Origin of the sequence: Moraxella boevrei DSM 14165 (assembly GCF_000379845.1) — a bacterium.
GTDB classification, from domain to species: Bacteria; Pseudomonadota; Gammaproteobacteria; order Pseudomonadales; family Moraxellaceae; genus Faucicola; species Faucicola boevrei.
The window spans coordinates 114,146-171,816 of record NZ_KB903771.1 but is presented as its reverse complement, the minus strand read 5'-3'; the positions used below and the strand labels follow the sequence as shown (position 1 = coordinate 171,816).

At 41.0% G+C, this 57,671-nt stretch carries 53 protein-coding genes and 2 pseudogenes (2 of these 55 running past the window's edge); 33 read left to right on the top strand and 22 right to left on the bottom strand.

Annotated features, from left to right (window positions below):
* The 5 genes from A3G3_RS0102045 to ccmI all read left to right on the top strand — a co-directional run.
* Positions 1 to 130 carry the 3' portion of a membrane protein gene (locus tag A3G3_RS0102045; RefSeq protein WP_019518884.1) on the top strand. 1,178 nt of this gene lie to the left of the window's left edge, so only the last 130 of its 1,308 coding nucleotides appear in the window; the start codon falls outside the window, past its left edge; its stop codon occupies positions 128 to 130.
* An 81-nt stretch (positions 131 to 211) separates the two neighbouring features.
* Complete coding sequence (locus tag A3G3_RS0102040) at positions 212 to 2,212, top strand: heme lyase CcmF/NrfE family subunit (RefSeq protein WP_019518883.1); 2,001 nt, start codon at positions 212 to 214, stop codon at positions 2,210 to 2,212.
* 8 nt (positions 2,213 to 2,220) lie between these two features.
* A complete protein-coding gene (locus A3G3_RS12980; RefSeq protein ID WP_019518882.1) occupies positions 2,221 to 2,793 on the top strand; it encodes a DsbE family thiol:disulfide interchange protein in 573 nt (190 codons plus the stop codon).
* A complete protein-coding gene (locus A3G3_RS0102030) occupies positions 2,790 to 3,341 on the top strand; it encodes a cytochrome c-type biogenesis protein (RefSeq protein ID WP_019518881.1) in 552 nt (183 codons plus the stop codon). The genes A3G3_RS12980 and A3G3_RS0102030 overlap by 4 nt, the downstream gene beginning before the upstream one ends.
* A 1-nt stretch (position 3,342) precedes the next feature.
* The gene (gene ccmI / locus A3G3_RS0102025; protein ID WP_019518880.1) at positions 3,343 to 4,614 is read left to right on the top strand and encodes a c-type cytochrome biogenesis protein CcmI; all 1,272 of its coding nucleotides are present in this window, start codon (positions 3,343 to 3,345) and stop codon (positions 4,612 to 4,614) included.
* Positions 4,615 to 4,623: 9 nt separating this feature from the next.
* Here ccmI and A3G3_RS12975 read toward each other — a convergent pair whose 3' ends face one another.
* Both A3G3_RS12975 and A3G3_RS0102015 read right to left on the bottom strand, forming a co-directional pair.
* Entirely contained in the window at positions 4,624 to 4,818 is a 195-nt protein-coding gene (locus A3G3_RS12975; RefSeq protein ID WP_051076907.1) for a HigA family addiction module antitoxin, read from the bottom strand.
* Between the two features lie 69 nt (positions 4,819 to 4,887).
* Positions 4,888 to 5,601, bottom strand: coding sequence for a ParA family protein (locus A3G3_RS0102015; RefSeq protein ID WP_019518878.1), 714 nt, complete (start codon positions 5,599 to 5,601; stop codon positions 4,888 to 4,890).
* A gap of 138 nt (positions 5,602 to 5,739) precedes the next feature.
* Between A3G3_RS0102015 and A3G3_RS12970 the strand changes: the two genes are divergently transcribed.
* On the top strand, positions 5,740 to 6,438 hold the full coding sequence (locus A3G3_RS12970) for a DUF2799 domain-containing protein (RefSeq protein ID WP_019518877.1): 699 nt from the start codon (positions 5,740 to 5,742) through the stop codon (positions 6,436 to 6,438).
* Positions 6,419 to 7,429: a hypothetical protein gene (locus A3G3_RS0102005; RefSeq protein ID WP_156802067.1), complete on the top strand. Its 1,011-nt coding sequence runs from the start codon at positions 6,419 to 6,421 to the stop codon at positions 7,427 to 7,429. The genes A3G3_RS12970 and A3G3_RS0102005 overlap by 20 nt, the downstream gene beginning before the upstream one ends.
* A gap of 31 nt (positions 7,430 to 7,460) precedes the next feature.
* Here A3G3_RS0102005 and A3G3_RS0102000 read toward each other — a convergent pair whose 3' ends face one another.
* The gene (locus A3G3_RS0102000) at positions 7,461 to 8,378 is read right to left on the bottom strand and encodes a hypothetical protein (RefSeq protein ID WP_019518875.1); all 918 of its coding nucleotides are present in this window, start codon (positions 8,376 to 8,378) and stop codon (positions 7,461 to 7,463) included.
* A gap of 144 nt (positions 8,379 to 8,522) precedes the next feature.
* Here A3G3_RS0102000 and A3G3_RS0101995 point away from each other — a divergent pair, with 144 nt between their 5' ends.
* Complete coding sequence (locus A3G3_RS0101995) at positions 8,523 to 8,873, top strand: type II toxin-antitoxin system RelE/ParE family toxin (protein ID WP_019518874.1); 351 nt, start codon at positions 8,523 to 8,525, stop codon at positions 8,871 to 8,873.
* Positions 8,854 to 9,135 (top strand): NadS family protein, encoded by a 282-nt coding sequence (gene nadS, locus A3G3_RS0101990; RefSeq protein WP_026212789.1) that lies wholly within the window; start codon positions 8,854 to 8,856, stop codon positions 9,133 to 9,135. The genes A3G3_RS0101995 and nadS overlap by 20 nt, the downstream gene beginning before the upstream one ends.
* Here nadS and A3G3_RS0101985 read toward each other — a convergent pair.
* Both A3G3_RS0101985 and ttcA read right to left on the bottom strand, forming a co-directional pair.
* Positions 9,129 to 9,506, bottom strand: a complete 378-nt coding sequence (locus A3G3_RS0101985; protein WP_019518873.1) for a hypothetical protein — start codon at positions 9,504 to 9,506, stop codon at positions 9,129 to 9,131. The two genes, nadS and A3G3_RS0101985, sit on opposite strands and share 7 nt — an antisense overlap.
* A gap of 150 nt (positions 9,507 to 9,656) precedes the next feature.
* Positions 9,657 to 10,688, bottom strand: a complete 1,032-nt coding sequence (ttcA, locus tag A3G3_RS0101980) for a tRNA 2-thiocytidine(32) synthetase TtcA (protein ID WP_228702697.1) — start codon at positions 10,686 to 10,688, stop codon at positions 9,657 to 9,659.
* Positions 10,689 to 11,023: 335 nt separating this feature from the next.
* On the opposite strand from ttcA, the gene A3G3_RS0101970 reads away from it, so the two are divergent.
* The 5 genes from A3G3_RS0101970 (at position 11,024) to rseP (ending at position 17,460) form a co-directional block, all read left to right on the top strand.
* Positions 11,024 to 11,884, top strand: a complete 861-nt coding sequence (locus tag A3G3_RS0101970; RefSeq protein WP_019518870.1) for a hypothetical protein — start codon at positions 11,024 to 11,026, stop codon at positions 11,882 to 11,884.
* Positions 11,885 to 11,922: 38 nt separating this feature from the next.
* Entirely contained in the window at positions 11,923 to 12,363 is a 441-nt protein-coding gene (gene clpS / locus A3G3_RS0101965; RefSeq protein ID WP_019518869.1) for an ATP-dependent Clp protease adapter ClpS, read from the top strand.
* Positions 12,364 to 12,536: 173 nt separating this feature from the next.
* Positions 12,537 to 14,873, top strand: a complete 2,337-nt coding sequence (gene clpA / locus A3G3_RS0101955) for an ATP-dependent Clp protease ATP-binding subunit ClpA (protein WP_019518867.1) — start codon at positions 12,537 to 12,539, stop codon at positions 14,871 to 14,873.
* Between the two features lie 32 nt (positions 14,874 to 14,905).
* Entirely contained in the window at positions 14,906 to 16,099 is a 1,194-nt protein-coding gene (gene ispC / locus A3G3_RS0101950; protein ID WP_019518866.1) for a 1-deoxy-D-xylulose-5-phosphate reductoisomerase, read from the top strand.
* Positions 16,096 to 17,460 carry an RIP metalloprotease RseP gene (gene rseP, locus A3G3_RS0101945; protein ID WP_019518865.1) on the top strand — a complete coding sequence of 455 codons (1,365 nt, stop codon included), beginning with the start codon at positions 16,096 to 16,098 and terminating at the stop codon, positions 17,458 to 17,460. Before ispC ends, rseP begins: the two co-directional genes overlap by 4 nt.
* A 64-nt stretch (positions 17,461 to 17,524) precedes the next feature.
* Here the strand turns inward: rseP and A3G3_RS13905 are convergent, their stop codons facing one another.
* The 5 genes from A3G3_RS13905 to A3G3_RS13900 all read right to left on the bottom strand — a co-directional run bounded on the left by A3G3_RS13905 (position 17,525) and on the right by A3G3_RS13900 (position 26,338).
* A complete protein-coding gene (locus tag A3G3_RS13905; RefSeq protein ID WP_019518864.1) occupies positions 17,525 to 18,013 on the bottom strand; it encodes a hemerythrin domain-containing protein in 489 nt (162 codons plus the stop codon).
* Between the two features lie 33 nt (positions 18,014 to 18,046).
* Positions 18,047 to 20,311 carry a bifunctional 23S rRNA (guanine(2069)-N(7))-methyltransferase RlmK/23S rRNA (guanine(2445)-N(2))-methyltransferase RlmL gene (gene rlmKL, locus A3G3_RS0101935; protein ID WP_019518863.1) on the bottom strand — a complete coding sequence of 755 codons (2,265 nt, stop codon included), beginning with the start codon at positions 20,309 to 20,311 and terminating at the stop codon, positions 18,047 to 18,049.
* Positions 20,312 to 20,484: 173 nt separating this feature from the next.
* Positions 20,485 to 23,103: a hypothetical protein gene (locus tag A3G3_RS0101930; RefSeq protein ID WP_019518862.1), complete on the bottom strand. Its 2,619-nt coding sequence runs from the start codon at positions 23,101 to 23,103 to the stop codon at positions 20,485 to 20,487.
* A 37-nt stretch (positions 23,104 to 23,140) separates the two neighbouring features.
* Positions 23,141 to 25,477, bottom strand: coding sequence for an FtsW/RodA/SpoVE family cell cycle protein (locus A3G3_RS0101925; RefSeq protein WP_019518861.1), 2,337 nt, complete (start codon positions 25,475 to 25,477; stop codon positions 23,141 to 23,143).
* A gap of 33 nt (positions 25,478 to 25,510) precedes the next feature.
* A complete protein-coding gene (locus tag A3G3_RS13900; protein ID WP_019518860.1) occupies positions 25,511 to 26,338 on the bottom strand; it encodes an RDD family protein in 828 nt (275 codons plus the stop codon).
* 129 nt (positions 26,339 to 26,467) lie between these two features.
* Between A3G3_RS13900 and A3G3_RS0101915 the strand changes: the two genes are divergently transcribed.
* The 4 genes from A3G3_RS0101915 to A3G3_RS12950 all read left to right on the top strand — a co-directional run bounded on the left by A3G3_RS0101915 (position 26,468) and on the right by A3G3_RS12950 (position 30,255).
* Positions 26,468 to 26,947, top strand: coding sequence for a peroxiredoxin (locus A3G3_RS0101915; RefSeq protein WP_019518859.1), 480 nt, complete (start codon positions 26,468 to 26,470; stop codon positions 26,945 to 26,947).
* Positions 26,948 to 26,953: 6 nt separating this feature from the next.
* Positions 26,954 to 28,054 (top strand): mechanosensitive ion channel family protein, encoded by a 1,101-nt coding sequence (locus A3G3_RS12955; RefSeq protein WP_019518858.1) that lies wholly within the window; start codon positions 26,954 to 26,956, stop codon positions 28,052 to 28,054.
* A 233-nt stretch (positions 28,055 to 28,287) separates the two neighbouring features.
* Positions 28,288 to 29,676 carry an adenylosuccinate lyase gene (gene purB / locus A3G3_RS0101905; protein ID WP_019518857.1) on the top strand — a complete coding sequence of 463 codons (1,389 nt, stop codon included), beginning with the start codon at positions 28,288 to 28,290 and terminating at the stop codon, positions 29,674 to 29,676.
* Between the two features lie 111 nt (positions 29,677 to 29,787).
* Positions 29,788 to 30,255: a DUF6636 domain-containing protein gene (locus A3G3_RS12950; protein ID WP_019518856.1), complete on the top strand. Its 468-nt coding sequence runs from the start codon at positions 29,788 to 29,790 to the stop codon at positions 30,253 to 30,255.
* A gap of 26 nt (positions 30,256 to 30,281) precedes the next feature.
* Here A3G3_RS12950 and xseB read toward each other — a convergent pair whose 3' ends face one another.
* The 6 genes from xseB to A3G3_RS0101870 form a co-directional block, all read right to left on the bottom strand.
* A complete protein-coding gene (gene xseB, locus A3G3_RS0101895; protein ID WP_019518855.1) occupies positions 30,282 to 30,482 on the bottom strand; it encodes an exodeoxyribonuclease VII small subunit in 201 nt (66 codons plus the stop codon).
* 33 nt (positions 30,483 to 30,515) lie between these two features.
* Complete coding sequence (gene xseA, locus A3G3_RS0101890) at positions 30,516 to 31,973, bottom strand: exodeoxyribonuclease VII large subunit (RefSeq protein ID WP_019518854.1); 1,458 nt, start codon at positions 31,971 to 31,973, stop codon at positions 30,516 to 30,518.
* A gap of 127 nt (positions 31,974 to 32,100) precedes the next feature.
* Positions 32,101 to 33,030, bottom strand: coding sequence for an electron transfer flavoprotein subunit alpha/FixB family protein (locus tag A3G3_RS0101885; protein WP_019518853.1), 930 nt, complete (start codon positions 33,028 to 33,030; stop codon positions 32,101 to 32,103).
* 71 nt (positions 33,031 to 33,101) lie between these two features.
* Positions 33,102 to 33,851, bottom strand: a complete 750-nt coding sequence (locus A3G3_RS0101880) for an electron transfer flavoprotein subunit beta/FixA family protein (RefSeq protein ID WP_019518852.1) — start codon at positions 33,849 to 33,851, stop codon at positions 33,102 to 33,104.
* Positions 33,852 to 34,010: 159 nt separating this feature from the next.
* Positions 34,011 to 34,157: a hypothetical protein gene (locus A3G3_RS14435; RefSeq protein ID WP_019518851.1), complete on the bottom strand. Its 147-nt coding sequence runs from the start codon at positions 34,155 to 34,157 to the stop codon at positions 34,011 to 34,013.
* A gap of 99 nt (positions 34,158 to 34,256) precedes the next feature.
* A complete protein-coding gene (locus A3G3_RS0101870) occupies positions 34,257 to 36,032 on the bottom strand; it encodes an acyl-CoA dehydrogenase family protein (protein WP_019518850.1) in 1,776 nt (591 codons plus the stop codon).
* Positions 36,033 to 36,332: 300 nt separating this feature from the next.
* Between A3G3_RS0101870 and A3G3_RS12945 the strand changes: the two are divergent.
* From A3G3_RS12945 to fdx, 8 genes and pseudogenes are all read left to right on the top strand, one after another.
* Positions 36,333 to 36,764: pseudogene (locus A3G3_RS12945) on the top strand (Rrf2 family transcriptional regulator); the annotation flags it as partial.
* A gap of 185 nt (positions 36,765 to 36,949) precedes the next feature.
* Complete coding sequence (locus tag A3G3_RS0101860) at positions 36,950 to 38,167, top strand: IscS subfamily cysteine desulfurase (protein ID WP_019518848.1); 1,218 nt, start codon at positions 36,950 to 36,952, stop codon at positions 38,165 to 38,167.
* 90 nt (positions 38,168 to 38,257) lie between these two features.
* Positions 38,258 to 38,641 carry a Fe-S cluster assembly scaffold IscU gene (iscU, locus tag A3G3_RS0101855; RefSeq protein WP_019518847.1) on the top strand — a complete coding sequence of 128 codons (384 nt, stop codon included), beginning with the start codon at positions 38,258 to 38,260 and terminating at the stop codon, positions 38,639 to 38,641.
* Positions 38,642 to 38,671: 30 nt separating this feature from the next.
* The gene (locus A3G3_RS14185; RefSeq protein WP_019518846.1) at positions 38,672 to 39,058 is read left to right on the top strand and encodes a RidA family protein; all 387 of its coding nucleotides are present in this window, start codon (positions 38,672 to 38,674) and stop codon (positions 39,056 to 39,058) included.
* Positions 39,059 to 39,088: 30 nt separating this feature from the next.
* Entirely contained in the window at positions 39,089 to 39,409 is a 321-nt protein-coding gene (iscA, locus tag A3G3_RS0101845; RefSeq protein ID WP_019518845.1) for an iron-sulfur cluster assembly protein IscA, read from the top strand.
* A gap of 6 nt (positions 39,410 to 39,415) precedes the next feature.
* Positions 39,416 to 39,925 (top strand): Fe-S protein assembly co-chaperone HscB, encoded by a 510-nt coding sequence (gene hscB / locus A3G3_RS0101840; RefSeq protein WP_323806852.1) that lies wholly within the window; start codon positions 39,416 to 39,418, stop codon positions 39,923 to 39,925.
* A gap of 121 nt (positions 39,926 to 40,046) precedes the next feature.
* Entirely contained in the window at positions 40,047 to 41,969 is a 1,923-nt protein-coding gene (gene hscA / locus A3G3_RS0101835) for a Fe-S protein assembly chaperone HscA (RefSeq protein WP_019518843.1), read from the top strand.
* 27 nt (positions 41,970 to 41,996) lie between these two features.
* Positions 41,997 to 42,335: an ISC system 2Fe-2S type ferredoxin gene (gene fdx / locus A3G3_RS0101830; RefSeq protein ID WP_019518842.1), complete on the top strand. Its 339-nt coding sequence runs from the start codon at positions 41,997 to 41,999 to the stop codon at positions 42,333 to 42,335.
* Positions 42,336 to 42,441: 106 nt separating this feature from the next.
* On the opposite strand, the gene A3G3_RS0101825 is transcribed toward fdx, so the two are convergent.
* Positions 42,442 to 43,797 carry an adenylate/guanylate cyclase domain-containing protein gene (locus tag A3G3_RS0101825; RefSeq protein WP_019518841.1) on the bottom strand — a complete coding sequence of 452 codons (1,356 nt, stop codon included), beginning with the start codon at positions 43,795 to 43,797 and terminating at the stop codon, positions 42,442 to 42,444.
* Between the two features lie 13 nt (positions 43,798 to 43,810).
* Positions 43,811 to 44,248, bottom strand: coding sequence for an HIT domain-containing protein (locus tag A3G3_RS0101820; protein ID WP_019518840.1), 438 nt, complete (start codon positions 44,246 to 44,248; stop codon positions 43,811 to 43,813).
* A gap of 270 nt (positions 44,249 to 44,518) precedes the next feature.
* On the opposite strand from A3G3_RS0101820, the gene A3G3_RS0101815 reads away from it, so the two are divergent.
* The 7 genes from A3G3_RS0101815 (at position 44,519) to A3G3_RS0101785 (ending at position 53,508) form a co-directional block, all read left to right on the top strand.
* Entirely contained in the window at positions 44,519 to 46,222 is a 1,704-nt protein-coding gene (locus A3G3_RS0101815) for a mechanosensitive ion channel family protein (RefSeq protein WP_228702696.1), read from the top strand.
* A 100-nt stretch (positions 46,223 to 46,322) separates the two neighbouring features.
* The gene (locus tag A3G3_RS0101810; protein WP_019518838.1) at positions 46,323 to 48,917 is read left to right on the top strand and encodes a heavy metal translocating P-type ATPase; all 2,595 of its coding nucleotides are present in this window, start codon (positions 46,323 to 46,325) and stop codon (positions 48,915 to 48,917) included.
* A 170-nt stretch (positions 48,918 to 49,087) separates the two neighbouring features.
* Positions 49,088 to 49,417: an ArsR/SmtB family transcription factor gene (locus tag A3G3_RS0101805; RefSeq protein WP_019518837.1), complete on the top strand. Its 330-nt coding sequence runs from the start codon at positions 49,088 to 49,090 to the stop codon at positions 49,415 to 49,417.
* A 78-nt stretch (positions 49,418 to 49,495) separates the two neighbouring features.
* Positions 49,496 to 50,554, top strand: coding sequence for an NADH:flavin oxidoreductase/NADH oxidase (locus tag A3G3_RS0101800; RefSeq protein WP_019518836.1), 1,059 nt, complete (start codon positions 49,496 to 49,498; stop codon positions 50,552 to 50,554).
* 9 nt (positions 50,555 to 50,563) lie between these two features.
* Complete coding sequence (locus A3G3_RS0101795) at positions 50,564 to 51,226, top strand: NAD(P)H-dependent oxidoreductase (protein ID WP_019518835.1); 663 nt, start codon at positions 50,564 to 50,566, stop codon at positions 51,224 to 51,226.
* A complete protein-coding gene (locus A3G3_RS0101790; RefSeq protein WP_211207536.1) occupies positions 51,227 to 52,210 on the top strand; it encodes an LLM class flavin-dependent oxidoreductase in 984 nt (327 codons plus the stop codon).
* A gap of 110 nt (positions 52,211 to 52,320) precedes the next feature.
* Positions 52,321 to 53,508 (top strand): iron-containing alcohol dehydrogenase, encoded by a 1,188-nt coding sequence (locus A3G3_RS0101785; RefSeq protein ID WP_019518833.1) that lies wholly within the window; start codon positions 52,321 to 52,323, stop codon positions 53,506 to 53,508.
* Positions 53,509 to 53,891: 383 nt separating this feature from the next.
* On the opposite strand, the gene rpoD is transcribed toward A3G3_RS0101785, so the two are convergent.
* The 4 genes and pseudogenes from rpoD to A3G3_RS12935 form a co-directional block, all read right to left on the bottom strand.
* Complete coding sequence (gene rpoD / locus A3G3_RS0101780) at positions 53,892 to 55,817, bottom strand: RNA polymerase sigma factor RpoD (RefSeq protein WP_026212786.1); 1,926 nt, start codon at positions 55,815 to 55,817, stop codon at positions 53,892 to 53,894.
* A 130-nt stretch (positions 55,818 to 55,947) separates the two neighbouring features.
* The gene (locus A3G3_RS0101775) at positions 55,948 to 56,214 is read right to left on the bottom strand and encodes a 2Fe-2S iron-sulfur cluster-binding protein (protein WP_019518831.1); all 267 of its coding nucleotides are present in this window, start codon (positions 56,212 to 56,214) and stop codon (positions 55,948 to 55,950) included.
* A 32-nt stretch (positions 56,215 to 56,246) separates the two neighbouring features.
* The gene (nrdB, locus tag A3G3_RS0101770) at positions 56,247 to 57,380 is read right to left on the bottom strand and encodes a class Ia ribonucleoside-diphosphate reductase subunit beta (RefSeq protein ID WP_019518830.1); all 1,134 of its coding nucleotides are present in this window, start codon (positions 57,378 to 57,380) and stop codon (positions 56,247 to 56,249) included.
* Positions 57,381 to 57,551: 171 nt separating this feature from the next.
* Positions 57,552 to 57,671 (bottom strand): annotated as a pseudogene (locus A3G3_RS12935) (Rpn family recombination-promoting nuclease/putative transposase); it runs 689 nt beyond the window's last position.

The window sequence follows — 57,671 nt, the reverse complement described above, 5'->3', positions numbered from 1 at the left end:
GGCATTAACACCCAATGAGTTTCAAAACTTATTGCGTCCTGCGTTCCGTGAAGATGAGATGACTTTGATTGTACTGGGTGGGGCAACAGGATTTTTGGCAGGTTGGTTGCATTTGTTGGCGGTATTTTAATTAAATGTTTTACAAAAATATTAAAGCGTAATTAATTATAAATAGGTTCTTAACAACCTATCATTTGGGGAGCAAAAATAAATGTTAATCACCGAGTTAGGCTATGTTGCTTTGGTATCAGCCTTAGTGATTGCGATGTTGCAACTGATTTTTCCAACGGTGGGGGTGTTACAGCATCAGCCTGCGTGGCAAAAGTTGGCAGGCAGTTTGGCGGTGGCTCAGTTCGTGGCGATGTCGCTGTCATTTTTGGCGTTGATGTATGGGTTTTATGCCAATGATTTTACCTTGACGTATGTGGCAAATCAGTCTAATTCACTGTTGCCGTGGTATTATCGTTTGTCAGCGACATGGGGCGGTCATGAAGGTTCGTTGCTATTGTGGGTAACGATTTTGGCGACGTGGGGCATGGCGGTGGCGGTATTTAGTAAAAGTTTGCCATTGGCGATGCGTGCTAGGGTACTCGTGGTGATTGCGGGCGTGCAGTTGATGATGGTGGCGATGGTAATTTTTGTATCGTCGCCCTTTGACCGCAGTTTGCCGACTGTGCCTGTGGATGGTAAGGATTTAAATCCATTGTTGCAAGACCCAGGTTTGATTTTTCACCCACCGATGTTGTATATGGGCTATGTTGGCTCGGTTGTGCCGTTTGCGTTTGCGATGGCAGGTTTGTGGGCAGGCAGGTTAGATGCGGTGTGGACACGCTGGAGTCGTCCGTGGACGTTGATGTCGTGGCTGTGTTTGACGATTGGAATTGCGTCAGGCTCTTGGTGGGCGTATAACGAGCTTGGTTGGGGCGGTTGGTGGTTTTGGGACCCTGTGGAAAATGCGTCTTTGATGCCGTGGCTTGGCGGGGCGGCGTTGCTTCATTCGTTAATCGTTACCGAAAAGCGTGGCGTGTTTAAAGCGTGGACGATTATGCTTGCCATTTTTACCTTTGGGTTAAGTCTGCTCGGGACGTTTTTGGTGCGTTCTGGGGTGATTACGTCTGTGCATTCATTTGCTGCTGACCCAACGCGTGGTTTGTTCATTTTGGTGATTTTGGGCGTGGTGATTGGCGGTGGTTTAGCCATGTTTGCGTGGCGTGGTTGGCGATTGACGGTAGAAAGCCATTATCGGTTAAAATCTCGTGAAACGTTACTGGTGATTAACAATATTATTATTTTGGTAGCGACCACTATGGTGGTGATCGGTACGTTATACCCGATGATTGCCGATGCGTTTAAACTTGGTCAAGTGTCGGTTGGTCCACCGTATTTTAATGCGTTATTTGTGCCGTTAACGTGGTTATTATTATTATTTTTGGCATGGGGTCCGATGAGCCGTTGGAAGAAGGACAACCGTCCATTTTTGGGTTTAAGTGCGATGGTATTGGCGGTGTGCGGTGCGTTGGGAGCAGGCTTAAGTTATATTATCGCTGATAATGTGGCGGTCAATATTGCGGTTACCTTGACTTTAGTGCTATGGGTAATCGCATGGATGGGCATTGATATCAAAGACAAAACTCGCCATGCAAAAACGTTTATCCAAGGTTTAAAACGCTTAAATATCAGCTATTGGGGAATGCACGTTGCTCATTTGGGGATTTTATTGGTGGCGATGGCGATTGGTATTACCACCACAACCAGTATTGAAAAAGATCTTGCCATGAGCGAAGGCGAAACCGTGCAAGTGCAAGGCCATGACTTTACCTTGGTGAATTTTAAAACGGTGCGTGGTTCAAACTTTGATGCAACTCAGGCGGTGGTAAATGTGAGCAAAAATGGCAACGCCATTACTACCTTATATCCTGAAAAACGCCACTACATTATTAGCCAAATGCCGATGACCGAAGCGTCCATTCATTACAACCCTTTGCGAGATGTGTATATGGCATTGGGCGAGCCGATTATTGAAGGCAATGACACCGAATTTACCACCAAAAAATGGGCGGTACGCATCTATGTTAAACCTGCGGTACGTTGGGTGTGGTGGGGTTCTGGCGTGATGGTGCTTGGGGCGTTGATGGCGATGTTTGACAAACGTTATCGCAAAGTTGGACGACAAACCCTAACACAACAAAATTTGACCAATAAAGCAAACTAAGGGGCACTATGGCGATGAAAAAACAACAAATTTGGTTTATTCTACCGTTGTTGGCGTTTTTGGTGGTGATTGTGTTGTTTTATACACGACTTGGCAAAGACACCACCGTGGTAACCAGCACCATGTTAAACAAACCATTACCCAATTTTAGCTTGCCAATGTTACAACAATCTGACAAACTTTTGACAAAAGACGACTTGCCAAAAAGTCCGTATATTCTTAATGTTTGGGGTTCGTGGTGTATCACTTGCCGAATTGAACACCCATTTTTATTGCAAATGGCAAGTCAAGGTGTGCCGATTGTCGGTGTCAATTATAAAGATGAAACTACCGATGCGTTACATTATCTCAACGAAAATAAAGACCCTTTTGTGCTAAACGTGCAAGATAGCGGTGCTTATGGCATTGAATTAGGCTTAACAGGGGCGCCTGAGAGTTTTGTGGTGGATAGTAAAGGCGTGGTGCGACAGCATATTATTGGCGAAATTAATGAGCAACGTTTTAACGAACAAGTGTTACCGTGTATTACCACGTTACGCAACAATGCCGATGAAACGGGAGTAAAAGGGGCGTGTCAATGATAAACTTAAGCCAAAATCAATTTAGTTTAAAACAAAACTTGAAAAAATTTAGCGTGGTGGTACTGTTCGTAGGTTTGTTACAAACGGCGGTGGCTTCCATTGATGTGTATCATTTTGATAACCCACGCCAAGAAGCCCAATATCGAGCGTTGATTGAAGAGTTTCGTTGCCCAAAATGTCAAAACCAAAATTTGGCAGGTTCGGATGCACCGATTGCCCAAGATTTAAAACAAAAAACTTACGAAATGGTCATGGATGGGCGTACTGATAAAGAAATTCGGGATTATATGTTTGAGCGTTATGGTGACTTTATCAGCTATAAACCGCCGATGCGACCGTCCACGTGGATTTTGTGGTTTTTTCCGCCGTTGTTATTGGTGATTGCGTTATTTGTGTGGTTTGTGCGTCAACGCAATGCCCAAAAACGTACCACGATCGACCTATTGCAACCGCTTGAGCCATTGTCCAATGCCGAACAGCAACGTTTAGACAGCCTGTTAAACGCTCAAAATAGCCAACCTCCAGTTAGCCAAAAAAAGGATAATTAATATGCCAACTTCTGTGATTTTTATTGCCCTTGCGATTGCCATGGCGTTGGTGTTGGCAGTGATTGTACTATTTCCGTGGTTTGGCAATCTATCCACAAATTTGGCAAAACCTGAACGAGATAATCAACTGCTGACCTTGAATATTGACGTGTTTAAACAACGTTTGGCAGAGTTAGAAGACGATTTTTTGCAACAACAAATTGACAAGACTACGTACGATAGCCAAAAATTGGTATTGGAACGTCAGTTGTTAGACATTGATGAGAGGTTAAACAGTCACCGTTTTATCCCAAATGGCAAAAGCCGACTGATTTTTATGATTTGGATACCGTGTTTGGTGGCGATGGCATATTATCTGATTGCTGACCGCTCTGAAACTTTTAAACTTTGGCAAGCCGAAGAAAGCATGGGGCAAGTGGCAGATGATTTGTTAACAGGAAAAATCCAGACCCCACCTGAGTCGGTGAGTAAAGATTTGTTGGGTTTTGTCAATACACTACAAACCAATGTGCATCACCATGCTACTGACCCAATGCGGTGGTTTCGGATGTCGCAAGTTTATACCATGTTTGAAGCCCCTGAACAAGCAGTAGAAAGCCTTGCTAGGGCGTATCGTTTACAGCCTAATGATGAACAAATTGCGATTGCCTACGCTCAAACCAGCTTTTTTAGTCAAGGCGGTGTATTAAATGCCCAAAGCCGACAAATATTGACTAATCTGCTAAAGCAAAACCCGAAACACCAAGGGGCTCAAATGCTGATGGCAATGGGCGACATGCGAGATGGTAATTATGCCGAAGCGCGTCAATGGGTGCATTTACTCAAAACCGACATTTCCGCACGCTCAGGCGACCACAGCCAAGCCATTCAAAGCTTGAATGAACTGGAACAAAATATCAACGAAAAAGAAGCCCAAAGCAAACAAGCGATTGATATTAAAGTAAATATTAACCCAGAGATTTTGGGACGTGTAAAAAAAGGCGATACCTTGTTTGTCAGTATTCGTGCGGTAGCAGGTGGAATGCCTGTGGCGGTAAAAAAACTCTCGGCAGATAGCTTAACCAAAGACGGCTTAAATATCAGCATGAGCGATAACGACAGTATCATGCCGACCGAACGCTTGAGCCAAGCGATACAAGCCAAAAAAGCGTTGGCAGTAACGGCACGGATTAGCACATCAGGCGATGCCACCGTGCAAAAAGGCGATTTGCAAAGTAACCCTGTCTCCCTACAAGAAAAAGGCGTAACGGTGATGATTGATAAGGTTTACTAAATCGTCTGATTAAGCAAAAGCATACATTGGCATGATTTCATCAATTTTTTTATTGGCTTGTTCTGCGACTTGTAGGTCATATTGGCTTTGCCTATTTAACCAAAATTGAGCCGAGTTACCAAAATATTTTGACAAGCGTAATGCTGTATCTGCCGTAATCCCACGTTTACCGTGAATGATATCACTTAAACGTGAACTAGGAATAAGGGGGTTGCTTTTGTATTTTGGGGTGTAGCGTTATTGGGATTTTACCGACAGTAAAAGTAGCGATTATCAATACCAATTCTGATTTTGTGTTTTTGCGACTTTTTTGGGCAAATTAGTAAAATCCCACGCCAAATTATCCAACACTGCTTGCCATTGGGCTTGCATTTCTCGGTAAGGTTTTTGGGTTTTGTCAAAAGCGGTTAAGCCATTTTCAGATAAAAGTTGATAAATACTACGTTCACTCACCCATGCAATCGGCTGTTCACCAATTTTAGCAAAAAATCGTTCGGCTTTTTCGCTCGGTTGTCCGTCTGTCAGCAGTTGACTACGCACCCGATTAGCTAATAGATGAATGCCCACTTTGCCTTTTTTGACCCGTTTCATTTCATCAAGCTGTTCTAAAAAGCGTTTGGTGCTGTCCACATCAAAAAATGACGGCAAAGTCGGCACAATAATCAGCTGACATTCGGCGACTAATTGCGACAGTTTTTCGGGACTCATCGCTCCTTGACCGTCAATAATCAGCCAGTCGTGCGGGTCGGCGTTGCTCGGCAGATTGCCAATATCTCGCTCATCTCGCCAGTCCAAACCGACAATCGGCATGGCAGTTTTTGGGCGGATTTTTAGCCAACGCAGGCTAGACTTTTGTCCGTCCGTATCTGCCAAAAATACCTGATGTCCCCGTTTTATCACATGATTGGCAATTGCTACTGCAAGTGTGGTAGCAACGGTGGTTTTGCCACAACCACCCTTTTGATTGGCAATTAAAATTTTATACATGGTCGTTCCTGTTTATCCATTTTATATTAATAAAGTTATTATGTTAACAAACTAATCGTAAGATTAGTACAAAAAAGGCAAGCTTTGCCTTATAATAACTGACTTGTCAACGCTAATTGTTATAATAGGAGGATTTTTATGAAAAATCAATCTTTGTTTTGTTGTGTGGCAAGGTTTGGGGTGATGTTTGGGGCGGTGTCAAGTTTGCTATTAACAGGCTGTGCTACCACGCCAAAACCAACCTTAACACCCAAACAATGCCAAACGGTGAGTTGGCAACAGTTGGGTTATCAAGATGGTTTACTTGGGCGTTCGGCGGATTTTTTTGATAAACATCGTCAAGCCTGTCGCACCACAGCCGACCCACAACATCAAAACGTTACCGCCGATTTAACGGCTAATTTAACCGCTTGGCAACAAGGGCGTGAGCAAGGTTTGGCACAATACTGTACGCCACTGCGAGCGTATCAGCTTGGGCGAGAAGGCTTTGCCTTTAACAATGTTTGTCCACCTGAAAAAACCTTGGATTTGTTAAAATCGCATGATGAAGGCTACAGTTTTTATCAGCGTGAACAGACGTTGCAACAGCTTTGGTATGATGATTGGTATCCGTTTGGTTGGGGTCGTCCGTACTGGGGCAGACCGCATTTTTACCCACGTTATCCGAGTCGGTTTAGCCATTTTGCCACGCCAACCTTGCCACCGTATGTAGATTTGGAAAAACCAATGACACAACAGACGCAACAAGCCAAACAAACGAGCGAACAAAATGTTAATCCTACCAATCACATAAGCGATAGCAATCATGTTACAAATAATGATAAAAAAACTGATTAAACATATTGGTTTAAGTGGGTTTTTGTTAACGTCAGCAATGTTTTGCCAAAATGCGTTTGCGGACGGTTTTTTGTTGCCTGATGATAAGCCAAAAGATGACTGGGTAGAAAAACAACAAGGCAATATTAGCGGAAGTTTGGATAAAACGGCGAAAAAAATGGATAATTGGTTTGGCAAAACCGACCCAAACGAGCCTGCAACCGCAAGCCTGCGAGTGATTGTCGATACGGATTGGAACGAAACGGACGGCACGCACAGTAACATTCGCCTACGTGGTAGGGTAAAATTGCCAACGCTTGAGCGAAAATTAAGCGTGGTATTCGGCGATGACAGGCTAGAAGACCGCTCAAGTCGTAAAAATAGGTATTCACCATTACCAACCCCCCAAACCCAGTCAGGTATTAACAATCTTGACAGTTTTTCGACATTAAAACAAGAGACTCGGGAAAATTCATCGTTGGCGGTGCGTTGGTCGGACTTTAGTGATAAATTGCCGTTTGAGACCGATTTTGACGTGGGTATTCGTTTGCATGGCAATGTATTTGCCCGTTTAAAAGCAAGTAAAGATTGGCAATTAACCGATAATAGCAAACTTTTTACCGAACAAACTTATCGCTATAGCAAACGTGATAAAAATGAGTTTTTTAGCTACTGGGAATGGCAGTATCGGCAGGATAAAAACAGTGATATTAGCACACCGACTAACATTGAGTATCATGAAAATCATGACGATGATTTAAACTGGAACACGTCTTTGTTACAAACGCATTATTATAGTAATCAACGAAAGCTGAGCTATGGGCTGTATGCGGACGGCTTTGTCAATGATAATCAAGCCGAAGTGAACCGCACAGGGGCGATTGTTTCATGGCGACAACCGATTTGGCGTGAGTGGTTATTTTTGCAAACTGATGTTGATTATTTGGATGACAAACGGGAAAATCGTGACCATGAGTTTGGCGGATTGGTTCGGTTGGAGATGTTGTTTTAAAATTTTTTAACTATTTTTACAGAAATAATCATCAATCATGACATTCTTGCTTGCCCCATGTTTGATTGGCAAAGTCAAAATCTGCTTGACAATAAGGGTCTTGATAGGCTTGGTAATATAATCTTGCATTTTTGGCTTCGGTTTGACATTGTGGCAACGTCATGGGTATTTTGTTAAATCTAGGGTCGCAATCTTGATTTTTATAAAGCGGATAATAGCGAATTTGGCTAGATGCTGGTAAATTTAGCCAACTTTCATCAGGAAATTTTTGATGCTGTTTGTGATAATGGCTAATTTTGTTGGCGATGATGTTGGCTTGTTGTTGGGTTTGATTGTTTATATGATCAATATAATAATTTAAGCCAAAAATGATAATCAAACTTGCCAAAATGTTTAATCTAATCGCTCGGCTATCTCGTCCTGTCATCAACCAACGCACCGCCCAAAAAATCACCGCCACGCTTAACCCAAAAATCACAACCCTAGATAACAAGCCTTGCAACAACACCGCACATAATATCGCAATCGGTATAAAAAAATACGGTTTTGCCGTTTTGTTATTGGCATTGTTGGCAAATTCTACCACCAAGAAGCACACCAAAAAACACACAAATACCGCAACGAGCCGAAAAAATATTTCTGTTGCATGGAACAGCCACGTTAACTCCCCCGATTTGGCATAGTCAAAAAACATCAGCACACCACACCAAACCACCAAACTTAAACTTGCCAAAATAACCGAATTGCCACGCTGATTAAGGCGTAACCACATGGTGGCAACCAATGGCGTTAAAAAAACTGTCAAGCCTGTGTATAAATTCTTCGGCAAAAGCCCCGTAATACAAAACAACGACGCCAGTATCGCTACACCGCCAAGCACTGTAAAATAGGGTAATTGGGCGATGCGTTGGGCAAGGTGCGAGCGAGCATTGGCAATTTTGGTGAGCATTGGCTGAATTATTTGATTGGCTAGAAAAGTTGATTTTTATTATAGCATTTTAATGTGTTTGTTATCATTTAATTTTGTGTGGCATACAAGATAGCGGTTGATTTGTACGTTAATAGCGTATAAAATATAATTTTAGGGGGATTTATGATTTTGTTAACTTTTATTGAAACTAGCTTTTTTACAAAAGCCATTACAACCTTATTTACCGATGAGGAATATGGCAAAATACAAGACGACTTAATGCTCAACCCCACAAAAGGCGACTTGATACAAGGCACAGGCGGATTACGAAAAATACGTTTTGGATTAACGCAAGGCAAAAGCGGTGGTGTGCGTATTTTGTACTATTATACAGATGAACATGGCAGAATTTATATGATTGCCGTTTATCCAAAATCTAAAAAAGACAGCCTTACCAATGCCGAAAAAGCAGTATTTAAAAAGTTAATTGAACAGCTAAAACAGGAGCTAAAAGATGGACAAAGCATTATTTGATGAAATTGTGATGTCTTTGAATGAAGCGATTGAGATTACCAAAGGCGAAAAACAGCCGTCTAGGGTGTTTGTCCGTGAGTTACCAGATGTAAAAAAAATTCGGGCAAAAACAGGTCTAAGTCAACAAGAGTTTGCTCATTCTTTGCATATTAGCCATAAGACCTTGCAAAATTGGGAGCAAGGTCGTACTAAGCCGACAGGTCCAGCACAAACACTGTTAAAAATTTTAGATAATCAGCCAAAACTATTACAGCTTTATTGATTATTCAACAAAATAATCGCATTTATTTTATGATAAAAATCTGTCATTAACTCATTGATTTCATGATAGATTTGTTGCATTTTCTGGTCGGTTTTACTTGTTTTATAGCCGATTTGCATTATTGTTTGGTTGAACAAAATTTGTTTATCATAAATCTTTAACATCGCCTGTGGTAAGTCTTGAACTTCTTGTGTAATGAAGGTAAGTTGGCTTAATTCTTGTTTAACAATTTGTATTTCACCGAGCTGAAATTTTAGAAAAGCCTTATATAATTCATCGCTAGTTAATTCTTTATGTTCTTCTAAAAAATCAAACTTTTTTTGTGTATGTTGGTTTTTTGTTGCATCATAAATGCTGAAAAAGCGTTCCATTCTGCAAGTATCATTTGATTTTTTTCAGTTGGCTGTTGCGTTGAATGAAGAATGGCTGTAGCCGTCAAGGGTGGTTCATTGGCGAATATAGGCAATGAACCACTTGACAAAATAACAAGTAAGAGAAGTTTTTGAAATTTCATTGATTTATCAAACTAATGGATTTATGGTTGGAATTTTGTTTAATTTCGCCACTTTTTTGACGTGTTCAGGATTATTGGGGTCAAAGGTTTGGACTTGTGGGGCGGGTGGCACGCCTTTTTGTTGCAAACTTTCGCTGATTTGTCCTGCTTGAATATTTTCGCCTTCAAACACGCTTGGCAAATCGTTACGATTTAACGTCAAATTTTCAAAATCAAACAAACTTCTATCCGCCAACTGCGATGGAGCAACATTTTGTAACGCCCCAAAAATCGAATTTAAACGGTTTGGGTACTGTTTGTCCCACTCTCGTAACATTTCGTTTATCATGGCACGTTGTAGATTTTCTTGACTGCCACACAGATTACACGGAATAATCGGAAATTGTTTGTAGTTGGCGTATTTGATGATGTCTTTTTCTTCTACATAGGCGAGTGGACGGATTAGCACGTTTTGTTCATCGTCAGACAGCAATTTTGGTGGCATGGCTTTTAGGCTACCGCCATGAAATAAATTCAAGAAAAAAGTCGCCATGATGTCATCTCGATGATGTCCAAGGGCGATTTTGCTCGCACCGATTTGTTTGGCAAAACCGTACAACGAGCCACGACGTAGGCGAGAACACGCCGAGCAATAGATCTTGCCTTCAGGTACAATGCTTTTTACGATACTATAGGTATCTTTTTCCAAAATGTAGTAGGGTATTTGGTGTTGGCTCAGATAATTTGGCAAAATATCTTCAGGGAAATTTGGTTGTTTTTGGTCAAGATTGACCGCTACCACGTCAAAATTAATCGGTGCAATTTTCTTCAAAAACAATAACATATCTAGTAGCGTAAAGCTGTCTTTACCACCAGAAATACACACCATGACCACATCGCCATCTTCTATCATTTTATAATCATGAATGGCGTGCGATACTTGACGGCGGATTTTCTTTTGTAATTTGCGAAAACGAGCCGATTTGATGTCATCATCAAGTGGATGTTTTTCAGTTTCATTTAAGTAATTTTCATCTAAATCTTCAGAATTTTCATTCATTAATGCTTGGCAAGCATCTTGCTGTGGTTCTGATTTTGGTTGTCGGTTTGTGATGTCGGTTTGTGATGTTGTCGTCATAAAATTGCCTTGTAAAAATTTTAAAAAGCTAAAAAATATGCGTATTATAGCTTAAACGGTGTGGGCTTTGAAAATTTTTTATCAATGAAATGATTGCCAAACTTGGCATTTGAATGATTTTTGAGTCAAATTTTGGCAAAAAACTGTAAAAAAAATGACAAATCATCGCATTAAATAGATAAATAAAGCTGTTTTCAATGTTAATATTGGTTATAATGTGCAGTTAATTTTATCCTTGATTGGTTTTGAGTAATTGTATGGTTGAGCCGAATGAAAATCATCCCCCCATTACGCCAGATAATGCTAGTATTGATAAGCCTATGCTAAGTAAAAAAGCAAAAAACTCACTTAATATGTCAGGTGTGCTGTTGGCGTTCGTGGCAAGTTTGGTGTTAGTGGCGGTCATGGGGCTGATTTTTGGGCAAAAAATCGGCTATAGCCGTGGCGTAAGTTATAATGCTGAACAAGTCAAACAAGCCACCAACGGCGAAGAAGTATCAATCCGTAATGTCAAAGCCCTAAAACTCAAAGTCGATACCTTGCAAAGTCAAATCAGTACCGCTCAACAAGAACGTGATATTAGTTTGGCAAATTTGGAAAAATTGCGTGAAGATATGCATGCGTTAAACGTAACCAATTTGCAATTAAAAGAAGGGCAAGCCTTTTTGACCGAAAGTCTTGCCAAAAAAGGTGGCATTGGTTTGCAAATTATCGGGGCAAAAATCGTTCCATTGCCCGAAGATGCCTATGAATACCGCTTTGATATTGGTATGGTGGATGCCAATAATAAAGAACGTTTGCTAACCCCAAAATTAACCTTGCTTGACGATGTCAACATGGTGGAAGTACCGATTGAACCGAAAAATTATGGGATTAATGGCGTGGCATTAATCCGTGGACGGTTTTTGATGCCAAAAGATTTTACCCCAAAACAAGTCAAACTTGAGCTATCGGCAGGTGGGCAAACCCTCGAGCAGATTTATGATTGGCAATATGGGCAACCTGTCACCGATATGCCCTATTCGCTAGAAGAGTCACCTGAGTCGGACAAACGTCCAATTTCAGCGATTGAAGCAGAAAAACAAGCCAAACAAGATGCCGAGCAAGAAGCTCAATAAGATAAACTTATTAAAATTTTTTAATTGAATTTTAAATAATGATGAAAAATACCTTGGATAATTTTACGAATAATTTTGCTAAAAACTTTAATAAAAATAGCGAAACTTTGTCAATTTTTTCACCCACTATTTTGCCAACAGTTTGTCCAACTTGTCATTTGGACGATGACGGCGAGAAAGAGCAAGGTGACGATGTGCTGTTAGCCGACCCAGACACAGAGCTTGACGAGCCACAACGTTTTGCGGTGGTGCTTTATAACGATGATTATACGCCGATGGATTTTGTGGTAGAGGTGTTGCAAGAACAGTTTCAAATGTCGGTGGATAAGGCGGTGGAAGTCATGTTAGCCGTACACCATGATGGACGTGGCGTGGCTGGCGTTTATTCACGAGATATCGCTGAAACCAAATCCCATGCGGTGAATGAAACCGCTCGGCAAGCAGGTTATCCGCTATTGACGTTGGCAGAGCCGTATTAATTTAAGATTTTTTAAAAGTTTTTTTAGATAAAGGCATCAACTGTTGGTGCTTTTTTATTTGGTGGTTATTTTTATTTACAGTCGCAATTATCCCACCAAAATCACCTTGATTTACACCGAGTTAAGCCTTATATTGATAAATAATTTACGCTATTTTTTGCGAAGGAAAATCAATGATTAGTTTGACGTTACAAAAAGATTTACAACAAATGTTACTGTCCGCATCGGAGCAACAACACGAGTATGTGACGCTTGAGCATTTATTGCTCAGTTTGATTGATAATAATGAAAGTGCGATTGAATGTTTGGTGGCGTGCAAGGCGGACTTAGACGTGTTGGAACAAGAATTAACCAAATATATCGCCGAAAATGTGGCAACGATTAAAGGTCTTCGCCATATACCACAGCATACCCGTGGTTTTGACCGTACCATTCAGCGAGCGGTGTTTCATGTGCAGGCGAGCAGTACGCCACGCTTGGTAGAAGGGGCGGATTTGTTGGTGTCTATGTTTGCTGAAAATGATGCTTATGCGGTATATCTGTTAAAAAAACAAGGCATTACTCGCCTAGAGTTGACCCAATATTTATCGCATGGTGGGCAAACGCCTGAACAAAGCGATGACGATGTGCAAATGCCACGTGGCAAATCCAAACACGTGGGCAAATCTGCTCTGTCGCAATACACGCAAAACTTGAACGAAAAAGCCCGCCAAGGCAATACCGATCCATTAATTGGACGCCAAGCCGAAATTGACCGCACTGCCCAAATTTTATGCCGTCGTCGTAAAAATAATCCGCTGTTAGTCGGTGACCCAGGGGTTGGTAAAACGTCCATTGCTGAAGGCTTGGCGTGGCTGATTGTTAATAATAAAGCCCCAAAACCGCTACAAGGCTGTGAAGTATTTGCCCTTGATATCGGTGCGTTGATTGCAGGGACGAAATTCCGTGGTGATTTTGAAAAACGTATTAAAGCCTTGCTTGATGAATTAAAAGACAAACCCAATGCGATTTTGTTTATTGACGAAATTCATATGATTATCGGGGCAGGCTCGTCTATGAACAGTACCATGGACGTCTCAAACTTGCTAAAACCTGCATTGGCAAACGGCATGTTGCGTTGTATCGGCTCAACCACCTTTGTGGAATACCGTCAAGTGTTTGAAAAAGACCACGCTCTAACTCGCCGTTTTCAAAAAATTGATGTCAATGAACCCAGTATTGATGATACTATTGCAATTTTGCATGGCTTAAAATCCCATTATGAACAATTTCACCATGTTAAATATACTGATGATGCCTTAAAAACAGCGGTTCATTTATCGGTCAAACACATTCATGAGCGTTTTTTACCTGATAAAGCCATTGACGTGATTGACGAAGCAGGGGCATTTATTCGTTTGCAAAACAATCCAGCACAAATGACAAACAACCATGATAAGATGGTAAAAACGGAAGCAACCGAGCAAATGCCGATGATTGACGTGGCAGACATTGAAAAAATCATTGCCAAAATTGCCCGTATCCCTGAAAAAACGGTTTCTAGTGATGATAAAGAAACCTTAAAAAACCTTGAAACCAATCTAAAACATCTCGTCTTTGGACAAGATGAGGCGATTAACACTTTGGTAGATGCGATTAAATTATCCCGAGCAGGGCTAAAACCTGATAACAAACCGATTGGCTCATTTATGTTTGCAGGGCCAACAGGGGTGGGCAAAACCGAAGTGAGCCGACAACTTGCCAATTTATTGGGTATTGAGTTAATCCATTTTGATATGTCCGAATATATGGAAGCCCATACCGCATCTCGCTTGATTGGAGCTCCCCCAGGTTATGTTGGTTTTGAGCAAGGCGGATTGTTAACCGAAAAAATCAAACAATTTCCGCATTGCGTACTGTTGTTAGATGAGATTGAAAAGGCACATCCTGATGTGTTTAATCTGTTGTTACAGATCATGGATCATGGTTCATTGACTGATAATAACGGACGCACGTCAAGTTTTAAACAAGTGATTTTAATCATGACCACCAATGTCGGTGCTGATAGCATTAGCCGAAATAGTATGGGCTTTACCCAACAAGACCACAGTCGAGACAATGGCGAAGCGATGAAACAGGTGTTTAGCCCAGAGTTTCGCAATCGCTTAGACGCAATTATTCATTTTAATCCGTTAGACACGTCAGTGATTGAGTCAGTTGTGGATAAATTCTTAACAGAATTACAAGCCCAGCTTGATGATAAACAAGTTGTTTTGGAAATTGATGACCATGTGCGGACGTATTTGGCACACAAAGGCTACGATCGCCTGATGGGGGCAAGACCGATGAGTCGTCTTATTCAAGATGAAATCAAAAAACCATTGGCAGAAATGTTGTTATTTGGTGATTTGGTAAATGGCGGTACGGTGGCGGTAACGATGATAAATGATGATGAAACCAAAAATCATATTGCGATGAAAGTTGTCAAAAAAAATCAGAAAAAAACCAAGCAATCGGATACGACGGTTTAAACATAATGCCGTTGAATAATAGGGAATAAATTATGAAAAAACGCATTGCCATTCTCGGTGCGACAGGTTCAATTGGCGATAGCACGTTATCCGTTATCGTTAAGCACCCTGAACGTTATCAAGTTGTAGGTTTATCAGGTTTTTCACGTTTGCAAAAATTGTTACAACTTTGCCAAAAATTTCAACCAAAATTTGTCAGTGTGCCGTCTGATAAAGTGGACGCATTTCAATCTTTATTAAAAAATGCCAATTTAGATTGTGAAGTTTTGTCAGGTTCTCACGGCTTAGACACATTGGCAAGCCTAGATGACGTGGATGTGGTCGTAGCGTCTATTGTCGGTTCGGCAGGCTTGTCGTCCACCTTGTCGGCAGTAAAAGCAGGCAAAACCGTACTACTTGCCAACAAAGAAGCCCTTGTCATGGCAGGCGAGTTGATGATGCAAGAAGTAGCTCGTTCTGGAGCGACCTTGTTGCCATTAGACAGCGAACACAATGCGATTTTTCAATGTTTACCGACGCATGTTCAGCAAAACCATCAAGCCATTCACGAGCCAAAAAACGGTATCAAGCAGTTATGGCTGACCGCATCTGGTGGGGCGTTTTTGGATAAAAGTTATGAACAAATGCAAAATGCAAGCATTGCCCAAGCCGTAAAACACCCCAACTGGTCTATGGGACAAAAAATCTCGGTGGACTCATCAACCATGATGAACAAAGGTTTGGAATTGATAGAAGCCAGCTATCTGTTTAATATGCCTGTGGACAAAATTCAGGTGGTCATGCACCCGCAAAGCATCGTGCATTCTATGGTGGAATATGCGGACGGCTCTTGGTTGGCACAGCTTGGCACGCCTGATATGCGAACGCCGATTGCTCATGCGTTGGCGTATCCTGAACGCATTGATAGTGGCGTGACGACATTGGATTTATTTAGCCTAAGCAATCTAAGTTTTATTAAACCTGATTTAACCAAATTCAAATGTTTGGCATTGGCGTATCAAGCGATGCGAGCAGGTAGTTATGCGTGTATTGCGTTAAATGCGAGTAATGAAGTGGCGGTACAGGCGTTTTTGGACGGTAAAATCCGCCTGACGGATATTGCAGAGATTAATGAAAAAGTATTAAATAACATTGAATATCAAGCTATTCATTCGCTTGATGATATTTTGGCGGTGGATAACTTGGCAAGGGAAAAGGTGAATGCGTTTGTGGGTGAATTGATATGAATTTTTTGTTAATTGTGTTATCCGCTATTCTGGTTTTAGGGCCGCTAGTCGCCTTACATGAATGGGGACATTATATCGTCGCTCGCCTGTGCGGTGTCAAAGTTTTGACTTACTCTATCGGCTTTGGACCAAAACTTCTGCATTGGACAAGCAAAAAAACAGGCATTAACTACGCCATTTCCGCTGTTCCGCTCGGTGGTTATGTCAAAATGTTGGACGAACGAGAAAGTGACGTTGCTCATCACGAAAAACATTTGGCATTTAACAATCAGCACCCACTCAAAAAAATCGCCATTATATTGGCAGGACCGATGATGAATTTTATCATTGCCATTTTTTTGTATTGGCTGTTATTGATGACACCTAGCGAACAACTATCAACAAAAATTGGCTCTATCGTTGCCAACAGCCCTGCCAGTCATGCCACATTACAAATCGGCGATGAAATTACGGCCATTGACAATAAATCGGTGAACACATGGCAAGCGATTACCTATGCGTTGGCAGACAGAATGGGCGAAACCGGCAATATTAAAGTTACTGTACAAAATACCGATGGCACGTTTTCGCACCAATTACCGATTACTAACTTTATGAAAAGCGATGGCAAACCTGTGGATAGTCTAGAAAGTCTAGGGATTTTACCATGGCAACCGCATATCAAGCCGATTGTTGGTGAAATTGGCGAAAATAGCCCTGCAAAACGGCAAGGATTGCAACCAAATGATAAAATTTTGTCGGTAAATAATCAGCCGATTAGCGATTGGATAAATTTTAGCCAAATTATTCGGGAAAATCCTGAAAAAATGTTGACGGTTAACGTATTGCGAGCCGATAAAACCGTTACATTAGACATCATTCCACAAGTTGTCAAAGACAATATGGGGCATGAATACGGGCAAATTGGGGCAGGGGTGAAGCGTAGCGAAGTCCATATCCCTGACGCGTACAAAAAAACCGTGGTGTATGCCCCACTACCTGCCATGCACCAAGCGTTAAATCGTACCTATGATTTAAGTGTGATGACGGTAAAATCTATGGGAAAAATGGTAACAGGATTGATTGGACTAGACAATATTTCAGGCCCGATTACCATTGCCAAAGTCGCCAATCAGAGCGTAAACATGGGCTGGCAAGCGGTGCTATCGTTTATGGCGATTATTAGCCTAAGCCTTGCGGTGATGAATTTGTTGCCCATTCCTGTGTTGGACGGTGGGCATTTGGTATATTACACCATTGAGCTTATCCGTGGCAAACCGTTGTCCGAACAAGTGCAAATCGTAGGGCTAAACATCGGCATGATACTCATGGGGGCATTTATGCTGTTAGCGATTAGTAATGATATTAGCCGACTTTTGTAGATTTTTAGGGCTAGATTTTTAAATAAGCGGTAGGGTGGGCTGGTGATAAGCTAACTCACCCAATTCAACTAAATTTGTAACAACGCTTATCATAACCTATCTTTTTCGCCTTAAAATGACTTAACGCTTGCAAATATTCACCAACCAGTCGTTCATTTTGTTCGGCATTGAGTTGGTCATTCAGGCGTGGAAAAATGTACGCTTCTTCATGCTTCATGTGGCTATCTAACTGCAACACCAACTCTTGCATTAACTTATAACGCTGTGGGTTATCGTGTGGCAATAACGCAATATTTTCCACAAATTGCTCAAAATAATGATGCTCATCCACCGCATATTTTAACGCTTTATCAGTAAATTGCTCATTTTTAATATCTTTTTTTGCCATTAATTGAAAGGCGATTTGCTCTTCGGCATGTTCATGAGAAAAAAACTGTTGCCAAAGTTCGTTAAACAATGCTAATTGCTCTGTTGACTCTGTACTATTTGCCAATTTTTCACCCAACTCACGGATATTTTTATGACTTTGGGTCAACACATCAATCAAATTCATACCGAATTCCTTATAAACCAACTGGATTTACGCTTATTTTACCGCATTTTTGTTGATTTGTTTATGATAAATTGCCCAAGATTGATGAATGGGCTTTTTAAGGTCATAATCAAAACCGATAGTTTGAGCCGTTATCTCCACCACTGAATATCGCTCGCTTATCTGTTTGTCCAATTCAAATTTGGTAAAATTATTAGAAAAATACAGCACCCCGTCAGTCGTCAAGCGGTTCATCGCTCGGTTAATCAAGGCGACGTGGTCTCGCTGAACGTCAAACGTACCGTGAAACTTTTTGGAATTGGAAAAAGTCGGTGGATCAATAAAAATCACGTCATATTGCTCGGTATTTTGTTTAATCCAGTCAAATACATCGTGAGCGATAAATTGATAATTTGGCAACTCTGGTAAACCATTTAACGAAAAATTTTTACGTCCCCAATCCAAATAATTTTGCGACAAATCTACGCTCGTTACCGATTTTGCACCGCCCAGACCTGCATGAACGCTCGCCGTACAGGTATAAGCAAACAGGTTTAACACGTTTTTACCACGTGCATTTTCAGCGATAATTTTTCGCATACTGCGGTGGTCAAGGAACAAGCCTGTGTCCAAATAATCGGTAAAATTGGTGAAAAATAACGCTTGTTGGTTGTGAGCGGTCGGCTCGCTGACCACATAAAACTTGCCAATGTTACCTTTTTTCTCGTATTGTTCGTTGCCCGATTGTTTGGCTCGAGTTTTGATAAACACTTGTTCACGATTGGCTTGCAACACTTCTCGGATACCGTGTAAGGCTAGATTAAAGCGTTTTTTGGCAGTTTCAGGTGGAATGGATTTTGGGGCAAAATATTCTTGCACATGGACAAAATTACCATAAATATCCACCGCTACTTTAAAATCAGGCAAATCGGCATCATACACACGCAGGTTAGTAACCTGTTGTTTTTTGGCTAATTTTTTTAAATTACCCAAGTTTTTTTGCAAACGATTGATGAAGTCCTGACCTTCTTCTACTTGAATTTCACGTTTTTCAAAGCGTTCAATCAGTGATTTCTCTGATGTTTTATTGAGTAAACCTTGTCTAAAATACACAGTAATCGCCCCATTGTGACAACGCAACGTTTTTGGTTCAACAATCGGCAAGGTATCGGCTTGCTCTACTTTGGACGCCAACACGCCCAGTATTACAGGGGCGGTACTATTGGCAAATAGCTGTTGTAACCGCTTGCCAAACCCTTGATATAGCGGTTTAATCAGCTCTTCTTCGCCCAAACGCTCGCCATAGGGTGGATTGGTGATAATCAGCGGTTGTTGCCAGCCATTGACTTGCTTCTTCAATGCCAAATTTAGCGTGGCAAGCGAGCGTTGTTGCAAAGTAATTTTGTTGATAATTGGTGTCAGCCCTGATGCCATCAGGTTTTTATGTGTGGCTCGCACGGCTTTTGCATCCATATCAAAACCGAATACCGCAGGCATTTTACCTTGGCTCATACGTTCAAGTTGGCTATGAAAACGTTGCGTTGCATCGGCAATCAGACTTTGCCAAAGTTCATCATCGTGATGTTGCCACCCATAAAAACCGAATTGATTGTCCGCTTTATCCAAGCCAACAGCATAATCGGCTTTCATTAACAAGGCTTCAATGAGCAAAGTCCCAGAACCGCACATCGGATCAATCAATACATCATAATCGGTACGATGAAAATCCACGCTATATAACAAGGCAGATGCCAAATTCTCCTTGAGTGGTGCATCGGTCATTGCCACACGGTAGCCACGTCTGTGCAAAGAAGTCCCTGATAAATCAAGATAAATTTCCGCTTGTTTGTCATTGACGGTCGCAAAAATGTGAAAATCTGGATTTTTGTCCACATTTGGGCGAGTGCCAAGTTTTTCGTTAAATTGGTCGGCAATCGCATCTTTGACACGGAGCATAGCAAATTGTTGGTTGGCTTGCACCCTTTTGTCAAGGCTTAGGCGAATGGCAAAGGTTTGTTTCACATCAAAAACCTTTGTCCAAGCGATACTTTTGGCAAAAGTGTACAGTTGTTCGGCAATGTCGTATTCGGTGTTGATATTTTTTTTGCCAAGTGGTAATAACACACGAGACGCCACCCTTGACCATAGGCAGATTTGGTAAATTTGGCTAAGTGTCAAATCCGCAGAAAGTCGCCCTGTTTGTTTGATGTCGGCAGTGATGTCAAGATTTTGTAATTCGGTCTTAAGCGGTTGTTCTAAACCGTCTGCACAGGTAATGATGATAGGAAAAATAGATTTTTGTTGAGAAGTATTTGTCATAAAATTTGCCAAATTAGAATAAATAATTGATTATTTTAACATAATTTGGTGGTTTTTTGATAATGAAAAATCTTGAGCTTTTTATGTCGGTTAATCAAATTAATCAATAAAATATTACAATTTAGTGGGTTAGGGAAGTCAACCCACTTGATAGGTTCGTTTAATATAACTTATTAATAAAGTTGTTTTGCCAACACGACACCTGCTTGTACCGCTCGGTTAATGCCGTCCGTTGGGTCGTCAACCACACCTGTCTTTTGGTTAAAATTCCGCTCTACGAGTACCGCCACCGCTTTATCCCATTTGCCATTTTTGTCTTTTAACCCATACACAAACCACTTATAAGGTCTCGTATGGCAAATATTGGCGTTAACTTTACCGTCCGCACGATGACAGGCATTTGCTACCATTTGGGTGGTAACTCGTGGGGTATAATTGGTTTTACCGTTTTTGCTGATTGGAAAATTAAACCCCGGCGTGCCTGTTTTGCCCACGATAACGCCTGCCGTCCATGCACAGTTGTCAATCGCCTGTGTACAGGCTGTATATGCTGTGCCATTGCGACCGCTTAGCCCTGTCCCTGATAATAACGTGCCTGATAGCAGTCCTAATGTGGCTCGAGCGTCGGATTGGCTAATCCGTACAGGCAGTCGCCCTAGATTGTCAACTTCAGCTGATGGGGCATCACCACGCCACGCTTTTGGGCGGAGTGGAATTTGATGCACCCCCCACAAATCATCAATGATATGCACGCCACGACGCTGTTTGTCACCATTATCTGCAATGAGTAAATTAGCAAACATATCACTTGCCCCAAGTACCGATGTTTTGGCATTGCCTGCCCCAAATACTTGGTTCATCACCGCATTTAGGGTATCGCCCCCTTGTCGGCAAGCCCCCGTCATTCGCCCACCATTGCCACGAATACAGCTTTGTACGTTTTTTTGGCTAAATTGCAACTGTTTGGCGGTATAATCTTGGTTACTATCGGTCAATAATATTCCGCTAAAATAACGACTTTGAAGCATGGGGTCGCTATTAAAATTTTTGCCAAATAATAAATCTTTAAAGCCACAATGCGGTGAGTTTTCCAAACAATTGGCACTCCAGCCCATGTCATCACTGGCTTTTTTAAAGGCAGGAATACCTTGACAAATCCCATTGTTATCCCGTGCCAACGTCATATTGCTAGTAGTTTTTTCACAAAACAAAAAATTTGCCACACGTTCGGTTGATGAGCTTGCCATGACTTGTTTTAAATAGTTAAATTCGGTGGAGTTTTGATTTTTTAGGCGTGGATTGGCACGCACTAGCCCAAGTGCTTGCACGGTTTTGACGATAGAGCCGGGGTAAACTGTTTGGTACAAAGCATGATTATTTAATGCCTGTTTGCTCCAGTCTTTTTGCCAAAGGGTTGGACAACCTTTTGCACCAATGCGTGTGTCACCATTATCCTGCCGATAACAGCTTGATTCACTGCTTGCCAATGCTAATATGCCTTGGGTTTTGACATCAATCACCGCAATGCCAATACTACGCACCAAGGCGTTCTCGTACATTTGATTGGCTTGTTGTTGCAAATTTTTGGATAAAATCTGCCCACAATCAATGCTTACATTGGGGCTATTGGTCATACAATCAGCGATATTTTGGGCATGGGTTTGCACGGTTGGCTCAAAGGTTAACTGCATATTATAGCCAATTTTGATATCTGCACCGTCTATTTCAATGCTATTAATGGGTGGTGCGGTGAGTCTTTGCCACCAATTTCTCGTATCGTATTTTTGCTGATAATTTTGGTAAGCGTCCAATAATTGTTTGTCAAAATACTGAGCATGGATATTGGCAAGCCCACGATACATCATGCTTAAATTTTGTGGCAAGGCAATTTGTCCGTCAATACTCGGTGGAATAAGCTGTTCAGGTTTATCAGTTTGGCGTTGTTGTAAGGCGTTTAGCCATGTTTGTGAATTGATAATATTGACAAACGGATTTTGACTGTGATTGGCAATCAGCGGTTGATTAATGGGATTATTTTTTACCGACATTGGCACAAGCTCGGGATGATTGCAAAGTTGCATTAAACCTTTGTTAATATTATCTTCATGATTGGCATAGGTATCTATATAGACAAAACCCGTCTGATTATCCGCAGTTTTGTTGGTTTTTAAATACACACAACCTGATAAACCATACCACGGATTAGTTTGTGTGAGCCAATTATTCGGCAAACGTGCCAAACTGGTATCACGGCGGTTGTTACGATTGGGCATTTGTTCTAGCCATTGTAGGCTTTGTAAGTTTTGTGGGCTATCCAATTTTTTTAGGGCAAATGCCATGGCTTTTTCGCTAATTTGTTGTTCACAGGCTTTTTGCCACAAAGCATTGACATGAATCGCATAATGATTTGCCAGTTGTTTTTGTTGAAAAAGCTGGCTAAGTTTTTGATTAATTTGCTCAATTGATGCTTGATAACGGGCTTGATTTTTGGGTTTAACAAAGGCACAGTTCGCCAAAAATTGATTGGATTTATCATTGGTTACATCTGTGGTTGAACTGATTGGATTGGCATCTTTGGCAAACACCACATTTTGTACCACGATATTTAGGGCGTTTTCGTAGTTTTCGGCATTATAAGTATTGTTACTGGCAGTCATCGGTAACAAATACCAACCAAGCCAAATAATAATACCCATTAAAAATACCGTTAAGATAATCTGTAAATTGGTTAAAATGGTACGGTACAAGGTTTGACTTAGGCGAAAATGTTGATTGGGCTGATGATTTTGCATACTTTATCCTGTTTTATGATTTGCCATTTACCATTTATTAATCGGGGTTTAATACCAATTTTGGCTGATATAATGCCAAACTTAACATTAAGGTGTTTAACCACAAATTACTGGTGCCATAACTGACAAAAGGCAAGGTAACGCCTGTTAATGGCAACATTCCCAAATTGCCTGAAATGGTGACTAAGGCTTGAAATAACGTTACCACTACCCACACCAATACCACCCAACTTAACAAAAAATAATGACTGGTTAACAAGCGAGTTTTCATCTGTTCATTGGCGTATGCCAACTGTCCAAAAGCCACTGCCAACAGCCACGCCACATACACCGCTAACAGCCCCACCGCAGGAAATACTCCCACGACTGCCATTACCGATGTTACCGTATAATCACTCTGCATTTGCATCGGCACGCCTTGGCAACCTGTCAACTGGTAGCCACACCACGGAATATCACCGAAACCATAACCAAAGTTTGGAATGCTTTGACGAAACCAATGTAAAATCGCCATTTGGTCATTGGTCGCGATAAAGGGATTTATCCACGCACTGACCCGTTCGGCGGTACGGTCATTAAAGCCACTCAAGTTTACCAAAATCATTAACAAAATCAACAAAATAGCCGTACTTGACAAGACACCAAGCCATGCCCCACGTCCCCCCATTTGAAAAATTTTGTTGGACAATGCCACACCCAATAAAAACGTCATGACAAACAATAACACCAAAATCGTGCCTTTTTCATCAGCGATAAACAAAGCTAGCATCGGTACCAACAGCGAAAACAGCAATAGCAACGGCATTTTTGGTTTTTGCCGAATTTTTTTGGGTGAAAATAGCAACTGTTGCAAAAGTCGGCGTTGATTGATTGCCAAAAACACCGCTAAAAATACCAATAACCACAATTTTGCCCATTCAGCGACTTTGGCAGGGTCGCTTTTCATCCACACCGCCACTGCCAAAAAACCAACGCTTAACAGTGCTAACCATATTTTTGCTAAACGTTGTTGACTTTTTGCATTTGCCCAAAAAAAGTGTAACAGATTACCGATGACCAATTTTTTGACCAACGCACCAAACAGCATGGCAAAAGGACGTGCCAAACTGATAAACACAAAACACCAAAATAAATCTTTAAAATGATTTAAGAAAATATAACGTAACGGCAAATAACTGCGAGTACTTAAATCAAACAAAATCAACAAACCAAATACCGAAATACCGACAAATAACGGATAAATCCACGCCGATGTCAGAATTTCTCGGTTATCAGGATAACGTATTAACAGCGATTTTAACGGCGAAAATACACAAAGTAATCCCCATAAAAGCCCACCACACGCCAGCATCAAGCCGACTTTTATCGGTAAAATCAGCCCATGACTGACAAAGACCATCACCGCACCCCATGCGATACTTGCCCATGCGATTTGGCTGACTGGGTGAGTGATTAGGCTTGTGATATCCGCATTTTGCAAAGTAGCAGAATGGCTATTACCCACCGCAAAAAATGAGCGTTTTGGTGTTAACCATGTCGGTAATGCCAATAAAACAAACGCCACCCACGACCAGATAAAAAGTTGTGGTAACATACCAAGCTGATTGATTGTACCAAAGGTTGCCAATAGTTGATTGGCTTGCAGGGCTTTTTGTTGATTGCGATTGGCTTCGTATACCAACGCCACATCGCTAGCAGTTTGGTTTAAAAGTTTGGCAAGAGTGGGTTGGCTGGCAAATAATTGGCTATACAAAAACCGCCGATTGCCGTCTGCCACTGCCATCAGCGACAATGCCCAACTTTGTTGTAAGGCTGGGCTAAAATTATCGGTTTTTACCGAGAATAGTTGATTAATACTATCAAGTTGTCCGTTTTTATTTAAATGTAACCACGTTTGACGGCTATTGACGTAATCCCTACCAAGCTCAATCCCTGTTTCGTTACGAACAAGATCGGTTTGGCGTTGTTCACGGCGTTGGTGTTGCCAAGTGGTTGCTAACTGGGACTGGAGTTGTTTTAGTTGTTGAATACTTTCGGTTTTGAGTTGATTTTGGGTATGGCTTAAGTTTTGGCAGGCTTGCTCTAGACCAAGTTGACTGTCATGCCGATGCTCATAAATAAGCTGATTAACATTATCACCACAATGCTTTTTTAATAAGTCTGGTTTAACAATATTATCCGTAAAACTGGATAATTCTAAAGCATAACGCTGTAATTTGCTTTGATCGGGATAATTTGCCAACAAAAATCCTGCCAATAATATCAGCCAAACCACGGCTAATGCCACCGCTTGCCGATAAATGGGGCTTTGATTAGAAAGGCTTGTTCGCTGATTGGCGGTGGTTGATAAGCGGATTTTGTTAAACAAAAACATTGATTTTATCCATTTTAAAAATGTTTTAAAAAATTAAACAGGGTCATACAACACCACGGTTCGGCTGACTAAATCTGCCAAATTTTGTTTACGAGCGGTGAACCATGCCACAAAAAATAACGGTGCCAACACAAGTTTTACAATTTCTCGGATTAAGGCATGAAAAAAGCCAATGCGTTGCCCTGACGTGTCAAAAATCCATAAGCCCATAATCATCTTGCCAATCGTTGCCTGTCGGCTCATACAGCTAAAAACCGCCATATACAACAGATACCCATCAACGGCAATCACCGTCAGTGTGGCTTCATTTAATGCTGTCATGCCTGCTATTTTTAGCAATGGTGGCAATGCAAATTGATAACCAAGCCCCAACAATACCATCACAATGACCGCATCAAACACCCACGCCATACCTCGCCGAACCGTGCTTGTATATTGCATTTGGCTTGCTCGTTTATCCGCATACCGTTTGGGCGGTAAGGCTGAATGTTCGTTGAAATTTTTATTGCCAAATTCGCTTTGATAAGTTGGTTGCTCGTCAATTGTTTTTTTATGAATTTTTGAATAATCATAGGATGGATAATCGCTTTTAACACGATGATTTTTGTTAACTTTATCATCATCACTTTTGGATTGGTAAGCGGTTTGATAGCTATTTTGTTGGTAACTAGATTGCTCAAAATTCGTTTGATACGTGCTTTTATCGGTTTTTTCCTGCGATATATTTGGCAAGGATAGCGACATATCTATGCCTGTAATCGGTGATTGGTCTTCGGGCAAAAAATGGCGTTCACCACAATTTGGACATAATACGGCGGTGTTTGGCAGACGTTGCCCACAACCCTGACATACAACTTTCATAAATCACCTTCTACTATCAATTTATTATCAACTATTTATCGGCAAATTATGCCAAATATGCTTTTACAACTGTTGCCAAACATGGGTATAATACGATAAGTTTTTACCAAAAAAAACAGGAAAATTACCATGTCTATTATTTTACCCGACTTTTGTTTAACCAGTGTGGTCGCCACCGAACAAGGCTGTGAGCAACAACCGCTTATTTTAACCGATTATGTTACCAAAAACGATATCGGATTGATTGTTTATTTTTATCCCAAAGACAATACCGCAGGTTGTAGCGTGCAAGCCCAAGATTTTAGCCAGTTCTCTACCGAATTTGCCAAACTCGGTTATCAGATTATCGGTGTGTCTCGTGATAGCGTTAAAAGCCACGAAAAATTTATCCAAGCCAAGGCGATTAATTTTCCCCTGATTAGCGATAGTGATGAGCAATTATGTCAATATTTTGGCGTGATTGGCGAAAAGCAATTATACGGCAAAACCTATCTGGGTGTCGTGCGTTCTACCTTTGTTTTTGACAAAAATGCTAAACTTGTGCATGAATTACGCAACGTCAAAGCAAAAGGACACGTTGAAAAATTATTGGCAATGTTGCAACACTAATTTACCATGAAGCCTTTTAAAGATTTTTTTGAACAGATTTATAACGATTTATATTTTGATTTTTATCAAGCGATTGGCGGTTCACTAGAAGATGAAGTCGTCAACTGGTCGTTTCATTTGTCAAAAATCGCCAGTGTTGCGGTCAAGATTGTGCTGTTGCTATTTGTGGTGTGGCTTGTTTACTGGTTTACCGTGCTGATTATCCGCAAAAGCCGATTGGGTAAAAATAAAGAAAATAAACCCTATAAAGTCATGCGGTTATTTGCTCGTTTATTGTGGCTGTTTTCCAGTACGCTTGCGGTGATGAGCCAGCTTAATTTTGAAGCAGAGACCGTGCGAGCGACTGCAAAAGCAGGGGTATGGTCCGTGTTGTTTTACTTGATTTGGTACAATTTGGGCTATTTAATGGAAAAAATGCTCAAAAATTATGGTTTAAATGCGTCTATTGAACAATTGTTGCATAATTTATTGTCAGTGTTGATTATTACGTTGTGGCTTGCTAGTATTTTGTCCCAGTTTGGATTTGACATTGTGTCGGTGGTGGCAGGTCTTGGGATTGCAGGGATTGCGGTCGGCTTTGCCGCTCAGTCCACGTTAGCAAATTTTATCGCAGGAATTACTATTTTGGTGGAGCAATCTTTTCAAGTCGGCGACTGGGTGAATATTAACGGTAAGGAAGGCAAAGTCGTACAGATTGCGTTACGTACCACGCAGATTTTGACACGAGACAATATCACGGTAATTTTTCCTAATTCAACCGTGGCCTCGGCGGAAGTGGTGAATTTAACCTCAAAAAGTTTAATTCGGTTTGACATTGACGTGCGAATTTCGTTAGAAACCGACATTGAACAAGCTCGTGAAGTGATTTTAGACATTTTAAAAGATGTCAAAGAAATTAACCAACGCCCTGCACCGAGTGCCACCGTGGATAAAATTGGCGATTTTGGGGTACATTTTATTGTGCGATTTTGGGTCAATCCACCACACGTTGCTAGAATGCCTGTCATCAAAGAAAATATGCGAGAAGCGATTAAGCAAGCCCTTGATAATGAAGGGATTTTAACACCATATCCACATATGCAGTTGGTGGATTTTAAAAAGTTTTGAGTATTTTGTAAGGTTTATCTTGGATAATGGTACGATGATATGATGTTGAATAGTTTTATTTTGTTTTAAGAAGATTAACAGACAATATTATCATGGTAACTGCGATAATCATTCTTTTAAGTCTATCACTTATTTTTAAGATTATCAACCCTGATTCTTGCTTAAATAAATCACATCAATCTGTTATAATATCTTTATTTTTATCACCCTAAATTGAACAATAGGAAAACCTTATGAACGCCCTTAACGCTTTATCCCCACTTGACGGTCGCTATGCTTCAAAATGCGATGACCTGCGTCCTTATCTATCAGAATTTGGTTTAATCCACGCTCGTGTAACCGTGGAAATCCGTTGGTTACAAACGCTTGCTAAGCACGCCCAAATTGGTGAATTACCGCCGTTTTCACAGGCAACTAACGAAAAACTAGATGCGATTGTGGCAAATTTTTCAGAAGCGAATGCCGAACGCATCAAAGAAATTGAACGCACCACCAATCACGATGTAAAAGCGGTGGAATATTTCTTAAAAGAACAAATTGCCGACATTGACGAATTAAAAACTGCAGGCGAATTTATCCACTTTGCCTGTACATCAGAAGATATCAACAACTTATCACACGCTTTAATGTTAAAATCTGGTCGTGAGGTTTTGCTACAATCAATGGGGCAAATCATTGATAATATTGCAGATTTAGCGGTCAAATTTAGCGACGTGCCAATGCTCTCTCGCACCCATGGGCAGACTGCTAGCCCAACGACTTTGGGTAAAGAAATGGCAAATGTGGCATACCGTTTGGCTCGTCAGGTAAAGCAATTTAAAAATGTGGAGCTACTTGGCAAAATCAATGGTGCCGTGGGCAACTATAATGCTCATTTGTCGGCGTATCCTGATATTGACTGGGCGGACAATGCCAAAAACTTTGTGGAAAGCCTAGGGCTTACGTTTAACCCTTACACCACCCAAATTGAACCGCACGATTATATGGCAGAATTATTTGATGCCCTACGCCGTTTTAACACGATTTTGATTGATTTTAACCGTGATGTGTGGGGCTATATTTCGCTGGGTTATTTTAAACAAAAACTCAAAGATGGCGAAGTCGGCTCAAGCACAATGCCACACAAAGTCAATCCCATTGATTTTGAAAATAGCGAGGGTAACTTGGGACTTGCCAATGCCGTATTGGCTCATTTGGGCGAAAAATTGCCGATTTCTCGCTGGCAACGCGATTTGACCGACTCTACTGTTTTGCGTAATATGGGCGTGGGCTTGGCACAAAGTTTAATCGCTTTTGAAGCCTGCTTAAAAGGCATTGATAAATTAGAATTAAACGAACAACGTTTGGTACAAGATTTGGACAATGCCCAAGAAGTGCTTGCCGAACCCATTCAAACCGTGATGCGTCGTTATAATATTGAAAAGCCTTATGAGAAACTTAAAGCATTGACCCGTGGACAAGCGATGACCCGTGAGATGATGGTAAATTTTGTGAATGGTGATGAATTAACCGCCGTACCAGAGAGCGATCGCGAGCGTTTGGCGAAATTGACCCCTGCCACTTATACAGGCAATGCAAGCGAACAAGCCAAACAGATTAAGGATTTGATAAACAAGCTTTAATTTACCAAATAAAAAGCGTGGGAATTTTCTTACGCTTTTTTGTTGGATTGAAAAATTTATTTTTTCAAGTTAAGATAACTGATCCTTTTCACAAGTTAACAAGGCATTTTTATGAAAAAACTATTTTTAACGCTTAGCGTGTTTTGTCTATCTATCAACGCCTATGCCGTTGATTATTCAGATGATTTTTTTGCCAAAAACTTTAAATCACCAAGTGGTAACATCGTCTGCATGGGAGACACTATAGCTGATCAAGATGTTTCCCCAAAATACAAAAGCGGTGTCAGTTGCCACATTTTTGAACGTACCAACAACTTCAAACCTACCCAAGAACAAAAAGATTGCGAGCAATATTTGGGCTGGACAGCAGGTTATTCCGTATTTAAAACAGGCAAAGCCGAATATGACGGTGCTTGCCACGGTGATATATTTTGGAACATGCAATTGCCTGTTTTGCAATATGGTCAAACCATTAGATGCGACGGTTGGCAATGCACCAGCTTAACAACAGGGATGCAATGTACCAATACCAAAGGTTCAGGCTTTCAAATTGGAAAAACTGCTCAAAAAGTTTGGTGATTTAACCAAAATATTTTACGAATAGCTTAAGTTTCCGCCTGTTCAAACGCTTGTTGTAACGCCTTTTCTATTGCATCAATTCGAGTTTGGCAAACTTGATAAGCACTGATAGACTCGGACACGATTTGCATCAACTCGTCAATATTTGGCTGTTGAGTTTGCTGTAGTAGTTTGGCGTTGTGTTGTAACACGTCATAAGCGGACTGAAAATCTTGATTAGTTTGCATAAAATACCTATTAAAAATTCGTAAAAAATAACACTAAGTAACAGTAACTTGTGCGACACCGTCTTTCAATTCAATGGTTAAGGTTTGTTGTGGTTGAATTTGGTTGACCGAAGTTATGATTTGCTGTTGTTCATTGCGTACGATACTGTAGCCTTGATTAAGGATATTTTTAGGATTTTGTAATAAAATCACCGTGCGTAATTGGTCGGTTTGTTGCCGAGCGTGTTTGATTTGTTGAAAACTGGCGTATTTGATATTTTCTAATTGTTGCTCAGTTTGTTGTTTGGTAAGGCTAAGTTGTTGTTTTGCTAATTGTTCAATTTGCAATAATGGTTGGTTAACTTGTTGTCTATAATGTAAAATTCGTTGTTGGCTGATTTTTTCAATCTGAAAAAAAGCGTTTTTTGCAGATTGGGTAATTCTTGATAAATGTTCACGAATAGCGACTATCACCTTAGATGGTGTGTCAAAACTGGTGTGAGCCACTTCGTCCAACAGCACACGGTCTCGCTCATGCCCAACCCCAATCCACACCGGCAATGGCAGTTCGGCAAGCAATGCCGATAGTTCGTAATCGTTCAAATACGCCAAATCGCCGACCGCCCCCCCGCCACGGATAATCACCAAAATATCAGGTGAAATCTGTTGGGCTTGCAGGTTGGCAAGCCCTGTTACAATGGCTTGGCGGATACTGTCAGGGGCGTGGTTGCCTTGAAAGGTGGCGTGCTGATAAAAAAACTGACACGCCCCTGTGCGTTGCAAATGGTTGGCATCTGCCCGAAAATCACCCAACCCTGCGGCATTTTCTGGAGCGATTACCAACACATTTTGAATATCAAATGGCATAGCAAGCGATTGATTTAGGGTTAACAAGCCATTATCCGCTAATTTTGTTAACATTTGTTGGTATTTTTGAGCCATTTCACCCAAGGTAAAACTTGGGTCAATGTCCAAAATCGTTACCGAAAAACCGTATTGCGGATGAAAATTTGCCGTTACTTTAAACAGCCCATTTAAACCTTTATCTAGGCTTATGCCCGTGGTCTGTTCAAAACGCCGTATCACGCCACTAGCGGTATGTCGCCACAGATTGCCACGACAGCTTGCGGTAACTCTGCCAGTCTCATCTTTATCCGCCAGTTCAAAATAAAAATGTCCGCCTTTGCTAAAGACACTGCGGATTTCCGCTTTTACCCACACGCTATGGGCAAAAGTTTCGTTAATCACCAGTTGCACCGCTTGCAGATAGTCGGCAAGGTTGAGCGTGGTATCTTGCAGTTCGGCTTGCTTTGCTTCGTATTGGTCTTGGTACTGACGTTGCTCGTAAAATTGCTCGCTAATCGCTTGATGTTGGGCATTAATGCTATCGTCTTTAGTTAACGCTTTATCTTCGTCCAATAAGGCTAACAAAAAATCATCTTGGGCAGATTGGGTCAAACGTTGTACGGTTTTACGATTGGCAACAGGTGTGGTAGGGGTGTGGCGTGGCATAAAATTAATTGTAATAAGGTTGGGTTTGTTAAATGTGCGAAACGATTTATCCTAGCGTTAAACACACAAAAAAGCAACTAGAGTTTTCTAATTGCTTTTTTGCCAATGTAGAAAAACTATAAAGTTTTTATAGTTTGCTAGTCAATTCTGGCAATACTTGGAACAAATCACCTTCCAAGAAATAATCCGCCACTTGAGAAATCGGTGCTTCTGGGTCATTGTTAATCGCAACGATGACTTTAGAGTCTTTCATACCTGCCAAGTGCTGAATTGCCCCAGAGATACCCACCGCAACGTACAAGTTTGGTGCGACGATTTTACCTGTTTGACCCACTTGCAAATCGTTTGGTACGTAGCCTGCGTCAACGGCGGCACGAGATGCACCCATGGCTGCACCTAGCTTGTCCACCAGTGGCTCAAGGTAGGTTTTGAAGTTTTCGCTATTACCCAACGCACGCCCACCTGATACGATGATTTCAGCAGACGTTAATTCTGGGCGTTCAGATTTTGCCAACTCTTCGCCGACAAATTTTGATTTACCTAAATCTTCTACTGCAGAAACCGCTTCCACAGGGGCTGAACCGCCTTCGCCTGCCACGTCAAATGCTGTCCCACGCACGGTGATGACTTTTTTGCTTTCGGTGTTTTTTACCGTTGCAATGGCATTACCTGCATAGATTGGACGCTCAAAGGTCTCGGCATCAATCACCGCCGTGATATCTGAAACCATGTTCACATCAAGCAATGCCGCTACACGTGGCATAAAGTTTTTGCCCGTGGTAGTCGCAGGGGCTAAAATATGGCTATAATCACCTGCCAAACCAACAACTAATTTTGCTACATTTTCAGCTAATTGATTGGCATAAACGCCATTATCCGCTAACAAAACTTTGCTCACACCTGCGATTTTGCTCGCTTGGTCAGCGACGGCTTGACAACCTGAACCCGCTACCAAGACAACCACGTCACCGCCGATTTTTTGACCTGCGGTGATAGTGTTCAACGTGGCTTTTTTTAATTCATTATTATCGTGTTCTGCATAAACTAAAACGGTCATAAGAGTTTCCTTTTATTCTTTATCATTAAAAAAAACAAAGTTAAAAAAAGATTTTAATGCGTGAAAGGCGATTAAATCACTTTTGCTTCATTTTTTAGTTTGTCAATCAACGCATCCACTGACGCTACTTTCACGCCCGCTTGACGTTCTGCAGGTGGGGTGACTTTGATTACTTGGATATTTGACGTGGTATCTACGCCAAAATCTGCAGGGGTTTTGCTGTCAAGTGGTTTTTTCTTGGCTGCCATGATGTTTGGTAATTTGGCATAGCGTGGTTCATTTAAACGCAAATCGGTGGTAATCACGGCAGGTAACGCTAATTCAACAGTTTGTAAGCCACCATCCACTTCACGGGTTACTTTTACCGCACCGCCTTCAACATTCACTTCAGAAGCGAAGGTACCTTGACCGATACCCATTAATGCTGCTAACATTTGACCTGTTTGGTTGTTGTCATCGTCAATCGCTTGTTTGCCTAGCAAAATCAAGTCGGCATTTTCACTTTCTGCGACAGATTTTAGGATTTTTGCGATTTGTAATGGACGCACGGTGTCGTTGGTTTCCACCAAAATACCACGGTCAGCACCCAGTGCCATGGCACCACGGATTTGTTCTTGGGCTTCTTTTGCACCGATTGATACCACGACAATCTCAGTCACCACACCTTTTTCTTTTAAACGAACCGCTTCTTCTACAGCGATTTCATCAAAAGGGTTAACCGACATTTTGACATTTGCCAATTCAACACCTGAATTGTCGGCTTTTACACGAATTTTGACGTTATAATCAACGACACGCTTAACTGCGACTAATGCTTTCATACGTTCCTCGTTTGTTGTTTAAAAAACTTTAACACTAAATTTTTGTAAGATTAAACAAAGCTTTCTCAATTTGTTAAAACATAATCTTACAAAAGCCATTAAAAAAAATTGTCTTGACTATCATGCGATAAACTTTACACTCAGTCAAGTACTAATCAGTTACTTATTGGTTTTTACACTTGTTTTTGCAGTGGACTCTGTGATGATGGTTTTTTTCTTAGGCTGTTGGTGTTCACCACAAGCAAAGGTTTGGGAAGCTACCATTGAAGAAATGATAGCAAGTGATAACAGCATAATTTTTTTCATAAAAAACTCCGATAAATAGATGTTTGTTTTATTAAAATGCTTTAACAAGATAGCTTTGCCAAACTATCATAGCATAGGTTATTGGGCTAAGGGAAAAATTTATTCATTGCTAACAAAAAAACTTTCGTCAAATGCCATAATTGGCGTACTTGTGGCTTTTACCATAGCGATATGAGCGTCTAGGCGTGGCATCATACGGCTGATATAAAAGTCGGCAAGGCGAGCTTTATCCTCAGCGAATTGACCACCTTTTTTGGCAGATGCTTCCACCATCAAGCCCCACATATAGGCAAAACTCACATAACCAAAGGCTTGTAGATAATCCACCGCACAGCCGTTGATTTCGTCTTTTTTATCAAGATTACTCAGCACCGATGTGGTTAAATCCAGTAATTTGTCGGCAGAATGGCTCATGGTGGTTTTAATAGCGTGATTGGTCGTCATGTTATCGGCAAAGTCTTTGATTTCCTTAACAAAATCTTTAACAAATGCACCGCCATTTTTGGCAACTTTACGTCCTAACAAGTCTAATGCTTGAATGCCATTTGTGCCTTCATAAATTTGACTAATGCGAGTATCACGCACGATTTGTTCCATGCCCCATTCACGGATGTAACCATGACCGCCAAACACTTGTTGACAATCAATACTGGCTTCAAGCCCACGGTCAGTTAAAAACGCTTTGGCGACAGGGGTGAGTAACGCCACACGGTCGGATGCTTTTTTGACGGTTTTAGCATCATCGCTGAATTTGGCGGTATCTAGTTCTTTTGCCACATACATCGCAAAACAGCGTGATGCTTTGCTAATCACTTTGGCATTTAATAGCATACGGCGAACGTCTGCATGATGGATGATACTATCGGCTTGCCTTTCAGGGTTTTTTACCCCACTGTCAGCACGACCTTGGATGCGTTCATTGGCATAAGCGACTGCGTTTTGGTAAGCCAATTCTGCACCGCCAATCCCTTGTAAACCCATGGTTAAGCGTTCATAATTCATCATGACAAACATACTGGCAAGCCCTGTGTTTTCTGCACCAACCAGCCAGCCTTTCGCACCGTCAAAATTCATGACGCAAGTTGCCGAACCCTTGATGCCCATTTTATGCTCAATAGAACCTGCCTGAACTGCGTTTCTTTCACCAAGCGAGCCGTCCGCATTGACCAAAAACTTTGGCACAACAAACAGTGAAATCCCCTTTGAGCCTTCAGGGGCGTTTGGCGTTTTGGCAAGCACTAAATGAATGATGTTTTCAGATAAATCATGCTCACCTGCGGTAATAAAAATCTTTGTACCTGAAATATTGAATGAACCGTCATCGTTCGGCACAGCTTTGGTCTTAATAATACCCAAATCCGTCCCTGCGTGCGGTTCGGTTAGACACATTGTGCCTGTCCACTCACCTGAATAAATTTTTTCAAGATAGGTTTTTTTCTGTTCTTCTGAACCACTTGCCAAAAGACACAAACAAGCACCGCTAGATAAATTCGGATACAACGCAAACGATTGATTGGTAGAAAATAGCATCTCATCAGACAGCATGGTGACCATTTTTGGCATACCTTGACCGCCAAATTCTGGGTCGCCACCTAGCCCAATCCAGCCACCATCACCGTACTGTTTAAACGCCTCTTTAAAGCCTTTCGGCGTGGCAACTTTGCCGTCACCCAGATAAATTGCACCTTCTTCATCGCCTGTACGGTTAAGTGGTAACAGCATATTTTTGCTGAATTTTGACATTTCTTCTAAAATCATGCCAACCGTATCGGCATCTAGGTGTGATAATTGCTCGTTATTTTGCCAAAATTTTTCAGCGTTAAACACATCATTTAAGATAAACTGCATTTCAGGGATAGGGGCATTGTAAATCATAAAAATTCCTTGTTTTGGATAAATTATTTGATAAAAGGTGAATTTTAAAAAGCATTAATCTAACGTATTTTTCATCATAACTATAGATTGGTTTATGACTAATCGGTCATTTTGGTAAGTTTTATCAAAATTTTTAGAAATTTTAGCAAAATGATAAAAAAAACTAATCATAAGTTTTATCAAATTGACTAAACTTAAATCTTGACTAAATAAGTCGGAATTATTTATAATACCTACATTGTTAGATAATAGGTTTATTTTATCAAATTTTAATTTATTTTTTGAGATTCTGGAGTAATTATGCGGTTAACCACTCGTGGACGCTATGCAGTGACAGCATTGTTAGACTTGGCATTACAAGACAGTCAGCACGATGTGGCGGTGTCTTTGTCCGATATTGCAAAACGCCAAGAAATATCCATTTCGTATTTGGAACAATTATTTTCGAAATTGCGTAAAAAAGGCTTGGTAACGAGTATACGTGGGGCGTTGGGTGGCTATCGCATGGCAAAACCGCTTGACCAAATTAGTGTGATGAATATTATTTCTGCAGTAGATGAATCCGTTGATGCACGAGCGTGTGAAGGCGAAGGCAACTGCCAAGACGGTGCGATGTGTTTGACCCATGATTTATGGTCGGGGCTGTCCAATCATATTGAGCAATATTTGTCCAATGTCACCTTGGCAGAATTAATTCACAAACAAAATATCCGCAATATCGCTGAACGCCAATGCCGAATGCTAGAAAATGATGAACAGCTGATTCAGTTAAAATTTGATGAAAAATCGGCAAAAAAAAACCCAAATAAAATTAATACTGAAGTGGTAAAGCAAAAATCATCACGTCATGATACAATGCCACTTTCAAAAAACTACCAAACAACAACCAATAAAAAACCTATGGAGACCGTGCTAGCATGAGCCAGCTTATTTACTTAGACTACGCCGCAACTACCCCTATTGATGAAAAAGTTGCCCAAAAAATGATGCAATATATGACCTTTGACGGTATCTTTGGTAACCCTGCATCACGTTCGCACGCCTTTGGCTGGCAAGCTGAAGAAGCGGTTGAAAATGCTCGTGGTCAAGTTGCCGATTTAATCAATGCCGACCCACGAGAAATTGTGTTTACTTCTGGGGCGACTGAGTCAAATAACCTTGCTATTAAAGGCGTTGCCCAGTTTTATAGTGGTAAAGGCAAACACATTGTTACCAGTAAAATTGAACACAAAGCAGTGTTAGACACTTGCCGTGAATTAGAAACGCAAGGTTTTGAAATTACTTATATTGAACCCACCGAAAAAACAGGTTTAATCACCCTTGAACAAGTGCAAAATGCCGTGCGTGAAGACACCATTTTGGTAAGTTTAATGATGGTGAATAATGAGTTAGGCACCTTAACAGATGTTACCAGTATTGGTGAATTTTTGCGTGAAAAAGGCATTATTTTTCATGTAGATGCCGCCCAAGCTGCTGGTAAAACACCAATTGATTTAGAAACCATGAAAATTGACTTGATGAGTTTTAGTGGTCATAAAATCTATGGTCCAAAAGGTATTGGAGCGTTATACGTTCGCCGTAAACCTCGTATTCGTGTCAAAGCCCAAACGCACGGCGGTGGTCATGAGCGTGGTATGCGTTCAGGCACACTGGCAACCCATCAAATCGTCGGTATGGGTGAAGCTTTTGCGGTTGCTAAAGAGCGTATGACTGAAGACGAAGCACGCATCGCCAAACTACGCCAAAAATTGTGGGACGGTTTAAAAGACTTAGAAGAAGTGTATCTAAATGGTGATTTAGAGCATAGCATTCCAAACATCGTCAATATCAGTTTTAACTATGTGGAAGGCGAATCCATGATGATGTCGTTAAAAGATTTGGCGGTGTCAAGTGGTTCAGCTTGTACATCAGCTACGCTTGAGCCGTCTTATGTACTTCGTGCGATTGGACTAACCGATGAGTTAGCACATTCATCAATCCGTTTTAGTTTGGGACGTTATACCACTGAAGCTGATATTGACCGAGTCATTGAGCAAATGCGTGGTGCGGTGGCAAAATTGCGTGAATTATCACCACTTTGGGATATGTTTAAAGAAGGCATTGACTTAACTAAAGTTGAGTGGCAAGAACACTGATTTTCTAATAACTATTTTAAATTTAAATTGGCAATTCCCAAGCTCAAACTGCAAGGTAAATTGCCAAGCATTCAAAAAGAGAGAAAAACTATGGCATATTCAGACCAAGTCATTGACCATTACGAAAATCCACGCAACGTGGGAAACCTTGACAAAAACGCCAAAAACGTTGGCACAGGTATGGTGGGAGCACCCGCCTGTGGTGATGTCATGCGACTGCAAATCCAAGTCGGCGATGATGGCATCATTGAAGATGCCAAATTTAAAACCTACGGCTGTGGTTCAGCGATTGCATCAAGCTCGCTGGTTACTGAATGGCTCAAAGGCAAAAGCCTAGATGAAGCCCAACAAATCAAAAACAAAGACATTGCCGAAGAGTTGGCATTACCACCAGTTAAAGTGCATTGTTCCGTACTCGCTGAAGATGCGATTAAAGCGGCGATTGAAGATTATCAGTCCAAAGTATCGGCTTAATTTAAGATAATCTTAACTAGGATAATGAGTATGGTTGAAAATTATACACCTGACAATTTGTTTAAGCCAATCGGTGCATACAGCCATTTTAGTAAAGCAGGCAATCTTATCCATATTTCTGGAACGCCTGCGGTTAATCCAAAAACTGGTTTGATTGAGTCTGATGACGCTTACGCTCAAACAAAACAAATCCTGTTAAATTTTCAGACTATGCTAAAATCTGTAAATGCTGATTTGAAAAATATTTTACATATTCATGTTTTTTTAAAAAATACTGATGATTTTAGCGAAATGAATCGTGGATATATGGAATTTTTTAATGGCGATTTTCCTGCAAGAACGGTGATTGTTGTTGCTGACTTACCCAAACAAGGGGCTTTAATGACAATGAATGCAATGGCAGTCGTTAATGAGTAATTCACATTTTTTTGCAAATGAGATAATGATATGATACAACTTACCGAACGAGCATCACAACACGTCAAAAACTTTTTAGAAAATCGTGGACACGGTGCAGGCATTCGTGTGGGCGTTCGTACTGCAGGCTGTTCAGGTTTGGCGTATGTGCTTGAATTTGTTGATGAAGCCGATAGCAATGATACACGTTTTGAAAGCAATGGCGTATCCGTTTTTGTTGACCCAAAAAGCATGGTTTATTTAAACGGCTTGCAAATGGACTATGTCAAAGAAGGCTTAAACGAAGGCTTTAAATTTACCAACCCCAACCAAAAAGGCGAATGTGGTTGTGGTGAATCGTTCACGGTTTGATAAAAAATGATGAATTTTTTTGAGCTTTTTGCCTTACCAACTGATTTTGTTATTGACCAACAAAAATTGGACGAACAACTACGCACTCTGCAAAGCCAATATCACCCAGATGTGGTAAACGCCCAAAAAAGCGAGCAAATGTCTGCGGTGATTAACCAAGCCTATCAAACCTTAAAATCACCTGATAGCCGAGCCAGTCACTTGTTAGAGTTGGTAGAACAAGCGGATAAATTACAACAATCTATCCGTGATTTGGATTTTTTAGATTTGGCAATGGACTTTCGCATTGAACTTGACGAAAGTGATAAACAACAATTACCGATTTTAAACCAAAAATTACAAGACTGGTTAGCAGAAATGAGTCATCATTTTAACCAAGCCTATCAACAACAGGATTGGCAAACAGCGATTGACTTTACCCAAAAGCTTAAATTTTTGGTCAAAATTGACAAAGACTTGGCAAAAAAAGTTGATGAATTGGCAAACGTGCTAGACGATGACGCTTTATACGTTTAATTTTTTGTAGGTTGGGATTTATCCCAGCTTTAAGATTTATCTTAGGCTTGACGAAACAAAGATGAAATTATCCACAAAATCTGCTAGAACAGATGAATTTTTTAAATAGATTAGCTAAACTATGTCTTTATTACAAATTGCAGAACCCAACCAAAGTGCTAAACCCCATGCCCACCGTTATGCCTTAGGTATTGACTTAGGGACAACTCGTTCGCTCGTTGCTGTGGTGCGTTCTGGCGAACCGCAAGTGATTGGCGATAAAGTCGGTGAATGTCAATCAGGACACATTGAACAAAGTATTGATTGTCAAAAATTGTTGCCTTCTGTGGTATATTTTGGCAAGGATGAGCAGGGCAATGACCAAACATTCGTCGGTAGTTTTGCCGAAAAAATGGCAGAACAATTGCCACAGTATACCATTCGTTCCGTCAAGCGTTTTATGGGGCGTTCTCGAGCCGATATTAAATTTAATCACCCTTATGAGTTGGTCGGTGATGATGGATTTATGCCGAGTATTGCCACGCCACAAGGCGCAAAAAATCCTGTAGAAATTTCGTCATTAATTCTGCAACATTTGTATGCTAGAGCCAAAACTGCCCTACCTGATAACAGTATCGTTGGAGCGGTGATTACCGTACCTGCCTATTTTGACGAAGCACAACGCCAAGCAACCAAAGATTCCGCCAAATTGATTGGTTTGCACGTTATCCGTTTGCTCAATGAGCCGACCGCTGCCGCTATGGCCTATGGCTTGAATAAAAATGATAAACAGGCGTATCATTTGATTTATGATTTGGGCGGTGGCACGTTTGATGTGTCTGTATTACGATTAAATCACGGTGTGTACGAAGTCTTGGCGACTGGCGGAAATAGTGCGTTGGGCGGTGATGATATTGACCGTTTAATTGCCAATTATTTAATCAAACAAACGGGTATTGACCCAAAAAATATTGATAACCAACAAAAACAAGTGATTAATGTGCAAGCTCGCCAATATAAAGAGCAATTAACCAATCAAGAAACGGTAAAAACCACCATTCAGATTGATAGTAAAGTTTATCAAGCAGAATTAAACAATCAAATCGTTGCTGAAATTATCAAACCTGTAACTGATAGAACGTTGGTAGTTTGTGAACAAGTGTTACGAGATGCCAAACTGGATAAAAGTCAGTTAGATGAGATTGTTTTGGTGGGTGGTTCTACCAGAATGCCAATTATTCAACAATTGGTTGAACAAAATTTTGCCAAAAAACCGCTTTGCCGTATCAATCCAGATGAAGTGGTAGCGTTGGGGGCGAGTAAATATGCCGACCAGCTTATCAATGAGCAACAAAATAGTGTGTTACTCCTTGATGTAACGCCGTTGTCGCTTGGGCTTGAGACGATGGGTGGGCTGACCGAAGTCATTATTCCACGCAACACACCCATCCCTGTGAAACGTAAACAAGTGTTTACTACTTATCAAGATTATCAAAATGCGATGATAATCCATGTGGTTCAAGGCGAGCGTGAAACCATCAAAGATAATCGCTCATTGGGGCAGTTTAAACTCACCGATATCCCAGCCATGAAAGCAGGTTTGGTACGCATTGAAGTAACTTTTGCCATTGATGCAGACGGACAACTCACCGTAACAGCCCAAGAACTCACCACAGGCAAACAAAGCGAAATTTCGGTCAAACCATCTTATGGACTGTCCGAAAGTGAACAAGAAAAACTACTGCAAGCAGGCTTTGATAATGCCATGTTTGACCGTGAACAACGCAGTCTGATTGAAGCAGAAGTCGAAGCAGGGCGAGAATTGTTGGCCATTGATTCTGCTTTATTAGAATTTGAAAGATTGTTAAGTCAATCTCAATTAACCAAATTACAAAATGCCATGCAAAACGTTCGTCAAGCCATTGAACAACATGATAAAAATGTGCTTGATACCGCAGTTGTACAGCTAAAAACTCATAGTGATGAATTTGCCAGTTTGATTATGAACCAAGCCGTTAGTGATAGTATGACAGGTACAACCACAGCAGATTGGGTGAAATCGTAACACAAATATTGAAAAATAGGAAATACCATGCCAAAAGTAACCATTTTACCCCACCATGAAATTTGCCCAAACGGTACAGAGATTGAGCTCAATGTTGGCGATAATCTATGCGAAGGTTTGTTAGAAAATGGGATAAAAATTGAGCACGCTTGCGATTGTTCGAAGGCTTGTACCACTTGCCATGTGGTCGTGCGAAAAGGTTTTAATAGTCTTGAAGAAATGGACGATATTGAAGCCGATTTGTTAGACCGTGCTTGGGGATTGGAGCCAAATTCTCGCCTGTCTTGTCAATGCTTTATGACGGACGAAAATTTAACCATTGAAATTCCAAAATATACCTTGAACCACGCGTCAGAAGGTCATTAAATTTTACAAAAATGAGAAGCCGTTTATGATAAGCTTGCCGGACCATAACGATTTATGATTTTTCTACACATCGATAGGGTCAATGCGAATGAATTTTTTTATAGTATTAATTTAGCTTTTTATCCAACAAATCCAACGCATGATTTAGATGATTTACAATCGTGCGTTTATCATAATTACGAATATCTTTAAAGTTTAAATGCAGATTGAACCCTGACAGCTGATAATCCACCCAGTTATCTTGATTGCGGATATCGTTTTTTTGTGGGTCTAGCACTTCCCACACCATAACAGGGTTTTGCAAGCCTTTGAGTCGCACTTGTCCGACAATTTGACAGCGTAATTTATGCGAAATTAGATTATAAGTACTTTCGCTAATTAAAATTTGATTGGGTTTTGCCGCCGACTCCAAACGAGAAGCAAAATTCGCTTCTTTGCCAATCAGCGTATAAGTCATACGGTTGTGGCTACCAAAGTTGCCAACATAGCAATAGCCCGTATTAATACCAATCCGCACATACAAACCGTCAAAACCGAGCAACCGCCATTGTTGGCGTAGTACCTGCATTTCACGACGCATTTCAATCGCCATCATTGCACAGCGTAACGCATCATCTCGTTCGTTGCTATCAGGATTATCACCAAAAAAACATAGCAAGCCATCACCGATAAATTTATCTAGCGTTGCCCCATATTTTTGGGTAATTTTGGTCATCGCATCAAAATAAGTATTGAGAATATTTGCCAAATGGTCAGGGCTGATACTATCTGATAAATCGGTAAACCCGACAATATCAGAGAAAAAAATCGTTAATTTTCGGCGTTGGTTAATTACCGAGACATTTTTGTTTTGTTGGATAATTGGTTGCCAAACTTGGGGTGGTAAAAAGCGTGAAAGTTTATTTACTCTTGAGACCATACCTTGTAGTCGGTCTTGCGTTTTTTGTTGGTTTTCAGTTAAATATTGAACTTTTGTTAATAAGTACCACATTTGATGCAAAAACATTAAGGCGGCTAATATCAAGCTAATATTACTTAAAATGGATAGTTGTTTTTGTGCTAACTGAATTTGCCAACCTATACTAGGCAAAACCAACAATACCAAAATTACCACGCTGATGGAACCGACAGCGAGTAAGGTGGTGAAGTTTTTTTGTTTTACCAAAAATAAACGGTATGCCAAGATTAACCACAAACAAATGGATGGCACATAAGTGAGCTGGAAAAACCCCAACATGGTGGCTAATAATAATAGCGATAGGGCGTCAAAGGCTAAGCCACGGCTTTTTTGCGTGGTGATAAAGGTGATAATCAGGCTTGCGGTCATTAGACCAAAAAACGCTAACTGATACCCGAGCGGTTGTACTATCGCCCCAAGATATAGTGCAATGACTAAAATAACCAAAAATTCTGGATAACGCAGTTGGCGAAGTAAGAATTTTTTAACCCGAATCAGTTCCATTCTCTGCTACTTTTTATACATTCATCTTCCAGTCAAACGGCATATCACGATGCCCACGTAATGCCATCATCAAGGTTTGTTGCATATGGCTCAACACTTGGGGCGTATAGGGAATTGCAGGTCTGCCCCACACAGCATTTGGCCAAGCCACATCATTGTGATAACGGACAATATGATGAAAATGTAGCTGTGGCACTTGATTGCCCAATGCTGCGATATTCATCTTATCGGCTTGGAAGGTTTTGGCTAATTGGCTAGATAGCCAGCTTGATTCACGCAAAAACTGAGCTTGGTCGCTTGGGCTTAGTTCGTATAGCTCTTTTACCCCTGCGACTCGTGGGATTAAAAGTAGCCAAGGAAATTGACAATCGTTCATTAATCGGCAGGTTGATAATGGAAATTCACCAACCAAAAAGGTATCTTTTGCCAATTGTGGGTGTAAATTAAACATAGTTACTTGTTCTCATTATTGTTAAGTAGGTTTTTAAAAACATTGAATAGATTAAAACAATCAAGCGTTTAGATAAAAATTTTCCTTATTTTAGCATTATTTGCCAACTTTATACAGATAAAAAGCCATTAAAAATTGCGAAAAATTGTCCAATCGGTAAAAAATCTGCAAAAATTCTCACAATTTTGGCATTGTCAGATAAAATTTAGTTGGTTACAATAGACGATTTTTAAAATCTTATTTTCTTGTTTTAAAACGTCTGCGAATAAGTTGGGGAAAATTGTGTTATTGGTCGGTTCTGCTAAAAAGTTAAATTATACCAAAAAAATGATGTCTAGCTTGCCAAAAGCGGTGTTGGTTAGCACGTTGATGCTAAGCCCAAGTTTAGGGTTTTCAGTGGGAACGCAAGCACCCGCAAGTAGCACTGCACCAACGACTACACAAGATACCTTTGGGCGGGACACACCACGGGGTGCGATGCAAGGTTTGCTTAAGGCATTGGCTCAAAATGACAAAGAACTTGCCACCAACTACTTGCCTGTAAATGAACGGAAAAATAGTAAAGCGTTGGTTACAGAGCTCAAAACAGCCTTAGATTCAGGTGGACGGATTGCCAACGAATTGCAAATGAGCAATGACCCTGCAGGAAACTTGGGTGATAAACTTGCACCAAACTTGGACAAAGTTGGCGATTTAACTTTAAGAAATCAGCATCAAGATAAAACGGTAGATATTTTATTTGAACGTGTCAAACAAAAAGATGGCACACAAGTTTGGTTACTGTCGGAACAAACGCTAAAAGCGATACAATCGGTAGAAAATATTGGCAAAACTACGATTGTAGAAGCGTATATGCCCAATGATTTGTTAAAACAAGAAATTAAAGGCTATAGCGTTGGGCATATTTTGGCAGTGATTGTGGTGTTGGTGGTGACGTATGCCTTGTCGCTGTTGTTAAGTTGGTTTTTATATGCGATATTTCGTGCTGTGTATCAAGCCACCCACCGTGCTAAATCGCCTGATGAATTGCCAAAACCTGTACCGATTGACAAACGGGTGATTGTGCCAATGGCGATGATTTTGACAGGGATTTTTATTCAAGAATTGATGATAATCGTTGGGATTAATCTGGTCGTGCGAAATATTGTGGAACGTATGGCGGATATTTTGTCGTGGGGAGCATCAGTTTGGTTATTTTTGCGGATTTTGGATATTATTTTTACCCCGCTTGAGCGGTATGCCACCGAAAATCATCACCCAGAACGCTTGTCCGTGTTAAATTTATTGCGAAAAGTCATTAAGGCATTATTGTTAATCGTAGCGACCATTGTGATTTTGGGCAATTTGGGGTTTGACTTAACCACAGGGATTGCGGCGTTGGGGATTGGTGGTTTGGCGTTAGCACTGGGGGCTCAAAAAACCATTGAAAACCTAGTTGGTAGCGTGTCACTCGTGGCTGACCAGCCCGTAAATGTCGGTGATTACTGCGTGTTTGGTAGTCAAGAAGGTACAGTAGAAGATATTGGCATTCGTTCCACACGCTTACGCACATTAAACCGTACACTGGTGACCATTCCCAACGGTAGTTTTTCATCCATGAGCATTGAGAACTATAGCAAACGTGATATGTTTCATTTTAACCAATTATTTTACATTTCACGTGATAGCAACACCAAAAAACTGCGTGAGTTTATCGAAGAAGTGCAAATTTATATTGTCAATCACCCTGTGACCAATAGTCACTGGAACCAAGTGCGGATTTCTAGTACGCAACAAGATGCCTATATCGTAGAAGTACGCTGTTATTTAGCGGTAAAAGGTGTCATGGATTTTAACGAAAAACAAACCTTGATGATTTTACGCATTGCTGAAATTATGCAAGAAATGGGGCTAAAAAATGCCCTGCCAACCAGTCATGTAAAAATGGAAGCTCCTGTCAAGGATAACGAATTAAAGCCTAATAGAGAAAAATGAAAAAATGGTGGAATAAATGCTATAATACGCTAAAACTGCGTGAATGGCGTGGTAAATTTATCTGTTATGATTGCTAATAGGATTTGCAACAAGGTTTTTTATGTCCGAGTTTACCACCACTTATCAATACACTGAACTGATTTTGCCCCCTGACGGGCATTGTTTTCACTGTGGCGACCCTCTGCCAAAACAACCATTTTTTACCAAAATATTGGCGGAACAACGCCCCATGTGTTGCCTTGGCTGTCAATTAGCCAGTCAAAGTATCGTGGAAGCAGGGCTTGAGCAATATTACCTTGACCGTAGCGAGATTAACCGCACGGCAAGCCTACCTGATAGTTTATATCAACTGCAAGCCTATGACCATGATGATGTGAAAGCCCAATTTATCTACGCTCAACAAGGCAATAGCGTTGCAGAATTATCGGTGAGTAATTTACGCTGTAGTGCCTGTGCGTGGTTGATTGAGACTCAACTTTCTCGGCTAAATGGCTTACAACAATGTCAAGTAAATCTAACCAATCAACGCATGCGAGTGTTATGGGACGAAACGCAATTACCGATTAGTCAAATTTTGTCAACTATTCAACAAATTGGCTATAATGCCAAACCCTATCGCCAAGACACCCACGAAGCCATGCTTCGCCGTGATAATCGTAAAATGTTGTTTCAACTCGGGATCTCGGCATTAGGGGCAATGCAAGCCATGATGTTTGCAGTCGGTTTATATTTTGGCGAATATGCAGGCATGGCGGATAACGACCGAGAGTTTTTGCGTTGGGTGTCGTTATTTGTCAGTATTCCTGTATTTTTTATTGCAGGATTGCCATTTTTTCAGTCGGCGTTTTCGGCGATAAAAGCCCGTCAAGTGAACATGGATGTGCCAATTAGTTTGGCGATTGTGATTACGTTTTGTGCAAGCTTGTATGCCACTTTGACCCACACGGGCGAAACGTATTACGACTCAGTCAGCATGTTGATTTTCTTTTTATTGGCAGGTAAATATGTGGAACATAACGCACGCGTCAAAGCGTCTAGCCTTGCCAATGATTTGGTGGTGGTTGAGCCGATATTGGTGGCAAAACTGGGGCAAGCACAAATTGTTGATAAAGAAGATAAAAATTATTTAACAAATTTACACCATTTAAGCCAAACATATCAAGCTAGTTTAAATCACTTAGCAAATCAGTCTTTAAACGAGCAACATTTGGTATCTGCTCAAAATCTGCAAATCGGTGATATTATTCGCATTGATGCAGGGGTAAATGTGGTGGCGGACGGTATTTTGTTGTCAAAAGTTGCTACAGTGTCGCAAAGTTTGTTAACAGGGGAAAGTGATTTAATTGTTAAAAAACTTGGCGATAGCGTGATTGGTGGTAGCCAAAATGACAGTCAGCCCTTTGTCATGCAAGTGACCGCCTTGCCAAAAGATAGTCAAATAGGGGTAATTGACCGCCTTGTCAATCGTGCGTTAAGCGAAAAACCGCAAGTAGCATTAAAAGCCGATAAATTGGCACGTTGGTTCGTGGCAAGGGTTTTAGTGATTGCCAGCGTGGTATTTTTGGCGTGGTATATGATTGAGCCGAGTAATGCGATTTGGGCGACCGTGGCGGTGTTGGTGGCGACATGTCCGTGTGCATTATCACTTGCGACACCGATTGCATTAACGGTTGCGACCAATCGTTTGGCGAGTTTGGGATTTTTGGCAACTCGGGGGCATACCATTACTAGCTTGGCACAGGTTAGCCATGTGGCGTTTGACAAAACAGGTACATTGACTTATGGACAGCCAAATTTGTTGGCGATTGATATTTTGGATAAACAATATAATCAACAAAACAGTAAAGATGTTAAAGATCAACTCCTTGCAATCGCAGGCAGTTTGGAAGTAGGTAGCCGACATCCGATTGCCTATGCGTTATTGACCGCCACACGTCAGCTACATTTGCCCATGAGCCACGATTTACAGCATATTGTGGGGGGTGGGGTACAAGCCACGATTGATAATGAGCATTTTCGCTTGGGGCATTTTGCCTTTGCCACAGACCATGCAGTTACTGACGTGTCTATTTTGCCCAATTTAGCCAATTATCAAGCCAGTATCAGCGTTACTTTAAGCCAGTGGCAAGACAATCATTGGCAAGCGTTAGCCCATTTTTATTTTCATGATAAAATCCGTGAACAAGCCTTTGATGCGATACAAACCTTGAAAAATCAAGGTGTTGAAGTATTAATGTTAACAGGTGACCCTAGTGAACAAGCGGACAAAGTCGCTTCCCAACTCGGGATTGACGTGCTGTATAAAGGCTTAAGCCCTGATGAAAAAGTCGCCCATATTCAAGCCTTACAAAATGCCAATCATATCGTGCAAATGGTCGGCGATGGTATCAATGACGCCCCTGTATTGGCAAGGGCAAACGTCTCAACGGCAATGGCTGGCGTGGCAGATTTGGCACAAGTATCTAGCGATTCGCTCGTATTAAATGGTGAAATTCAGACGATAGCCGATGCCTATCGTGTGGCACACAAAACCGACCGTATTATTAGCCAAAATTTTCGTTGGGCGTTGGGGTATAATCTAGCGGTGCTAATTCCTGCAGGGCTTGGCTATGTGCCACCTTGGGCGGCGGCGATTGGCATGAGTTTGTCAAGTTTTTTTGTGGTGCTAAATGCGTTAAGATTAAAAAGGGCTTAATGTTTAACCAAATGTTATCGCAACAAATGTCTCATGACAAACTTGATAAATTTATAAATTTTTCTGCTAAACAAAAGTAAACACGATTAATTTTGCAATGATTTTACTAATATGCGTCTTAAAACCAAAAAATAGATTGACATATCTAAAAAAATAGATATAATATCCCCATGACACTAACAAATGACAAAACTGCCTTGCTTGATGCTTTTAAAGCTTTATCCAACGATTATCGGCTGGACATGCTTTTGTGGCTAAAAGATCCCGAGACGCACTTTGTCAATCGGGGTAATAATCCCGATGATTTTGACGGTGGCGTGTGCGTGGGCATTATTACTGAAAAAACAGGGTTGGCTCAGTCGGTGGTTTCATCCTATCTAAATAACCTAAAAACGGCAGGTCTTGTTGAATCCAAACGCATTGGCAAGTGGACGTATTATCGCTACAATCACCAAGCGGTGCAGACACTTTTAGGTGTATTAGATGATATGTTAAGCTAAAAAAATTTTAATTTTTTATATCTATATTTCTAAATATGAGTATATCTTATCATTCACTTTTATTTTTTAGGAGCTATTATGGCAAAATTTCGTTATTTACAAAAACCTTTTACACTCAAAGGATTATCACTTAAAAATCGCATTGTCATGCCCCCAATGTGTCAATACCAAGCGGTTGATGGCGTGCCTAATGATTGGCATTTTGTCCATTATACCAGTCGTGCCATTGGCGGTGTGGGGCTTGTGATTGTGGAGATGACCAATATTGCCCCTAATGGGCGTATCTCGCCGAAGTGCTTGGGGCTTTGGAATGATAATCAGCGTGATGAATTTGCCAAAATCGTGGCAAGCGTGCATAAATATGATGCCAAAATCGCCATTCAAATCGCCCACGCAGGGCGTAAAGCTGAAGATTGCGATGATGTGGTTGCACCTTCTGCCATTCATTATGGCGATTTGGATTTTAAAGGCCAAAATTTAAAAACCCCACGAGCGTTAAGTACCACCGAGATTGACGAGATTGTTGATGGTTTTGTAAAGTCAGTTCAGCGTGCCATTGATGCAGGGTTTGACGCCATTGAATTGCATGGGGCTCACGGTTATTTGATTCATCAATTTCATGCACCAAAATCCAATCAGCGTGATGATGAATATGGTCAAGACCGCTTTTTATTTGGCGAAAAAGTCATCAAAGCGGTCAAGGCGGTTATGCCAAGCGATATGCCGCTCATTATGCGAATTTCTGCCCAAGAGTATGGCGAAAACGGCTATGACAGCGATTATGGCGTAGAAATTGCCAAGCGTTATGTGGCAGCAGGCGTGGATATGCTCCACATTAGTGGTGGTGGCGATGGCGTGCTTGCGGTAGGGCATTATCCAGAGTTTAGTGCAGGCTATCAAGTATTTTTGGCATCAAAAATCAAACACGCCACCAACGTACCAACCATTGCGGTAGGAATGCTCGATAATCCACAGCTTGCCGATAATGTGCTTGCTCGTGATGCCGACCTTGTGGCGGTGGGGCGTGGACTTTTGCGAGACCCACACTGGTGGCTTAACGCCCAGTACAATCAAGTAGGGGCGGATTTTGATGGGGTAAACGATGTGCCAGACTCTTATGAGCGTGGGTATTTTTAAGGAAAATTTATGAAAATATTTGATAAAGACGATATTATCCAAGCCTTTAAAAGCCGTGCGTCCACCCGTTCTTATGATAAAGACCGCAAAATTAGCGATGATGAATTTAACGCCATTTTACAGTTTGGGCAGTTAAGCCCAAGTTCGGTCGGTTCTGAGCCATGGCGGTTTTTGGTGTTACAAAACAAAGAATTACGCCAAAAATTAAAACCTGTGGCGTGGGGCATGACGAATACGCTTGATACCGCAAGTCACATTGTTGTGATTTTGGCAAAGAAAAACGCTCGTTTTGATACGCCATTTTTTGATGCAGTCATTGCACGGCGTGGTCTGACTGACGATAAAAAACAACAAGCTTTAGCGGTTTATGAAAAATTCCAAAAAGATGACATTGCCATCTTGGAGAACGAACGCACGCTGTTTGATTGGGCAAGTAAGCAAACTTACATCGCCCTTGCCAATATGATGACAGGAGCCATCCTGCTTGGTGTGGATAGCTGTCCAATTGAAGGCTTTGATTATAAAGCTGTCAATGATATTTTGGCAAATGAAGGGCTGTTTGACCCCAACGAATGGGGCGTGTCGGTGGCGGTAACCTTTGGTTATCGTGATAAAGACATTCGCCTAAAATCTCGTAAATCGCTTGATGAGATTGTAAGATTTGTGGAGTAAATCATGCAATTATCTATTCTAAATCTTGCCCCTGTTCGCCAAGGTCAATCGCCCAAAAATGCGATTGACAGTTTGGTTAATTTAGCCAAATTTGCCGAAAATCTAGGCGTGGCACGCTACTGGATTGCCGAGCATCATAATATGCCGTCTCTTGTCAGCTCTGCCACACAGCTACTGATTGGCCACGTTTTGGCACATACCATAAGCCTAAACGTCGGTAGCGGTGGCGTTATGCTTCCCAATCATTCTCCTTTGATTGTCGCTGAACAGTATGGCACGCTTGCCACCCTTTATCCAAATCGTGTTGAGCTTGGGCTTGGGCGAGCCCCTGGCACTGACCCGATGACCGCACGAGCATTACGGCGTAATGAAGCAGACGTGTCGCACAATTTTCCGCATGACGTTGCCGAGTTACAGCATTATTTTGGCAATAATACCACAAGCGTCAAAGCCGTGCCTGCGACCAATACCAACGTACCGATATATATCTTAGGTTCTAGCACATCAAGTGCCTATCTTGCTGCCGAGTTGGGCTTGCCGTATGCTTTTGCCAGCCATTTTGCCCCACGCATGATGGTGGAAGCGGTCAAGATTTATCGCACTCAGTTTAAACCAAGCCAAGTGCTTGATAAACCATATGTGATTATTGGTACGAATGCCATCGTTGCTGATACGGATAAAAATGCCCAATTTTTAGCCACGTCTACCTATCAATTTTTCTTAAATGTGGTGCGTGGGCAGAGCAATCCCTTATTACCCCCTGTGGATAATATGGACGAAATCTGGCATCCGCACGAAAAATCAATGGCGATGAATATGCTAAATTGTTCGCTTATCGGCTCGCAAACGACCGTCAATCATCAGTTAAATACGCTAAAAACCGCAGTCAATCCTGATGAACTTATGGCGGTCAGTTATATTTTTGATGAAGATTTGCAAAAGCAAAGTTATACGATGTTAAATGATATTGTAAAAAATTACTAAAATTATTTTAAAAACTGTTAAAATGATTGTTAAAATCATGCCAAAGATGTATGGTGCAATTTTTGGCAATCATTTATCATAAACACAAAATCTAAATAAAAGGCAAAATCATGAACAACTTCACCTATTTTAACCCTGTCAAAATCGTCTTTGGCGAAGGTCAAATCAAAGAATTGGCGAGTTTAGTGCCAAAAAACGCCAAAGTATTAATCACCTACGGCGGTGGTTCGGCTGTCAAAACAGGCACGCTTGACGAAGTCAAAACCGCTTTAAATGGGGAAAGCCGTGAAATTTTTGAATTTGGTGGTATTGAACCAAACCCAGAATTTAGCACACTCATGCGTGCGGTGGACATGGTTCATGCTCATAATATTGACTTTTTGCTTGCGGTGGGTGGTGGTTCGGTGCTTGACGGTACAAAATTCATTGCTTTGACAGCGACTTTAAAAGACGATAGCGATCACGAACAGGCTTGGCAAGCTCTATTAAACCGTACCAAAGATATCACCTCCGCCATACCGCTTGGTACGGTACTAACCATTCCTGCTACAGGCTCCGAGATGAACTCAGGCGGTGTGATTAACCACAGCGAACGCCACGCCAAACTCTCCTTTGGCAACCCAAACGCCTACCCAAAATTCTCAATTCTTGACCCTGCCAAAACCTTGACATTGCCGATTCGCCAAGTCATGAACGGTATTGGTGATGCATTCGTCCATGTAATGGAGCAGTATTTGACCTATCCTGTGAATGCCAAAGTGCAAGATGCGTTTAGTGAGAGTCTTTTAAAAATTTTAATTGAAGAAGGCACAGCGGTCAAAGAAAACCTCAATGACATGGACATTCGCAAAAATATCATGTGGACGGCGACTATGGCGTTAAACGGTCTGATTGGCGTGGGTGTACCACAGGATTGGGCGACGCACATGATTGGACATGAAATCACCTCCCTGTATGGCATTGACCACGCACGGACATTGACAATTATTTTACCGTCATTACTTACCGTGTTAAAAGACCAAAAACATGCCAAGCTAGTGCAATATGGTAAAAATGTATGGAATTTGACAGGCTCAGATGATAAGATTGCTGATACAGCAATTGTTAAAACCGCAGAGTTTTTCAAATCACTAGATTTGCCAATTAGTTTTAACGATGTGGAGCTTGACGATAATGTCATTTCCCCGATTTTAGCCCAATTACAAGCACATGGTATGGTAAAACTTGGCGAAAATAAAAACGTGGATTTGGCGGTGAGTGAGCAGATTTTAAGGGTGGCGGTAGATTTTAAGGCTTAATGAGTAAAATATTTAAATATGGCTAATTTTAATGATTAGCCATAATATATTTTTCTGATTGGCAAGTAGCTTAAACTCAACTCAAAAGATAACAAAGTTTTTTCGCTGGTAGCGGACTTGTCAAACCATAATGAAAATACCGCTAATCACATTACTAACAATAAAGTCTAAATCTTTATACTATAGTGAAAACTGAAATATACTGAACAAGGTCGTTCATGGTGAACCTACTAAACCTAAGACCGTTACCCTTTGACAAGCTCAGGGCGAACGGTGCTTGTTTTAACTTAGTTTTACTATAATTTTCATTAATTTTAACTAAAAACACGGTTGTTTTTCTAAAAAATAACCGTGTTTGAGTGAACCAATATGAATAACACCCATTAATCATTTTCAAGGAATGAGCGTAAATGCTCCGAACGAGAAGGGTGACGCAGTTTGCGTAAGGCTTTGGCTTCTATTTGGCGGATACGCTCACGAGTTACGTCAAACTGTTTGCCGACCTCTTCTAAGGTGTGGTCGGTCGCCATGTCAATGCCAAACCGCATTTTTAACACTTTGGCCTCTCGGTCGCTTAAGTTGGCAAGTACTTCACGTGTGGCTTCTTTTAAGCCTTGGGCGGTGGCTTCATCCACAGGGCTGTTAATGCTCGAATCTTCAATAAAATCCCCCAAATGGCTGTCTTCATCATCGCCAATCGGTGTTTCCATAGAAATCGGCTCTTTGGCGATTTTTAGCACTTTACGCACTTTGGCTTCGTCCATGTCAAGGCGTTCGCCCAACTCTTCGGGCGTTGGCTCACGCCCCATTTCTTGTAATAACTGACGGCTAACCCGGTTAATTTTGTTAATCGTTTCAATCATATGCACAGGAATGCGAATGGTACGAGCTTGGTCGGCGATTGAGCGAGTAATCGCTTGGCGAATCCACCATGTTGCATAAGTTGAGAATTTGTAACCACGGCGATATTCAAACTTATCCACCGCTTTCATCAGACCGATGTTACCTTCTTGGATAAGGTCAAGGAATTGTAAACCACGGTTGGTATATTTTTTGGCAATGGAAATTACCAAACGTAAGTTGGCTTCTACCATTTCTTTTTTGGCACGGCGGGCTTTGGCTTCACCCACTGACATATTGCGCGCCACTTTTTTCATCTCATTAGTGTCCATGCCAAGCTGGATTTCATAGTTAGCGATTTTGCCTTGATGGAGCAAAACCTCGTCCAAAATTTTGCTCAAATTATCGGCAAAATCAGGTTTGCCTGCAATACGATTTGGCAACCATGCGAGGTTAGTTTCGTTATTTGGAAACGTTTTACGAAATTCTTCTTTTGGCATTTTACCACGGCGAATAACCAGTTTCATGATGTGGCGTTCGTGTTTTCGCACGTCTTCATAAACTTCACGCATCATATCCATGATGATATCCGACACCCGCCCTGTCAGTTTAAACAGCATAAAATAATTTGCTAAATCTTGATAGGCTTGGGTAGCTTGTTCACTATTACGACCGTGTTTTTCGGTGGCGGTTTTGGCAAGTTGATACAGTTTCTCTAGTTCGGTAAAGCGGTGTTTCACTTCTTCAAGGTCAAGTCCGCTGGTATCGTCCGCTTCGGCATCATTGCCAATATCATCGCTTTCTAATTCTTCTTGGTTTTCTTCGTTCTCAGCATCTAAGTCATCCAAATCTGTATCTGCCAAGATTTTTTTTGGCAAAACTGGCAAGTCAATTTCATCTGTACCTTCGCCGATTTCAATATCATCAGTATTGGCATCCAAAAAGCCAGTGATAATATCTGATACCTTTTTTTCCCCTTCAAAAGTTTCTTGATATTCAGATAGCACGAGCTCCACCGTACCTGGCCAAAAAGTCATGGCATATTGTACATCACGCACGCCGTCTTCAATCCGTTTGGCAATCGCAATCTCGCCTTCACGCGTTAACAAATCCACCGTCCCCATTTCACGCATATACATCCGCACAGGGTCGGTAGTTCGCCCTGGTTCAGACTCAACCGATGCCAACACCGCCGCCGCTTCATCGGCTGCAATCTCATCATCGTTGCCGTCATCGCTTAGCATAATGTCATCTTCGTCAGGGGCGATTTCAAAAATCTTAATACCCACATCCGACAACATCTGAATAATGTCTTCAATCTGGTCGCTTTCGGTTACCGAGTCGGGCAGTTGGTCATTAATCTCGGCATAAGTAAGGTAGCCCTGCTCTTTCCCCATTTGGATTAAGGTGGCTAATTGGGAAGTAGAATGTTCGTAATCGCTCATGCTCGCTCGCTTTTTGTCTTTGATGTGAAAAATTTTTAACAGTGTTAAAAACTAAAGATAACTTGCTAAAAATTAACCGACTATTATAGCCGATAAATGGGGATCTTTGCCAAAATAAAAAGGTTTTTAACAAAAAATTTTCACTGTGTCAAAATTATTTGTTAACTTTGCATAACTGTATCGCCCCTTTTATTTGACAACAACAGGGCAACAACTCATCATCCGCCAACATAACCAACGGCGATAAGGTATAATGAATTTCGCTATCATCATTTAATTTAACAAACTTTTGTTTGCAAGTACCACAATAACCCTGCTGACATTCAAAATCTACTACCACACCAACCCGTTGTAAACCTGTCAACAAAGTTTCATTATCATGCAAATAAAAACGGATTTGTTGGTGAATAATCCATGCCATATTGTTAATTTTTTTATTAAAAATATAATAAATTATAATTCAAAATTGTCAAAATCATTGGTGCTTAATTCGGCATCAATTTGCCCAACCAAATAAGACGTAATTTCCGACTCTTGTGGGGCGACTTGCACATTATCTGATGATAGCCAATTATTCATCCATGGCAAGGGATTATTTTTGGCATGGGCAAAAATTGACGGTAAACCAATGGCTTCCATACGTAGATTGGTAATATATTCTACATACTGTGATAAGATGTTTTCATTTAACCCAATCATTGAGCCATCTTTAAACAGATATTTTGCCCACGTTTTTTCTTGCTCGGACGCAATGCGGAAAATTTCTACGCTCTCGGTCTGGCATTCTTTGGCGATTTCTGCCATTTCAAGGTCGTCTTTGCCTGCCTGCATAAGGTTAATCATGTGCTGTGTACCGTTTAAATGCAAGGCCTCATCACGGGCAATTAGCTTAATAATTTTGGCGTTGCCTTCCATGAGTTTGCGTTCAGCAAAGGCAAAGGAACAGGCGAATGATACATAAAAACGAATGGCTTCTAATACGTTAATCGCCATTAAACATAAATAAAGTTTTTTCTTTAACTCTCTTAAGCTGATTTTAACCGTTTTTCCCTGAATTTGATGTTGACCTTCGCCGTATAAATTAAAAATTTGGGCAGTTTCGTACAAGTCATCATAATATTTGGCAATGTCAGTCGCACGCTCCAAAATATATTGATTTTCCACGATTTCATCAAAAACCTTGCTTGGGTCGTTGACAATGTTGCGGATAATATGGGTGTAACTGCGTGAATGAATGGTCTCCGAAAAGCTCCAAGTTTCAATCCATGTTTCTAGTTCAGGAATGGACACGATCGGTAATAGCACGGCATTGGGGCTACGTCCTTGGATACTGTCAAGCAAGGTTTGGTATTTTAAATTGCTCAAAAAAATGTGCTGTTCGTGGTCAGCAAGGTTGGCAAAATCCAAGCGGTCCTTAGATACGTCAATTTCTTCAGGTCGCCAAAAAAATGACAATTGTTTTTCAATTAATTGCTCAAAAATTGGAAATTTTTGTTGGTCGTAACGAGCGACATTCACAGGTTGACCAAAAAACATTGGTTCGGTTAAGGGATTGTTTTTGGTTTGGCAAAAAATGGAGTAGTGCATGGCAAAATATCCAAAATCATTAAATTTTTAACAACATAATTGTTAATAAAACTTCAAAGGAAAGATGAAAAGTTAGCTAACTATAATAGCATTTTTTAGTCATTTTTGCGACTGCATTTTTTGGTTTTTGCTAAAAATTGTGTAAAAATATGCCTATAACTGAAGAATTTCTTATTTGCTTAAACCTGTTGCTTTTATAATATCAGCAATCGGTAAATTGATTAATTTTAGATTTTTGGCAATCTCTAAGAATTTTGTATGTTCACCCTGCTCAATACCATGCTGTATCAA

What these genes read in the sequence shown, in the direction of transcription:
- rseP (WP_019518865.1), top strand. Translation starts at nt 16,096, where the DNA reads ATGAATTTTTTGTTAATTGTGTTATCCGCTATTCTGGTTTTAGGGCCG.
- A3G3_RS0101820 (WP_019518840.1), bottom strand. Translation starts at nt 44,248, where the DNA reads ATGTTTAATTTACACCCACAATTGGCAAAAGATACCTTTTTGGTTGGT.
- iscU (WP_019518847.1), top strand. Translation starts at nt 38,258, where the DNA reads ATGGCATATTCAGACCAAGTCATTGACCATTACGAAAATCCACGCAAC.
- A3G3_RS0101880 (WP_019518852.1), bottom strand. Translation starts at nt 33,851, where the DNA reads ATGAAAGCATTAGTCGCAGTTAAGCGTGTCGTTGATTATAACGTCAAA.
- nrdB (WP_019518830.1), bottom strand. Translation starts at nt 57,380, where the DNA reads ATGCACTACTCCATTTTTTGCCAAACCAAAAACAATCCCTTAACCGAA.
- xseB (WP_019518855.1), bottom strand. Translation starts at nt 30,482, where the DNA reads ATGCAAACTAATCAAGATTTTCAGTCCGCTTATGACGTGTTACAACAC.
- iscA (WP_019518845.1), top strand. Translation starts at nt 39,089, where the DNA reads ATGATACAACTTACCGAACGAGCATCACAACACGTCAAAAACTTTTTA.
- A3G3_RS0102030 (WP_019518881.1), top strand. Translation starts at nt 2,790, where the DNA reads ATGATAAACTTAAGCCAAAATCAATTTAGTTTAAAACAAAACTTGAAA.
- hscA (WP_019518843.1), top strand. Translation starts at nt 40,047, where the DNA reads ATGTCTTTATTACAAATTGCAGAACCCAACCAAAGTGCTAAACCCCAT.
- A3G3_RS14185 (WP_019518846.1), top strand. Translation starts at nt 38,672, where the DNA reads ATGGTTGAAAATTATACACCTGACAATTTGTTTAAGCCAATCGGTGCA.
- A3G3_RS0101925 (WP_019518861.1), bottom strand. Translation starts at nt 25,477, where the DNA reads ATGTTTTTGTTTAACAAAATCCGCTTATCAACCACCGCCAATCAGCGA.
- rlmKL (WP_019518863.1), bottom strand. Translation starts at nt 20,311, where the DNA reads ATGACAAATACTTCTCAACAAAAATCTATTTTTCCTATCATCATTACC.
- A3G3_RS0102040 (WP_019518883.1), top strand. Translation starts at nt 212, where the DNA reads ATGTTAATCACCGAGTTAGGCTATGTTGCTTTGGTATCAGCCTTAGTG.
- ispC (WP_019518866.1), top strand. Translation starts at nt 14,906, where the DNA reads ATGAAAAAACGCATTGCCATTCTCGGTGCGACAGGTTCAATTGGCGAT.
- A3G3_RS0101985 (WP_019518873.1), bottom strand. Translation starts at nt 9,506, where the DNA reads ATGGAACGCTTTTTCAGCATTTATGATGCAACAAAAAACCAACATACA.
- xseA (WP_019518854.1), bottom strand. Translation starts at nt 31,973, where the DNA reads ATGCCACGCCACACCCCTACCACACCTGTTGCCAATCGTAAAACCGTA.
- A3G3_RS13900 (WP_019518860.1), bottom strand. Translation starts at nt 26,338, where the DNA reads ATGAAAGTTGTATGTCAGGGTTGTGGGCAACGTCTGCCAAACACCGCC.
- A3G3_RS0101800 (WP_019518836.1), top strand. Translation starts at nt 49,496, where the DNA reads ATGGCAAAATTTCGTTATTTACAAAAACCTTTTACACTCAAAGGATTA.
- A3G3_RS14435 (WP_019518851.1), bottom strand. Translation starts at nt 34,157, where the DNA reads ATGAAAAAAATTATGCTGTTATCACTTGCTATCATTTCTTCAATGGTA.
- clpS (WP_019518869.1), top strand. Translation starts at nt 11,923, where the DNA reads ATGATGAAAAATACCTTGGATAATTTTACGAATAATTTTGCTAAAAAC.
- ttcA (WP_228702697.1), bottom strand. Translation starts at nt 10,688, where the DNA reads ATGAATGAAAATTCTGAAGATTTAGATGAAAATTACTTAAATGAAACT.
- fdx (WP_019518842.1), top strand. Translation starts at nt 41,997, where the DNA reads ATGCCAAAAGTAACCATTTTACCCCACCATGAAATTTGCCCAAACGGT.
- A3G3_RS12950 (WP_019518856.1), top strand. Translation starts at nt 29,788, where the DNA reads ATGAAAAAACTATTTTTAACGCTTAGCGTGTTTTGTCTATCTATCAAC.
- nadS (WP_026212789.1), top strand. Translation starts at nt 8,854, where the DNA reads ATGGACAAAGCATTATTTGATGAAATTGTGATGTCTTTGAATGAAGCG.
- A3G3_RS0101775 (WP_019518831.1), bottom strand. Translation starts at nt 56,214, where the DNA reads ATGGCATGGATTATTCACCAACAAATCCGTTTTTATTTGCATGATAAT.
- A3G3_RS0101970 (WP_019518870.1), top strand. Translation starts at nt 11,024, where the DNA reads ATGGTTGAGCCGAATGAAAATCATCCCCCCATTACGCCAGATAATGCT.
- A3G3_RS12980 (WP_019518882.1), top strand. Translation starts at nt 2,221, where the DNA reads ATGGCGATGAAAAAACAACAAATTTGGTTTATTCTACCGTTGTTGGCG.
- A3G3_RS13905 (WP_019518864.1), bottom strand. Translation starts at nt 18,013, where the DNA reads ATGAATTTGATTGATGTGTTGACCCAAAGTCATAAAAATATCCGTGAG.
- A3G3_RS0102000 (WP_019518875.1), bottom strand. Translation starts at nt 8,378, where the DNA reads ATGCTCACCAAAATTGCCAATGCTCGCTCGCACCTTGCCCAACGCATC.
- A3G3_RS0101825 (WP_019518841.1), bottom strand. Translation starts at nt 43,797, where the DNA reads ATGGAACTGATTCGGGTTAAAAAATTCTTACTTCGCCAACTGCGTTAT.
- A3G3_RS0101930 (WP_019518862.1), bottom strand. Translation starts at nt 23,103, where the DNA reads ATGCAAAATCATCAGCCCAATCAACATTTTCGCCTAAGTCAAACCTTG.
- A3G3_RS12970 (WP_019518877.1), top strand. Translation starts at nt 5,740, where the DNA reads ATGAAAAATCAATCTTTGTTTTGTTGTGTGGCAAGGTTTGGGGTGATG.
- A3G3_RS0102005 (WP_156802067.1), top strand. Translation starts at nt 6,419, where the DNA reads ATGATAAAAAAACTGATTAAACATATTGGTTTAAGTGGGTTTTTGTTA.
- A3G3_RS12955 (WP_019518858.1), top strand. Translation starts at nt 26,954, where the DNA reads ATGAAGCCTTTTAAAGATTTTTTTGAACAGATTTATAACGATTTATAT.
- clpA (WP_019518867.1), top strand. Translation starts at nt 12,537, where the DNA reads ATGATTAGTTTGACGTTACAAAAAGATTTACAACAAATGTTACTGTCC.
- purB (WP_019518857.1), top strand. Translation starts at nt 28,288, where the DNA reads ATGAACGCCCTTAACGCTTTATCCCCACTTGACGGTCGCTATGCTTCA.
- A3G3_RS0101995 (WP_019518874.1), top strand. Translation starts at nt 8,523, where the DNA reads ATGATTTTGTTAACTTTTATTGAAACTAGCTTTTTTACAAAAGCCATT.
- A3G3_RS0101860 (WP_019518848.1), top strand. Translation starts at nt 36,950, where the DNA reads ATGAGCCAGCTTATTTACTTAGACTACGCCGCAACTACCCCTATTGAT.
- A3G3_RS0101810 (WP_019518838.1), top strand. Translation starts at nt 46,323, where the DNA reads ATGTCCGAGTTTACCACCACTTATCAATACACTGAACTGATTTTGCCC.
- A3G3_RS0101795 (WP_019518835.1), top strand. Translation starts at nt 50,564, where the DNA reads ATGAAAATATTTGATAAAGACGATATTATCCAAGCCTTTAAAAGCCGT.
- A3G3_RS0102015 (WP_019518878.1), bottom strand. Translation starts at nt 5,601, where the DNA reads ATGTATAAAATTTTAATTGCCAATCAAAAGGGTGGTTGTGGCAAAACC.
- A3G3_RS0101870 (WP_019518850.1), bottom strand. Translation starts at nt 36,032, where the DNA reads ATGATTTACAATGCCCCTATCCCTGAAATGCAGTTTATCTTAAATGAT.
- A3G3_RS0101915 (WP_019518859.1), top strand. Translation starts at nt 26,468, where the DNA reads ATGTCTATTATTTTACCCGACTTTTGTTTAACCAGTGTGGTCGCCACC.
- ccmI (WP_019518880.1), top strand. Translation starts at nt 3,343, where the DNA reads ATGCCAACTTCTGTGATTTTTATTGCCCTTGCGATTGCCATGGCGTTG.
- A3G3_RS0101785 (WP_019518833.1), top strand. Translation starts at nt 52,321, where the DNA reads ATGAACAACTTCACCTATTTTAACCCTGTCAAAATCGTCTTTGGCGAA.
- hscB (WP_323806852.1), top strand. Translation starts at nt 39,416, where the DNA reads ATGATGAATTTTTTTGAGCTTTTTGCCTTACCAACTGATTTTGTTATT.
- A3G3_RS0101805 (WP_019518837.1), top strand. Translation starts at nt 49,088, where the DNA reads ATGACACTAACAAATGACAAAACTGCCTTGCTTGATGCTTTTAAAGCT.
- A3G3_RS0101885 (WP_019518853.1), bottom strand. Translation starts at nt 33,030, where the DNA reads ATGACCGTTTTAGTTTATGCAGAACACGATAATAATGAATTAAAAAAA.